Here is a 57223-nt window from a genome sequence, read left to right on the forward strand (position 1 = left end):
GCGCTGCTGCCCCCGCCGCGCCACCGCGATCGTGCAGGCCATCCTCGTCCTGCACCACGTCGAAGCGAACCGCTACGCAGGATGAAAATGGCTCAGTGTTGTGCATCGCCGAGGCAGTGCTGTTGGCTGTTTCCTCGTCTCTGAGGTCATCGCCTCCACGTACCCCTTGCCGGGCGGGATCATCACCGCGATGTTGTCGGACATCGTGGATCCGTGGCCGGCTGGTTGATTGCCTGTGGGCGTGGGGTCGGGTGTGTGGGTTGCCGGAGAGCAGGTGGGCGGCGCTGGGAGAAGATTGGCGGGCCGCGCCCCGGTGTGGCGGTATCGGCTCGGCGACCACGTCGGAAACGACAGACGGTCCCTGCCTTGCTGGGCCGGGACCGTGTGACGGTTCGCGTCGCCTCGGGGGTTACCACCGGTGCGGGGTGGTCAGTGGGTCGGGTCGGATTGGTTGTGTCGGAGGGCTTCTTCGAGTTGGTCTTCGAGGATGATGATGCGGCAGGCGGCCGCCATGTCGGTGCCCTGCTCGCACATCCGATGGGCGCGGGCGGCCAGGCGTAGCTGGTGGCGGGAGTAGCGGCGGTGGCCGCCGGCGGAGCGGTGCGGGTCGATCAGTTTCGCCTCGCCGAGCCGGCGCAGGAAGTCCTGCGAGCAACCGACGATTTCCGCGGCGCGGCCCATCGTGTAGGCGGGGTAGTTCTCGTCGTCCAGCATGTCATCGGGTTGGCCCATGCCACCTCCACATCGAGGGCCCCGGCGCGGGAAGCGCCGGGGCCCCAGGGTTAACGGGTCAGAAACACCATCACCGACAAGACTGTCGGTTTGTCATGTCCGCACGGGGCCAGACGGCCTCGGGTGCGGGGATCGCATAAGCGTGACCGGAGAACCACCTCTCGTTCGATGGAAACTGCGGTGTCCGCGCCCGGCCCGTCACATGCGGCCGGCGGCGGGCGATCCAACGGTGTACGGCCCTCCCTTTCCTCTGTCTTCCTCTAGCTCAACTGTGCGTGCTGCCCGCCGGCGCCCGGCCCACGATCTCCTGGCTGCGGCGCCGGCGGACCGATACTGCCTGCGGCGGAGCCCTGAAACCTGAGGCTGGCCCCACCGCGTCGTCGCGCCCGAGCGCAAGCCTCACGCCCGGGGTACCGCCGTACTGCTTCAACTTCCACTTCTTACAGGTCGTGCCGAGCGGGAGCCGTGTGAAGCTGGCCCTGCTCCATCGCCCGTCGTGGGCGGTTTTCGTCAGCGTCTTTGTTGCACTCTCGCACTCAACGGTAGAAAGACTAACCAGCAACGGCGAGCATGTCTAGCGATTGCCACATAGATTTTCTGGGTTCGGACACGCAGTGTCTCCTGTCAGGGCGATCAGCTGTCGCGCACGGGGAGATCATGGCGACGCGGGCCCATGGGGCCTAGGTAGCTGGCAGACGAGCAGGTCGATGCCGGTGAGGGCGAGTTCCAACCATGCCTGGTTGATGGCGAACAGGCGGGAGGGGAACCGGGCGAAGCCGGTGTCCTTCCCTGTGCGGACGCGGTTCTCTACTCGGGCGTAAGCGCGGTGGCGGGCTTCCAGGTGCTGGACCGATCCTGTGCCGGTCGGGGTGTCGGTGGCCATGGCCTGGTGGCGCTTGCCTTCGATGGTGTCGAACAGGGTCAGTTGCGCGCCGGGGTGCGGGCGTTCGCGGCGGACGATGACCCGGGTGCCGGGCGGGTAGGCGGCCAGGTAGTCGGCGGGCAGCAGGCCGGTGATCTCGCGGATCTCGGCCCCCTCGCGCAGGTCACCGTCGCTGTCGAGGGCGCTGATCCAGCCGGTGGCGGCGCGGATCGTGTCGCGGACGGGTTCGGTGATCGCCACGCCGACGGAGAATCGGATGTCATGCCGTGTTCGCGCAGGCTGCGGATGTGGGCGACCGGCCGAGCCCGAGAGCACGAGGATCGGCGTGCCGTGCCGGTGGTTGTCGGGGATCTGCTCCAGGGCGCGGTCGAACACGAGGATGTGGTCGGCGGTGTTCGACCCGGCCCGACCCTCGCGCAGCAGCCCTAGCCGAACGTCTTCTTCCACGTCCGCGACGCGTTCTCCTTCTCAGAGTGGCAGATCACGATCGAGGCGTCCACATCCAGCACGATCGCCGGTACCGGCATCCCCGCCGCCGTCGAGGCAGGAAGACCTCACGGGTCTCGACCATCTGCGCCCACGCCAACTCTCGCGCCCCCGCCCGAGCCGCCCGCAGCCGCGCCAACGCTGAAGCGTCCACGCCGGGCAGCACCCGCCATGCGGTCGGCTCCGAGGCCACCGGGCCGAACACGCCCGGCTGATCAGGCGAGACAGCAAGGTCGGCGATGGCATCACCGCCATCGGCCAGCATCATCGCCAGATCCACCGCGACCCGGGCGGGGAACATGACCTGCCTGCCGCTGCCGCAGCGGTGTCAGAGCGTCACTGAACCCATTGGTCAAGCCGCCGGGACGATCTACAACACTGAGGGATTTGCCCGCAGTTTGGCGGCGACGCGACCGAAGCCCGGTGATACCGGCGCCGAGCCGAGTGGACCGCGCGCGTACGGCAAGCAGCTCAACATCGACGGCGCCGAACGACGCGCCTGTCCGGTCGGAGCTGCCGCACGGCTGCGGCAACGCCGACGGCGGTGATGGCGGTCATGGCGAGGGCAGCGGGACGGCGACGGGCTGCCGACCGAAGTGCTACGGCCGCGCCGCGGATCGAACGGGCGGCCGGGCCCGCCCTATCTGCGGCAGCGTGAGACCTGCTGCGAACTACGGCCATCGCCCGTGTCGCGCGTTCGCGCAGCGCGTTGCCGCGCCGTGCCTGCCATGCGGCTGCGACCTGCGCTATCCGCCCGTTGCCGAGCTTTCTGTACCGCTCCTGCGGTCTTTCCTCGCATCGCCTGGGCCGCACCCGTCAGTCGTTGGCCGACGCGATTTTTGATCTGGAGGGCGCTGTCGCGGCCCCGCGCCTTCACGTCGGTCTTGGCTGCCAGGGCCTGCACCGTGGCGCCCAGTTCCGCTCGTGTCTTCTCGACGTCCTCGCTGGTGCGGTCCGGGTCGCTGTTCGCGTCCGCCATCATCGCTCCCTCCCCTTCTTGGCGGCCTGTTGCACTGACCTTGACGTCGGTGCGCACGCTGTCGAGCGTCGACTGGGGCTTGAGAGGCATCATCTTGCTGGTCTGCTTCTTTCCGGACAGCGCGAGCAGACCGGCTACCGCGAACAGGATCACCGCCACGACCAGGGCGGCCAGCCACGCCCACATGACCTTCGCCAGTAGCAGGATGATCGCGGCGACGAGGGCACCCCCGCCGTAGAACGTCATCCCGCCCGCTCCGCCGAACATCACTGCGACGGCACCGGCGCGCTTGCCTTTGCCGGTCAACTCCGCGCGGGCCGCGGCCATCTCGTCGCGCACCAGCCGGCTGATCTGGTCGGTGGCGCGCTCGACGAGTTGCGCAACGCTGGCCTCTGCCGGTTGTGCCTGCTGGGCCTTCGGGTCGCCACCCGGTGGACCATCCATGTGCGGTCAACCTCCCAAGGATGTTCGGTCGTGAATCACGGGGCCAAACGCGCCCACCCCGGGTGTCGAGTGGCTGTCCTACCGGGTCAGGCCTGGCTGCGGCACCGCGTCGTCACCTCACCTGGGCCGGGTGGCCGCGGCCGAGGTGCCGGTGGCGCTACTCGGACCGACCGTGGCGCCGGCCAGCGATGGGGTGCCTGCGCCTGCCGCGGTGGATGCGCCATCAGCTGGAGCAGGAAGATCACTGACGGCGATGTCACCTGCCGTGCGGCGCCGGCTGGTTCGCACAATGGCCACCACCGCTGCCACCGCTAGTGCCGCCGCTGCTGCCGTCGCGGGCTGGACCATTGCCGTCGCCTGCAACAGCGACCGCTTCCTGCTACGCCTACGCCTCATGTCGATCGCCCGCCTTCTGCCGTGCTTTGCGCTTTCTCCCATCGTGAGGACAAGAAGGCCATAAGGAGGCTGATTCGGTGCTTTTGATCCGGTCGTGGCCACAACGGCCGCTAACCCGAAGGCCGGGCTTGCCCGATCATCACTGAGACCGTCTCCGGCGACTGGCGCATCCGAGGCTTTTGCGTCCGCTGCGACGGGGTCCGGTTGGCGTGTTGGGCGGGCGGTTGTGTTGACCCCGCACCCGGCCACGACGGGCCGTTCGGCGCGCAGCGGTCGAGATTCCCGCGAGTCGGCGCGGCGTGCCGCGGACCGACCGGGTATGCGGACGGTCGCAGTTCACGCGACAGGAGGGACATCGTGCAGAAAACCCTCGCGGCCGGACAGGTCAACATCAGTGGTGCCCTGACCGATATGTGGCGGTCCGTGTTGCTCTTCGTGCCGAAAGCGGTCGCCTTCATCGTGATCCTCGTGATCGGCTGGCTCGTCGCCCGAGCCGTCCTGAAGATCGTGGACAAGGTACTGGAACGGGTGGGCTTCGACCGCGCGGTCGAACGAGGCGGCGTCAAACGCGCACTCGAACGCAGCAAATACGACGCCAGCGACCGTTCGGGTAGGCACCCGTCGTACGAACGGGTCGTGGGGCGGAGGTCGATGAGCCGTAGTGCGAGGCAGCGTTGGCGAGAACGGGTAGGCCGCGACCAGACGCCCGCCGCCGTCGACGGCGACAAGATCTTCCCGGGCAAGTTCCCGCAGCGCCTTCGCGGTGTCCAGGTCCGCCGCGCCGGCGCCAGCGCGGATGTCGGGGTCAGTGGGGGCAGCCCCGATGGCGGCGAAGTGACCCAGGATCGCTCGACGCACCTGCCGGAGACTGTCGTTGAGCTGCTCGGCGCGGCGGGGCCGATCTGTCCGGATCGCATTGCCCGGGCTACGCGCGGCAATCCACCCGGCTCTGCTCAGTCACACCGGTGGCAAGTCCGGCGCCTACCGCCTGGCGCAGGGCAGCGCGGATGCGCTCGCCAGTGGGAGATCCAAGCGACAGGCGGCCGAACCGTCGATGCCGCCCATCACGTCCACACCGTTGACCAGGATCGACGGAGACGGGCAGTCCCCCACGACCTCGGTGACCACCGCGAGGGGCAGACCGACGTCGGCCAGCGCCGCGCGCAGCTCATGCCGAGCCGGCGCGAGGTTCGGACAGTCCGGCACCGAACGAAGCTCAACAGCCACCCAGCCTTTCCTGTGCGATCTGCTGCCGCGGTCATCACAGCCCTCCTAACAAACGGCCCCCGGTGGCATCACGCCGGAAGGGCGCGGTACCCCAAGAGCAGGTGTCCGGAAGGTGTGGACTGCGCGTCAAGCAGCGTCAGCCGGCGCAGCGTGTCGTCGTGGTCGAACAGCCTTCGCCCGTCGTGGGCTAGCGTCGGAGTGATGACCAGTCGCAGCTCGTCGGCCAATCCCGCTTTGAGGAGCGACTGGGCCAAGCTGATGCTGCCGTGTACTCCGATGTCACCGCCCTCCTGACGCTTGAGAGACGCAACATAATCGGCGACCGGGACATCCACCAAGACCGTCCCAGCCCACTCCGTGGCGGGCTTACTGGACGTGATGACGTGCTTGGCTGTGCGGTTGATAAAGGTGGCGAACGGTTCGACGTCCGAGCTGGGCCAATAATCCACCCAGTAGTCGTACGTGCCGCGTCCCAGCAGCACGGTATCCTGCGTGCTGATGACGCTGGAAAGGTTCTCGAAAACCTGCTGATCGACGTCGAACATCCAGTTTCCCGGCTCTTCGGCAACTCCGTCTAAAGACAGCAGCTCATAGACCACGACCTTACGCATACTCTGGTTTCCTTCGTTCCGGCGGCGGTCGCCGCGATGACGATGCGATGGCCTAGCGTAAGACACCGCCGTTTGGTCCGCGACTACGAACACCATTCCGAGACGTCCGAGCGCACGCTCCGCTGACGGGAGCCATCAACAGGAATCTGCGGATTAGAAGGTGGCTGTACAGCCATCGGTACAGCCAAGCCCGCCGGCGGACACCGCCCGGGACAGACCACCGGCGACATGGCGTGCAGGCACGAATGGTCACGCGCTTCCTGCCATGACCTGGCCCACCAGGTCCCTGCCGGCCGTGATCTTCGTCCTTTCAAACTGAAGCTCCGCCAGGGCGTCACCAGGGCGTCAGGGCGTCCCCAGGGCGTCAAACGCCGGGCAAAGTTGACCAACGACGACCATCGACACCCGAACATAGAACCAGGCCAGAGGGGCTCAGGAGGAACTCGGGAAGGCGCTCTGGGTTTACGACACGTTCTCGTCTGCGTGGAGTACCGGGGACGGGGAGCCTCGCAAGGTGGATCGCCTCGCCAAGCATGGCCGTGACCACGTTCAGAAGTTCCTTGAGGCGTTCGTCTATGGCGACGAGTTGCCTGCCTTCTGGGGCGACTACGAGGCGATGGACAAGCGGCGGCAGGGTGAGCCGTGGGAGGACGCGTGGCAGCGTCGCCAGCGCGAGGCCGAGGCTGCTGCGAAGGAGGCGAATGCCGCTAAGCAACGCGGTTTCTACGTCGATCGGGACAAGGCGGGCATCATCTCGTCGCCCACAAGCTTGGGAGCGGGCACCGTCGCTGACGACCTGAAGGTGGCTGGGCAAGTCGTGGAGATGCTGCTTATTCGCGACCATAGCCGCATGAAGATCGACGCAGTCATCGAGTACGACAGCACCCACGATCAGCAGTTCCGACTTCTGCCCATCTCCCACCCTGAGGACTGGGCACAGTCGTCCGAGGACTTCCGCTGCGGGGGGATCGGCGCTGCCGAGCACGAGACCGAGGGCTGAAGTCTGCCGCATGTCGATACCCCGCACCAGGCGCGTCCCATCCAGCTGCGATGCCGGGCGAACTTGTGGGCGGTGTTACCCGCAGCTCGGATCGATCACATACACGCTCATCGGCAGATCCGGATACCGGAGCGGTTCGCTCCGATCGCCGATCACCGCACAGCCGCCGGGCGGCCGGCGCGTCGACAAGGGATAGGACAAGCGACAAGGGGCACCCATCGTCAGCTACGGCCTCATGCACTCGTAGCACTTGTCGTCGGGGTTCGGCCTCCAGTGGCTGTTGCCCATCAACCTTTGGTCTGGCTACTGCCCGAAGGTGTAGCGCAGGTTCGCGTTGATCAGTTCGTTGAGCCGCTTGCGGAGATGTCCGAGCAGTGACGGGTCGGGTAGGGGTTCGGCGACCAGCAGCGTCCAGCGCAGCTGGGTGCCTTCTCTGCCGTCGGACTGCAGGTCGAAGCGCACCTGGGCATCCGGCCTCTTGGGCCACAGGGATGACCAGATGACCAGGTGTGGGTGCTCGGCGCGCAGGACCTGCGGCGATTGTTCGTCGTCCAGCAGCTGCAGCCAGGGACGCGCCGGGTCGCGGTTGGGCTCGGTCAGTGCCTCGAAGACGATGGCCGGTGGGGGTGGTTGGGTGCGCGTCCGGCTGCCGGCGTCGAGCATGCCCTCAGACTAAAGCCCACCGGGCTGATCCAACCCGTCGTCTTGCCGCCGGCCAGACCGGGTACTGGCCGGTCCGGCCAATCGAGAGCAAGAGCTGGCATTCTCGGTGTCCATGAAGACGGTCGCTCGCCGCGATATCGACGATGCCTTGACGCCGCAGCAGGAGTCGGAGTTCGTGCGGGCGATGCTGGCTCATCAGGTGGGGATCGATCCGGATCGGGTGGGGCCGGTTCTGGATCTCGCTGCGGTCGGTGTTGTCAACAACGCGTGGCGCAACAGCCCGGTGGAGGACTGGCACGCCGGGGACGGGCCGCTCAGCGACGGCGACATGCTCCGCATCAATTCGCACACATGTTGGCGAGTACGGCAAATCATCCGCCGTTGGCGCCGTGAGGTGGGCCCGGCGGCAGATGCCGACGCTGGGCGGCTTGACGGCGTCGGCGTGGACGATTGGGACTGGCTGGCCGTACGGATCTGGCGCTGGCTGGTCAACCCGCAGCGCCTACTGCCGGGTGGCTCGCGGCTCGTCGAGATCGCCGGCGATGACCTCGCGGACTTCAGCGACCACGTCGCGGACGTGTTGGGCGGGTGGGCAGCCGCAGCCGAGGAACGGGGTGGCCGACACGCCGCCTGGCGCACCGCGGCACACGGTGGGCTGGCGTGCCGCCATTGGTGGGGCACGCCGACCTGGCCCAGCCTGGTCGACGACTTCGTCACCGCCCTTGACGAGCCGTCGCATCCGCACTGGGGGCCCAACGGCCAGCGGCGTCAACGACTGCGGCCAGAACCCGCGCAGGTGGCGGACCGTCGCGTTTTGCGCAGAACCCTTCTGCGCGAGCCGTGGGCCCTCCAACCGGCGGCAGCCCAGTGGGTTGTCGCAGCGGGTATCGGCTACCTGCAGCCGGGTATCCCGCCGTTGCCCACCAGCGCCGACACCAGCACGTCTGCGAGCGGCGTCTCCTGAGGACTGGATCAACGGCGAGTGCTAGCTATGCGGCCCAGCCGCCGTCATCCCTGGCGTGGTGCGGGCAAGGACTGCCCGTCTTGTCCTCTGGCTAGCGGGTGGGGCTGGCCCGTCATGGCGGCCAGGGCCTCGGCGACGGCGTGAAGGTCAGCCTTGATGTAGGTGGTGGTGGCGGGTCCGCGGCTGTCGGTATGGCCGGCGTAGGCGCGCGCGATGCCGTAGCCGAAGTGGCGTTCCACCCAGGTGAGGGTGGTGTGGCGCAGCCAGTGGGTGGAGATGCCCTGCGCGGCGACCCATGGCAGACGGTCTCCGATGCGTCTCCAGAGGTGGTCGTAGCGGCGACTGCTGATCGGCTGGCCGTTGCGGTAGCGCAACAGCCGGTCTGCGGACAGGACCGCGCCCCGAACCTGGGCGTGCTCCTGCAGGCGGACGGCGAGGATCGGGGTGATGGGTTGCCAGCGCAGGGTGCCGCCTTTCTCGGTGAGGCGGATCAGGCAGTGCCGGGTGTCGAGGTCGACCAGGCGGAGGGCGAGGGCGCCGCCGCGTCGGCAGGCGGTTTCGGTGTGCAGGCGCAGCAGCAGTGCGTCGAGGATGACGTCGTTGCCGCTGCTACGCGCCACCAGGTTGATGTCCTGAAGCTCACCGGGCGTGAGGGCGCGGCGGGGGTTGGGCAGCCGGCGCGGCTTGGCGACCCGGTGGGCTGGGCTGGCCCCCAGGGCGATGTAGCCGTCGGCGATGGCACGGCGGTAGACGGCGCGGGCGGCCGCGATGACGTGCTCCCCGGCGTGACGGCCCTGCCGGCCGGTGCGTCGGGACCGGGCGGTGGCGGTGACCTGGCGCATGAGGGCTTCGATGTCGCTGGCGGTCACCTCGTCCAGCCGCAGGTGACCGAAAACGGCGACCATGCGGTTCCAGTAGGTGCCGTAGGTGCGGCGAGTGCCCGGACTGGCCGCGGCCTCGACGCGCGGTATGTACTCGGCGAGCGTCGGCATCTGCGCCGCCGGATCGGAGTGCGCGCCGAGGTCGGCCGGGGTAAGGCCGAGATGGGCGAGGATCTGCCGGGCGGTGACGATGCGTGACGGATCAGCCGGCATGAGAAGGGCCTCCGAGGACGGCGGTGTGCAGGTCCGCGAGGAGCCGCGTGATGGTGTTCGAGGGGTGCACGATGAGCAGATCGCGCGCCGGGATCGCCGCCAGCAGCACCACCTGGTGCGGGGTGATGCCGCACATCTGCCGGGCTGCGGCGGGCAGCGGGAGTGCGCCGCGGGCGCCAACGGCGTGCGTCCCGTCGGGTACGGCGGCGATGAGCAGGAGGCCGTCGGTGACGTCGACATGGAGACGGTGACCGGACGGCCAGCTCAGCGCCCGCAGCAACGCCCGGGCGGCCACCCGGCCGTCGGCGTCCGGGCGGGCCACGTCGAAGACGATGTCGTCGACCGGTTCCCGCGCAGATGGAAGGGCTGCGGGCAGCGCTGGCATCGGAGCCGGTGGCGGTGCCGGGCGAGGAAGCGGGGTGGGGATCACCGCGCCGATGAGTTGCTCGTCGAGGCGTCGGCGCGGCGGTTGCCGGGCGGCCGTCATGGTGACCGCCGCAGCCGTTCGCGCGGCCTCAACGCGTCGTGCCGAGAGCCCTCATCTTCGATGTGTGCACGGATGCTACGGAGTGCCCTCATCGGGAGCCACCACGGCGGTGAGCTCCCGTGATCCCGCACGAAGACTGGTGTCCGAGGGGGGACTTGAACCCCCACGCCCTATACGGGCACTAGCACCTCAAGCTAGCGCGTCTGCCATTCCGCCACCCGGACCTGCTCGTCCAGCCTACCCTGTCGACCGCAGTGACTTACTCACCGGTTCGGTCGCCCTCGTGGGCCGCACGGGGCATTACTGTACACGGCCCAGATGGATCATGCACATCGCCGTTCCGGCTGCCCGTTTCCGCAGGTCAGGGCGACGAGACGGGATCGGCCCGCAAGACCCCATTCCAGATCGGCCGGGTCGGGTAGCGTCCGACGCCCGATTCCGGGCAGCATTGCTCACGTGTCACACCCCTCCCCTCTGACCGCCGCGCAACACCACGCCCTCGCCCTGCGTTCCGCCGGTGACCTGGCCACCGCCCGCCGCCTGCTCGACGACGCGATCGCCGCGGCCCGGCCGGCCTACGGGGAGGACCACCCCGACGTGTTGGCCAGCGGCCACCTGCTCGCCCGCCTGCACCGGGAGGCCGGCGACCCGGCCGCCGCCCGGCGGGTGTTGGAGCAGGCGTACGCGGCCGGTGAGCGTCGCCGCGGCGAGGCCGACCCGCTGATGCTCGCGCTCAGCTTCGACCTGGCGGGGGTGGCGGAAGAACTCGGAAACCGGCACGAGGCCCGTCGCAACTACACCCGGGTGGCCACCGCCGGGCCCGCGGTGCTCGGTCCGGACCACCCCGCGGTACGCACCGCGCGCCAGTACCTCGGCGGCTCCGCCGCCGCTGCCACCCCGCAGCCGGACCCGGCCGCGCTGTCCGGGCCGACGATGTCGCTGCCGGCCATGCCGGCCCCGCACCAGCCCCCGGCCGTGCCGCCCGCACCCGGGGTGCCGGCGGCTCCCCGCCCGGTGCCACCCGGTCCCGGAGCACCGGAGATGGCCTCGCCCGCGCCGGGTACGAACAGGGCGCCGCAGACCGGGACGGCGCCGCCGTCGCCCTGGGCCCCTCCCGCCCCTGGTCCGGAGGCGCCCCTGCCCCCGGCGCCGGTCGTCCCCGCACCAACACCGGTCCATGCGGGTCCCACCGCGACCCCGCTGCCGCCGCCTCCGATCATCCCGGTGCCCACCTCGGCCGTGCCGGTCCCCGCGCCGTCCGCCGCCGTCGGGCCGGCTTCCGCGCCACCGGCACTCCCGCCGGCGCCGGGTCCGATTCCGCCGGTCGCGCGGCCGCCCGTACCGGGGCTGGTGCCACCGGTCGCGCCGTCGGCCGTCTCCGCTCCGCCAGTTGTCTCCACGCCGCCGGCCACCCTGCCGCCGGCACCGGTCATCCCGGCCCCGCCCGGCCCGGCCTCGGCGGCGTCCGGCCCAGTCGGTCCGGGATCCCCGCCCATGCCGCCGACCGCCCGGCCGATCCCCCCGGCACCACAGGTCCCGGCGCCGATCTCCGCCCCGCCGCCATCCGGCACGCTGCCCCCGCCCCCACCCGTTCCGGCACCGGCGCTGCCGCCCGGTGCAGGCGCCACGCCAGGCTCCAGACCGCCATTCAACGCGCCCACCTCGGCTTCTCCGGTCGTCCCGGCGCCGCACCCGCCCATGCCTACGTCGGCTCCCCCGGTGGGACCGGCCGTCGCGGCGCCGCACCCGCCCACGCCCACCTCGGCTCCCCCCGTGAGCCCGGCCGTCCCCGCGCCGCACCTGCCGCCCACGCCCACCTCGACTCCGCCGGTGAGCCCGACCCCACACGGGTCCGACCGGCCGGCGGCGGGCCAGGGCAACCCCGTCGGGTCCGCCGAGTCACACTCGTCCGGCACGCCCGCGCCCGGCTGGGCGACGCCGACCATCCAGGTACAGCAGATCGGGCCGCTGCTCCGTGAGGAGGCGGAGCGGTCGGCCGCTGCGTCCCCGGCCGCCACCCCTGTCGGCGGGGCACCGGTCACCGCCCCGCCCGTCGGCGCCGCTCCGGTGAGCGGCCCACCGCCCACCGGATCCCCGGGCCACCCGCCGGTCAGCTCCGCACCGGTCAGCGGCCCCCCGGTAAGCGCAACTCCGGCCGCCAGTCCGGCCCACGCAAGCGGCGCGCCGATCAGCGCCGCTCCGGTGAGTGGTCTGCCGGTGAGCGCACCGCCCGTCAGCGGGCCACCGATCAGCGCACCGCCGCCCGTGGGCGGTCCGATGAGCGCGCCACCACCCATGAGCGCCCCGCCTATCAGCGCGCCACGGGTCCATGGTCCGCCGGTCGGCGCGCCGCCCGTAACCGGTCCGCCCCCCGCCGCGCCGCAGCCGCCGGTGGGCCCGCCCGCACCGGTGCCCCCGGTGAGCGGTCCGCCGGCGTACCCGATGAGTGGGCCCCCGGCGTACCCGGTGAGCGGGCCGCCTGTGCACCCGGGAGATGGGCCGCCGGTGAGTGGTCCGCCGGCTGTCGCGCCGGTCAGCGGGTCGCCGGTGCCACCGTGGGGGCTGACCGCCCCACCGTGGAGCAGCGCCGCCCCGCCGCAGCCGCTCGACCGGCCGGGCGACACCGCGCCGCAGCCGCTGGACCAGCCCGAAGACGCCCCGCCGCAGCCGGCGACGGACGAGGTGGCGCAGGCAGACCCGGGGCCCGGGGACCAGGCCGGGCCGGAGACCGGCGACGGCGCGCGGCGGTCGCTGCCGGTCTACGACGAGTTGCTCGAGTTTCCCGAGCCGAAGTATCCGCAAGCGGCGCCGAATCCGCAGGCGTACCCGGAGCAGGGTGCCTGGCCGGTGCCGGCGCCGTTCCACCAGCCGCCGGCGTACCCGGTGGTGGAGGAACCGGAGCCGCGGGGCCGGAACCGGACGGCGGTGGCCGTGGTGGTCGGCGCGGCGGTGGTCGCGGTGGTGGCCGTGCTCGGCGTGGGCGTGGTGCTGCTCAACCGCGACGCGGCGACACCGCCACCCGTGTCCGGTCCGTCGCCGGGGAAGCCGAAGGTGAGCGGCCCGCCCCCGGGTGACCTGCGGTTGCAGGACGAGGCCACGACGATCACGGTCACCTGGACCGACCCGACGGACGGCGGGGTGCCGTTCGTGGTGGCCGGCGGTCGGGCCGGGCAGAAGCTGGGGGTGATGGCCACGGTCGACCCCGGGGAGACCCGCTACACGGTGAACGGGCTGAGCGCCAAGCTGGACTACTGCTTCACCGTCCTCGCGGTCTACTCGACGGACACGTACGCCACCTCGGGGCAGGTCTGCACCGACCGGCAGGGCGGCACGGGGACCCGCTGACCAGTTTGGTCCACGCACGACACGCTGGGTGTCCACAGGCGGACGGTCCGGGTACCACGGCCGTCGGGCGGCCCCTATGATGGCTCCCGGCTCTGGGGAGGGTCCACCCGTGCGTGGACGCCTCCCGCACCGAGACGGGGAGGCATCCGGGAGTGGCCACCATCGAGGACGTCACGAGCACCGGGGCGCAGGCGTCCCGACCCCGTACCCGGATGCGGGGCGGGCTGGTCACCATCGGCGTCGTGGTCGCGCTGCTTGCCGCGATGGGGTTGACCGTGCTCGGGCTGGGCGCGGCCGACACCGCGGTGGCCAACCACGACGCGTCTTCCTGGTTGTGGAGCACCACCCGCAGCGAGATGGCCCGGGTCAACGGGCTGACCGCGCGGGTGGACACCCGGACGGAGGTGCCGGGGGCCCGCCGCCACCAGATGCAGGTGGCCCAGACGGACCGGCTGCTGATCCTGCGTGACCTGAACACCGGCCAGGTCAGCTCGCTGGACCTGGCCACCCTGCAGATCACCGCGACCACCCCGACCACTCCCGGCCTCGGGGTGAATGTGGCGCTGCACGAGGATTCCGCGTTCGTGGTCGACGCGGTGCAGGGCATCGTGCGGCAGCTCGACCCGCGGGCGCTGACCCCGGTGGGCGAGCCGGTCCGCTACCCGCCGGGCATCACCGGCGGGGCGTTCGACGGCGCGGGCCGGTTGTGGATCGCCGTCCCGGGCGAGGGCACGGTCTCGGCGGTCACCGCCGCCGAGCTGCCGGCCACGCCGGGCGCGGCGCCGCCGGCGGGTCTGAGCCCGAAGCGGGTCGAGACGTACGACGTCGCCGAGCCGAGCCACGAGCTGGTGGTGTCCACCCTGGACGACGGCGTTGCGGTGCTGGACCGCACCTCCGCGTCGCTGGTGACCGTGCAGGGCGGCCGGACGCAGCGGGCCAAGCTGACGATGACCGCCCCGGGCAGCCTGCCGCCGCGCACCAGCGGCCCGCAGGTGCCGGTCACGGTGGTCGGCACGCGGAAGGTGCACGTGGTCCGCGACGGTGGTGAGGTGCGGCAGTTCACCGTCCCGGGCGCGGGTGACCGGCTCACCCCGGCGGTGGCGTGGGCGGGGCGGTTCTACGTCGCCGACGAGAACACCGGCGCGGTCTACTCGTTCGACGCGAACGGGCAGCTGGTGGACACCGTCAAGGGCTCCGGGCGGCCCGGCCCGATGGAGCTGGAGGTCCGCGAGAACCACCTGTTCATCAACCCGCCGAACTCGTCGACCGCACAGGTGGTGGACGACAAGAACCAGGTCCGCGACGTCAACAAGTACGCCAACGACGTGCTCGGCGGTGACCCGCCGCCGGCTCCCCCGCCGCCGCCCCCGCCGAAGAAGCCGAAGGTGGGCAAGCCGGGTGCGCCGCGGGCCGTCACGGCGGCCGCCGGTGACGCGTCGGCGCGGGTCAGCTGGCAGGCGGCGGCGGCGAACGGCGCCGAGATCACCAAGTACGTGGTGGAGGGCGCCGGCCAGCGCCACGAGGTGGGCGCGAACCAGCGCGCCCTGGAGGTCACCGGGCTGACCAACGGCGAGACGTACAGGTTCGAGGTGCACGCGGTCAACGCCAAGGGCGACGGACCGGCCCGCAAGAGCAACCCGGTCACCCCCACGGCGGAGGTGCCGGACCCGCCGGCCAGCGTCACCGCGGAGGCCCGGCCGGACGGCACGGTGCTGGTGAAGTGGCCCGCCGCCAACGGCCAGGGCAACACCGTCGCCAGGTACGCGGTCACCGCCACCTCCGCCGGCGCCACCGCCCCGGCGGGCGAGTCGCGCAAGACCGAGCTGGTGATCCCGGCCGGCCAGCTGGAGTACGGCACCCAGTACGCGTTCACGGTGGTCTCGGTGACCGACAAGGGGGCCGGTTCGAAGGCCTCGCCGGTGAGCAACACGGTGGTGCCGTTCGCGGCACCGGCCGCGCCGACCGAGCTGCGCGCGGCCACGGTCGCCGATCAGCCGGGCACCATCTCGGTGCAGTGGGCGCCTTCGGTCGATAACGGCCGCCCGGTCACGAAGTACCTGGTGGACGTGGGCGGGAAGACCAGCGAGGTGACCGACACCCAGACCACGGTCGGTGGTCTCGGCAACGGGCAGAACGTCACGGTGAAGGTGAAGGCGGTCAACGAGGCCGGTCCCGGCGCGGAGGCCAGCACCACCGCCCGGACGGTCGCCGTGCCGCGGGTCACCGTGACCGGCTCGTCGGCCGACGCCACCTCGGTGACGGTGTCGTTCACCGTGGACGCGGGCGGCGGCAGGGCCACCTGCTCGGCCGCCACCGGCGGGAAGACCGCCAGCGGGAGCTGCTCCAGCCTGCGGTTGACCGGCCTGACGCCGGGCACCGCGTACACGGTGACGGTGACCGCGACCAACGCGGCCGGCGACGGCAAGGCAACCCGGGCCCAGTCGACCGATCCGCTCTACGGCATCGCCACCTGCAACAACGGTCCGGACGGCGATCAGCGCACCTACTGCGACGCCGACGTGGCCGGCCGCAACGGCAACGAGATCTTCTCGGTGCCGCAGCAGCTCAACGGCAAGCAGGTGGGTTGGGCGAAGCCCGGCACCCGGCTGCGGACGTACTGCAAGGTGCGGGGCGACAGCGTCGACGCCTGGATCTACAACAACAACAAGCAGAGCACCTGGTGGGTGCAGGTCGAGTACTCGGGACGCAACTACATCCCGTGGGCCTGGCTGAACCTGGAGGGCGGCGACAACATCAACCTCCTGCCCACCTGCTGACCGCGTCACCGTCTCGAGGAGCACCCGCGCACGTGAACACCCAGGAACCGCTCACCCAGCCGGAGGTGCAGGGCTTCGCCGCCCTCGCCGCCCGGCTGGCGGAGAACGTCAACGCGGTCGTGCTGGGCAAACCGCAGGTGGTCCGGCTGGCGCTGACCGCGCTGTTCGCCCAGGGACACGTCCTGCTCGAGGATGTGCCCGGGGTCGGCAAGACCACCCTGGCCCGGGCGATCGCCGCGACGGTCAAGGGTCAGTGGCGGCGCATCCAGTTCACCCCGGACCTGCTCCCCTCGGACGTGTCCGGGGTGACCATCTTCAACCAGGCCACCCGGGGCTTCGAGTTCCACCCGGGCCCGGTCTTCGCCAACATCGTCATCGCCGACGAGATCAACCGGGCGTCGCCGAAGACCCAGTCGGCGCTGCTGGAGGTGATGGAGGAGCGGACGGTCACCGTGGACGGCGTACGGCACCCGGTGCCGCAGCCGTTCCTCGTGGTGGCCACCCAGAACCCGGTGGAGATGGACGGCACCTACCGGCTACCCGAGGCACAGCTCGACCGGTTCCTTGTGAAGCTCTCCGTCGGCTACCCCGACGAGGCGGTGGAGGTGGAGGTGCTGCGCGGCGCCACGGTCCGCTCCCCCGACTCGCTCAGCGCGATCACCGACACCGCCACCATCGGCGAGATGGTCCGGATGGCGCGGCGGGTGCACATCGCCGAGCCGCTCTACGCGTACGCGGTGCGGCTGGCCGCGGCCACCCGCAACCACCCGCAGGTCCGGGTCGGGGTGAGCCCCCGGGGCGTCATCGCACTCACCCGGGCGGCGTGCGCGTACGCGCTGATCGACGGGCGCGGCTGGATCATGCCGGAGGATCTGAAGATCCTGACCGAGCCGGTCTTCGCGCACCGGCTGCTGCTCACCCCGGACGCTCAGGTGCGCGGGGTGACCGCCGCCGAGGTGCTGCGCCAGGCGGTCGCTTCGGTGCCGGTGCCGCTGCCGTCGGGCCAGCCCGCCCCGGTGCACGGCTGAGCCGTGGGGATCACCGCCCGCGGCGTCGGGCTGCTCGTCGCCGCTGTCGTGCTGCTCGGCGTCGGCTTCCGGTACGCGTACCCGGAGCTGACCGTGCTCGGCGCGGCGGCCGGCGTCGCCGTCGGGTACGCCGCGGTCACCGCCGCCTGGCGGCCGCGGCTGGCGGTCGACCGGGTCGCCGACCCGGACCGGGTGGCCCGGGGCGAGCCGGCCGCCATGACGCTGACGGTCCGCAACACCGGCCGGCTGCGGGCGGCGAACCTGGTCGCCGAGGACCGCTGCGGCGGCCGCCTCGTCCCGGTGCCGCTGCTGCGGCTGCGTCCCGGCCGGGACACCGAGGTCCGCTACGACGTGCTGACCCACCGCCGGGGCGTGGTGCCGGTGGGGCCGCTGCGGGTCACCCGCCGCGACCCGCTGGGCCTGGTCGCGTTGGCCCGCTCGTACGGGAGCACGGTGCCGGTCTGGGTGCACCCGCGGATCCACCCGCTGACGGCGGTGCCGACCGGGGCCGGCCGCAGCCTGGACGGGCGGACCGACAGCGTCCCGCACGGCTCGATCACCTTCGACTCGCTGCGGGAGTACGTGGTCGGCGACGAGCTGCGCCGGGTGCACTGGCGGACCAGCGCCCGGGTGGGCGAGCTGATGGTGCGGGAGAACGTGGACACCAGCCTGCCCCGGATCGTGGTGGTGCTGGACAACCGGGCGGCCGCCCATCCGGAGCGGGTGGACGGGGTCGCCGAGTCGTTCGAGTCGGGGTGCGAGGCGGCGGCGTCGGTGGTGGCCGCCGCGGTCCGGGAGGATCTCCCGGTGAGCCTGCTGCTGGTCGCGCCTGACGACGACTCGACCGGCGGCGGGGCGCTGGAGCGGCTCGCCGCGGTGGAGCTGGCCGACCGGGGGGCCGACGCGCTGCGTACCGCGCTGAGCCGGCTGCGGCAGGAACGGCTCGGGGATACCCTCGTCTTCCTCACCGGGCCGGGTGCCCGCAGCGAGCTGGGGTACGTGGGCGCGCTGCGCGGGGCGTACCTGTCGGTGGTGGTGGGGATGTTCGGCGCGACCGGGCCGACGCCGCCCGGCGCGGCGGGCCTGGTGGTGGTCGACGCGGCCGACGGCGCGGAGTTCGCCGCCGAGTGGGACGGGATCCGCCGGTGGTGACGGTGCCCCCGGCCCAGGCCCGCGCGGACGGACCGGGCGTGCCGGCCGGAGATGACGCCGGGCCAGGCGGACGGTGGGCCCGGCTGCTGCGGGTGGTGCCGGTGCCGCTGGCGCTGATCACGATGATCGCCCTGGCCGGCGTGGTGCTGGGCCGGGTGTACGCGGGTCCGCTGCTGACCCGGCTGGTGGTCGGCGCGGCGGTCGGCTCGGTGCTGGTGAGCGTGGCCGCCCGGCGGCTGCCGTCGTGGCTGGTGGCGCCCGTGTCGGTGGCCGCCCTGGCCGGGTGGACGGCGCTGTCGTTGCGGCTGGCGGCCAGCCACGCCGGGCTGCCGGGCAGCCTCGGCGAGGTGACCGCGGACGCCGCGCGCAACGCGATCCCCCGGCTGCTCACCGCGATGATCCCGGTGGAGCCGGCGCCGGACACCGTGCTGGTGCCGCTGGTCGCCGCCTGGCTGGCCGGGCTGACCGCCGCCGAGGTGGCGCTGCGGACCGGTCGGGTGCTGCTCGGCTACCTGCCTCCGGTGCTGCTCTACGCGGGCGCGGTCTACGTGGTCGGGCCGAACGCGGACCCGGCAGTCTGGCCGACGGTGCTGTTCGCCGCGGTCGCCGCGGCCGGTCTGGCGATGCCGTCCGGGCAGCGCGCGCCGGCCTCGGCCGACGCGGCGGCCGGCCTGGCCCCGGCGGTACGCGCGGCGGTGCGGCTGCGGCTGCTCGCCGCGAGCGCGGCCGGGGTGGCGGTGGTGGTCGCCCTGGCTGCCCTGCTCGCCCCGGTGGTGGCCGGCCAGGTGGACGACCGCCCGGTCGACCCGCGCCGGTACGTGGAACCGCCGCAGGTGGAGTCGCTGGACGAGAACCCGCTGATCCGGATCTCCGGTTGGGCACTGAACCCGGACCAGCAACTGCTGGACGTGCGCACCGAGCAGGCCGCTCCGGAGCAGGGTGCCCGGATCCGGCTCGCGGTGCTCAGCGACTACGACGGGGTGACCTGGCGGGTCGGCGCCACCTACCGCAACGCGGGGCGGATCCTGCCCGCCACGCCCACCGCCCCGGACACCACCACCGACACGGTGCGCCAGGAGATCACCGTGGCCGACCTGACCGGGCGGCTGCTGCCCGCCGTACCCACCCCGCGTGAGGTGACCGGCGCCCGGGTGGCGTACGACCCGGCGACCGGGACGCTGATCCGGCCGGAAGGCCTGGTCCCGGGGCTGCGCTACACCGTCACCTCGGTACGCGAGCGCCCCGACGCCAACCTGCTCGCCACGGCGAACGTACCGGCCGGCGACGCGGTGGCCCGGGTGCTGCGGGTGCCCGACGGGGCACCGGAGCAGCTGCGCCGGCTGGCCACCCAGCTCGCCGAGGAGAACGGCGCCCCGTACGCCCGGGCCGCGGCGATCGCGGACTTCCTGGCCGAGCACTACCGGGTGACCGCGGACGCGCCGAGCGGGCACGCGTACCCGAACCTGGGGTTCTTCCTGTTCGGGCCGCGCAACGGCGGCGGGCAGCGCGGCACCTCGGAGCAGTTCGCGGCGGCATTCGCGGTGCTCGGCCGGCTGGCCGGCCTGCCCACCCGGGTGGTGGTGGGCTTCACGCCCAAGGGCGATGGGCCGGTCCGCGCGGCGGACGCGCTCGCCTGGCCGGAGGTGCTCTTCGAGGGCGTCGGCTGGGTGCCGTTCGACCCGATGCCGCGGCCGGACGAGGAGCCGCGCCCGGTGGAGGAGGACTTCCGTCCGCCCCCGGACGACCCGCCCCCGTCGCAGGTGCCCGAGCCGACGGTGGAGCCCACCGCGGCGCCTCCGGCCGAGGCCGCATCAGGTCCGGCCGCCGGCCGGCGTGGGCCGGGCCCGGCGGTGCTGGCCGGCGGCGGCACGGGAGTTCTGGTGCTGCTGATCGGGCTGGCGCTGCTGGCGCTGGCCACGCTGCGCCGGAACCTGACCCGGGCCCGGCTGGAACGGGGTGACCCCGGCGGGCGCATCGCCGGCGCCTGGCGGGAGCTGACCGACGCGCTGCGGCTGGCCGGTCACCCGGCCGGCGACGACCTGGCGGCGGCCGAGGTGGCCGCGCAGGCCCGCCGCGCCCTGGCCGAGGCTCGGGCCGCGCAGAGCGGGGCGAGCGAACCGGCCGAGCAGAGGCCGTCGGATGCCGCATTCCCCGCCACAGGGCCGATGGCGTCGGGCCCGGCGGACAGCCCCCGGAGTTCCAGCCCCGGCATCGTGCCGGCCGGGACGCGGACCCCGCAGCCGGGCAGCGACCCGCCCGGTGGCGAGGTCGACGAGCTGGCCGGACTGCTCAACCAGGTGGCGTTCGCCCCGGGCACGGCGACGCCCGCCCAGGCGGACCGGGCGGCGACGCTGGCCGCCGGCTACGTCTCGGCGCTGCGCGCGGCCCGCCCGTGGTGGCGGCGGCTGCTGTGGACGGTGCATCCGGGCCCGCTGCGCTGGCGCCGCTGACGCCTTGCCCGCCGGTCCTACCGTCAGGGCATGCCCGCATCTGTCTGGGCGATCCTCGCCACCCTCGCCACAGCTCTCCTGGTCACCGCCGGCTGGCGGTGGCGCGTGCGTACCCGTGACGGTCGCGAGTTGACCCGGGAGGAGAAGCTCGCCGCGGCCCGTAAGGCGGCGGATGGGCTTCGGCGCAGCGCGCGTCGCGCCGGGCCCGGCCTCTCTGACACCGAGAGCGCCCGGCCGGGATTCAACTGGGCCAGTTACTCCGGCGGCCCGCCGAGCGACACCGGCGGGTCGGCATCGGTCTGACCCGCGCACACGCCGGCGGCCCGGTGGATCCTGGGCGGACGCGGCCCCGTCGGGGCACGTCTTTGTCGAACATCTCTGACGGGCGCGCCCGCCGGCCCGGGCAGCGGACGCCGAGGGTGATCAGACCCGCAGCTTGCGGACCAGTTTGCGCAGGCCGGCCTGCCAGCCGTCCGGGTCCTCGGCGCGGCGGCGGGCGTACGTGGCGACCTCCGGGTGCGGGAGGATCAGGAACCGCTCCTCGGCCAGCCCGGCGATGGTGGCCTCGGCGACCTCGTCGGGGCTGAGCACCGCCCCGGAGGCGGCGATCACCCCGGCACCCAGGTGCCCGGCGGCCAGACCGTCGGCGAGCATCGGCGTGTCCACGCCCTGCGGGCAGAGCGCGCTGACCCGGATGCCGGCGTCCCGGTAGGTGACGGACAGCCACTCGGCGAAACCGACCGCGGCGTGCTTCGTCGCGGTGTACGGGGCGTCGCCGACCGCGGTCAGCACCCCCGCCGCCGAGCAGGTGAACAGCAGGTAACCCTGACCGCGGCGGAGCATCGCGGGCAGCACCGCCCGGGCGGTGTGCACGTGGGCCATGACGTTGACCTGCCAGGCCCGCTCCCAGTCCGAGTCGGGCGCGTCCACTCCCCCGCCGGTGGCCACGCCGGCGTTGGCGCAGAACAGGTCGATCCGCCCGTACCGCTGCTCGGTCTCGTCGACCAGCGCGTGGACCTGCGCCTCGTCGGTGACGTCCAGCCCGACGGCGTGCGCGACGGGTCCGATCCCCTCGGCGACTGTGCGGGCCGCGTCGGCGTCCAGGTCGGCGAGGACGACGACGGCGGCGCCCTCGGCGGCGAACCGGCGGCCGAGCGCCGCGCCGATGCCACCCGCGCCACCGGTGATCACGGCCACCCGATCGGTCAGGTTCATCTCAGGTCACCTCCGTGCCGAGCCGGGGGATCAGCGCAGCCAGCGCCGCCGCGCCACCGGCGGCCAGCTCCGGGGTGGGCAGCAGCGCCAGCACCGGCACGTCCACCCCCTGCTCGGCGTACCGGCGGACCTGCGCGACGCAGTCCTCGGGTGAGCCGTGCAGCACCAACGCGTCGACCACCTCGTCCGGCACGGCCGCGGCGGCGCCCCGCCGGTCGCCGACCGCCCACGCCGCCCACATCGGCCCGAGCAGCGGATCCCGGCCCAGCCAGCGGTGGAAGGCCGCGTACGCGGGGACGGTGAGGTAGCCGGCGATCAGCCGGCGGCCCAGCGCCCGGGCGTGCGCGGCGTCCTCGGTCGGGCAGACGAAGATCCGGGCGACGACCTCGAAGCCGGGCCGGCGCTCACCCAACTCGGCGAGGGCGGTCGGCACGTCGGCGGCGGCCAGCCAGTTGAGGATCACTCCGTCGGCCTCGGCGGCGGCGAGCCGCAGCATGCCAGGACGCAGCGCGGCCACCAGCACCGGCGGCGGCACAGCCGGAGGGCGTTCCAGGGTGAACCGGCGGATGGTGAACGTGTCGTACGCCCCGTCGACCGTCTCCCCCCGCAGCGCGGAGCGCAGGAAGCGCAGCACGTCCCGGGTCCGCTGGTACGGCTCCTCAAACCGGCCGGCGTTCCAGTCACGGACGAGCACCGGCGAGGACGCGCCGATACCGAAGGCGAACCGGCCGGGGGCGGCCTCGGCGAGCGCGGCGGCGCTCATCGCGAGCAGCCCGGGCCCCCGGGTGAAGACCGGGGCGATCGCCGTGCCGAGGCGCAGCCGGGGTTGCCACGCGGCGGCGAGCGCCAGCGGCGTGAACGCGTCGGTCCCGGCCACCTCCGACGACCAGACATCGGTGAAGCCGGCCCGGTCGAGGGCCGCGTAGACCGGGGCGTGGTCGGCGAGCGGGATGCCGCCCAGCGGAACCGCCATGCCCCATCTGATCGTCACTGGTCGATCGTGCCCGCTCGCCGTCCCCCTGAGCAAGATCCGGACCCGTGCCGACCCGATCGAAAAGCACGATAGACGCCAACAGAACCGGAAAGAGTGTTACGACTGCCAGATGGGCTGGACCGACGGGGGGAGGCGACCGTGACGGCCGCCGAACTGCCGGGTCTGCTGCAAAGCGAGGACGCCGCGAAACGGGCGACATTCCTTGAACTCTTCTTCGACCTGGTGTTCGTCTTCGCGCTCGCCCGGATCGGGACCCGCGCCTTCGAGGACCTGGCGGTGGCACCGGGACACGGAATCGTCTGGCGGGCGGTCACCGACGGCGGCAAGACCCTGCTGCTGGGGCTCGCGCTCTGGGCGGTCTGGCAGGGCACCGCATGGACGACCAGCCAGTACGACGTGTACCACACCTCGATCCAGGCGAACGTGATCATCGCCCTGGTGGGCAGCATGGTGATGGGGGTGGCGATCCCCCGGGCGTTCGCCCAGGCCGGGCTCGCCTTCGCCGTCGCGTACGTGGTGACGCAGGTGAGCCGGCCGGTGATCCTGCTGGCGGCGTTGGGCGGGCACCCGTACCGCCGGGTGAAGCAACGCATGCTGATCACGTTCGGGGTGACCGGCGTGCTCTGGTTGGCCGGCGCGTTCCTGCCCACCGTGCCGCGGGCGGCGCTCTGGGCGACCGCCCTCGCCCTGGAGGGCCTGGCGATGCGGACCGGCTGGCCGGTGCCCATGATGGGCCGCTCCACCATCTCCCGCTGGGACATCGCCGGGGAGCACCTGGCCGAGCGGTACCAGCAGTTGTTCCTCGTCGCGCTCGCCGAGTCGATCCTCGTCGCCGGCCTGGAATTCAGCGAGCTGCCGCCCGACCTGCACCGGACTGCCGCCTTCGCCACGGCGCTCGTCACGTCGGTGCTGCTGTGGCGGATCTACGTGCAGCGGGCCGGGCAGATCCTGGCCGAGGCGGTCACGAAGGCCGCCCATCCCGCCACCATCGGCCGGTCGGCCGCCGACACCCACCTGGTGATGGTGATCGGCGTGGTCGCCACCGCGATCGGCTTCGAGCTGGTCACCGACCATCCGGCCGGGCACAGCCACAGCGTGTGGGTCACCATGACCCTCGGCGGTCCGGCGCTCTTCCTGGCCGGTCGGGCCCGCTTCGAGTACGAGGTCTTCGGCCGTGTGTCGCCGTCGCGCTGGGTGGCCATCCTGGTTCTCCTGGCGTCGGCTCCGCTGCTGCTGCACGTGGTGACGCTGGCGTCCGGGGTGGCTGCCGCCGTGGTGCTGTTCGGGGTGGCGGTGGCCGACGCCCGGCGGGCCCGGAATCGCCCACCCGAGGAGGCCACCCCGCCGTTCTGAGGGATGTCACCCCGACCGGCGGGGCGCCCGGCCACGCCGGACGAGCGGACCCGGGGTGGCCGCCGAGCAGCAACCGCCCCGGTGGCGGCAATCCAGGCGATACCGGCCGGAGCACCGGAAGCGCGTGTTACGACTGCCAGGTGGCCTGGAGCTACGGCGGGAACTGCCGACCATGACGACCGGTGACGAGACCGGTGGGCCAGTCGATCGCGAGAAGCGCTCGAGCGGCGCGGCGGTGTCGACCCGCGCCACGTTCCTGGAGCTCTTCTTCGACCTGGTGTTCGTCTTCGCGCTCACCCGCATCACCGCTCGGTCCTTCCAGGACCTGGCCCTGGAGCCCGGCGGGACCACGGGGTTCTCGCCGATCACCGGCGGCGGCAAGACCCTGCTGCTGCTGTTGGCGCTGTACACGGTGTGGCAGGGCACCGCCTGGACCACCAGCCGGTACGACCCGTACCGATCCGGGCTGCAACTCGTCGTGGTCATCGCCCTGGTGGGCAGCATGGTCATGGGCGTGGCCATCCCCCGCGCCTTCACGGTGTCCGGCCTGGCGTTCGCGGTCGCGTACGTGGTCACGCAGGTCTCCCGACCGCTGATCCTGCTCACCACCCTCGGTCACCATCAGAACCGGCCACTCAAGGTGCGGATGCTGATCACATACTCCACGACCGGCGTGCTCTGGCTGGTCGGGGCGTTCGTGCCGACCAACCCTCGGATCGTGCTGTGGGCGGTGGCGTTGGCCACCGAGTATCTGGCCGGGCGCACGGGCTGGCCGGTGCCCGGACTGGGGCGGTCCGCCGTCTCCCGGTGGGACATCGCCGGGGAGCACCTGGCCGAGCGCTACCGGCAGTTCTTCCTGGTCGCGCTCGGTGAGACGATCCTCGTCGCCGGTTTCTCCTACAGCGCGCGTCCGTTCAGCGCCAACCCCACCGTAGCCTTCGCCCTCGCGCTGCTCACCTCGATCCTGCTCTGGCGGATCTACTTCCAGCGGGCCGGACAGATCCTCGGCGAGGCGGTCCTCAAGGCGAAGCATCCCGCGACGATCGGCCGGTCCGCCGCCGACACCCACGGCGTCATGCTGATCGGCATCGCCGCCATCGCCATCGGCTACCAGCTGACCATCGAACACCCCCTCCACCGGATCGAGGCGGCCTGGGTAGCGCTGATCATCCTCGGCCCGGCAGTCTTTCTGGCCGGTCGAGCCCGGTTCGAGTACGAGGTCTTCGGCCGCGTGTCGCCGTCCCGGTGGATCGCGATGCTGGTCCTGCTCGCCTCGGTGCCGCTGCTCCTGCGCTACCCGCCGCTGATCGCCTCGGCCGTGGCTGCCGTCGTGCTGATCGCGGTCGCGGTGGCCGACGCCCTCCGGGCGCGGGGCAAACCGCCGGAGGCGGCCAAGCCGCCCTTCTGAACCGCCGCCCCCGCAGTCCCCTGCGGGACCGTCCGAACCGGCTGCTGGCGCTACCATCCGCGCGTGACCTTCTCGATCGTCGCGCGCTCCGCCGACGGGCGCCTGCACGGCGTCGCCGTGGCCAGCAAGTTCCTCGCCGCCGGTGCGCTGGTCCCGGCCGCCGAGGCCGAGGTGGGCGCCGTGGCCACCCAGGCGCACGTCAACCTGGCCTACCGGTCGCAGGGGCTGGCGCTGCTGCGGACCGGCGTGGCCCCGGCGGACGTGGTGGCCGGCCTGGTCGCCGCCGACCCTGGCCGGGACGATCGGCAGCTCGGCGTCGTCGGGACGACCGGCGACGGGGCCACCTGGACCGGGCCGCGCTGCCACCCGTGGGCCGGCGGCCAGGCCGGTGACGGCTGGGCGGCACAGGGCAACATCCTGGCCGGGCCGCAGGTCATCGACGCGATCCGGGACGCCTGGCTGGGCAGGGCCGAGCTGCCCTTCCCCCGGCGGCTGCTGGCCGCGCTGCAGGCCGGTGACCGGGCGGGCGGTGACCGGCGCGGCCGGCAGAGCGCCGGCCTGCTGGTGGTGCAGCACCGTGGCGGCTACGCCGGCACCGGCGACGAGCTGGTCGACCTGCGGGTGGACGACCACCCCGACCCGGTCACCGAGCTGGGCCGCCTGCTCGACACGCACACGATGCTCTTCGGCAAGCCCGATCCGGCCACCCTGCGGGACCTCGCCGGCCCGCTCGCCGACGAGGTGGCCGCGCGCCTGGCCGCCGCCGGCCACCCGGTCGGCCCGGCCGGCCTGGACGACGCGCTCGCCTCGTGGGCCGGGGTGGAGAACCTTGAGGAGCGCCTCGTTCCCGGCCGGATCGACCCGATCGTCCTGGACCACCTGCGCCGCACCACCCCGGCCGCCCGCTGACCCGCCGGCCAGCGACGCCGGCCGCCAGGCGAGCGCTGCCGCCTGTCGGAGCCCGGCGCGGCGGCCCCGCCGGGCGGTCAGCCGCCGAAGGAGAGCCAGCGGAACCCGGACCGGTCGATCAGGGTCCGCTCCCGGTCGGTGAGCGGCGCCCGGCCGGTGGCCTTGCGGACCAGGGTCAGCGGGTCCCAACCGAGCCCGTCCGGCACCGGCCGGCCGTACGACAACTCCGGCTCGGCGCGTCTGGCGCCGCGCCGCGACCCGGAGCCGTCGCCGGTCAGCAGGTCCGCCACCACCTGCGCCGCCGTCGGGGTCAGCCAGGGCCGCCGGTCCAGCGCGTCGGCCAGGTCCAGGCCGTGTACCCCGACCTCCACCACCCGGGTACGCAGGAACTCGGTGAGCGTCATCGCGTCGCCGTGCCGGGTGCGGACCAGCCGCCCCGGCGGCTGCGCGGCGACCGCCGCGTCGGCCGCCCGCCAGGCCCGCGCGAAGCCGTCCGCCACCTCGGGTACGCCGGCCAGCTGGCGCGCCTCCCGTCGGGCACTGTCGATCCGGGCGCTGTCCACCTCCGGGGTGAACTTGGCGGCCCCGAAGTAGCCGGCGGCGTCCACCTCCGCCCGCTCGGGTGCCGGGGCGGCGAGCATGTCAACGAGGCGTCCCGCGCCGGTCGACACGTGTGCCAGCAGGTCGCGGACCGCCCAGGGTGGGCAGGGCGTGGGCCGCTCCAGGTCCGCCTCGGTCAGGCTCCCTAGCACCTCCTCCAGCCGCCCGCACTCGTCCCGGAACGCCACTCGTACGGTCTCCATGCGCCCTCCCCGTCGGCTGCCTGGCCTGCCGGCTCAGCCTGCCACCGCCGTTTCGTCGCCCACCCGCCGGGTACGCGCGGCGGGACGACGAGGAGGAGGCGCGGAAAGATGGCCGGCATCATGCTGCGGAGCACCGCCTTCAACGACCACGACCTGCTACCGGGACGTTTCTCCCGCGAGGGCGGAAACGTCTCGCCGCCCCTGGAGTGGTCCCAGGTCCCCGACGCGGCCTGCGAACTCGTGCTGTACGTCGAGGACCCGGACGCCGGAAAGACTCCTTTCCTGCACTGGCTGGTGACCGGGATCTCGCCCAGGTCCGACGGGGTCGCCGAGGGCGGCGTGCCGCTGGGCGGCCGGGAGTGGCCCAACGACTTCGGCAACACCGGGTGGGGCGGCCCGCACCCGCCGGCGCACGAGGACCCGCACCGGTACTTCTTCCGGCTCTACGCCCTCGAGCGGCCGCTGGAGCTGCCGGAGACGCCCCAGGTCACCGACGTGCAGCGGGCGCTGACCGACAAGGAGATCGCCAGCGGCACCATGGTCGGCACCTACTACCGCTGATCAACCCTTGTGGCGGGGCACCAGGCGGTGCACCAGCGCGAGGACCACCGCGGCCACCACCGCGATCGTCCCGGCGATGCCGGCCGCGCTGCCCGCGTACCCGATGAAGAGGGGCCGGCGGGTGAGTTCGTCGGCGGGGGTGTCGGAGAGTCGGGCCAGCCAGAGCAGGGCCAGCGCGGACGCGACGAGCGCGAGCGCGCCGCCCAGGCCGAGCACGGCGGCGGCCTTCGGGTGTGCGTCGGCCGGGGAGATCTTCGCCCGTTCCCGCTGGAAGACGAGGAGCACCAGGCCGGCGACGGCCGCCCAGATCCCGACCAGGAGGTACGCGGCGACGGCGTCGCTGGGCCGGTGCCAGCCGGCGGAGAGGGTGGCCACTCCGGCGGCGGCGGCGTAGCCGGCGCCGAGGAACGCGCCCACCGCCCGCACCTTCGGCGGCAGCACCAGGATCAGCGCGACAGCCACCGAGGCGGCCACCGCGGTGTGGCCGCTGGGCAGGCTGTTGCCGACGGCTGCCCGCGCCGGGTCGATGCCGAAGTCGGGGCGGGTCAGGCTGTGCTTGAGCAGTTGGGTGCTGACGTTGGCGCCGGCGATCAGCAGGGTGGCGGTGACGGCGAGGGCCTTGCGGCCGCGGATCAGCGCGATGAAGCCGATCACCGCGGTCGCGGCCAGCAGGGACACCACCGACATGGCGTTGAGGATCCGGTCCACCGGGCCGTCGATGCGGCTCTGGCCGATTTGGTTGCCGGTCAACGCGACCGTGTCGATCCACTGGCCGGACAAGGTGTGCACGGCGACGCGCCACACCACCAGGAACGCGGCGGCCTGTGCCAGGGCCAGTACGACCAACCAGACCGCCGTCCCGCCCCTCGCCGTCGTGCGCACCCGCACAACTTAACGGCCGGCCGCATCCGGCGCTCGTTGGGCGGCCGTCGCGCCGCTGGTTATCTTGAGGATCGATCGGAGGAGGTGGCGAGTGACCAGCACGCCGGAGCGGGAGCGGCCGACCCGGGAGCGGCCGGAGTCCCTGGCGGACCTGCTCGGTGGCCGGCGGGGAGCGCTCGACGCGACCCTGCCGCCGGTGGCGTTCGCGGTGGGCTGGCTGGCCTCTGGCCTGTGGGGCGGCGTGCTGGCGGCGCTGGTGGGCGGGGCGGCGGTGGCCGGCTGGCGGCTGCGGCGCGGGGACCGTCCACGGTCGGTGTTGATCGGGCTGCTCGCCGTCTGCGTGGCCGCGCTGATCGCCCTGCGCACCGGGCGGGCCAGCGACTTCTTCCTGGTGCAGTTGGTGTCCAACGCGGCCAGCGCGCTGGCCTGGATGGTCAGCGTCGTGGTGCGCTGGCCGCTGCTCGGGGTGGTGGTGGGCGCGGCGCTGGGGCAGCGCGCCCGTTGGCGTCGCGATCCGGCGCTGCTGCGGGCGTACGGCCGGGCCAGCTGGGTGTGGGTGGCCACCTATCTGCTGCGGCTGGTGGTCTTCGTGCCGTTGTGGCTCGGCGGCCAGGTGGTCGCGCTGGTGGTGGCCCGGGTGGCGTTGACCTGGCCGCTGGTCGCGGCGGCGTTGGCGGTGAGCTGGCTGGTGATCCGGCGTTCGCTGCCGCCCGGTCATCCGGGGCTGCGGCACCCGGTCATGCCGTCCGATGGGGACGGCGGGCGGGAGCAATAAGAGAGAGGCCGCCACGGGGGGAGCGGCCTCTCCGGTGATGTACGTTACTCCGTCCGGGGCCGTCGTGTGATCCCGTGGCGGCTGGATTTTCTCGGGCGTTTTCGCGGCAAGTTCGTCTTTGGGCGTGGTGGTGGACCGGTCGGCCGCCGCCACGGATGGGCTGGCCACCCGTGGCGGCGCCGTCACCTCATCCCGCCGGGAAGTAGGTGCCGTAGTCGGCGTACGCCATGGCGACGTCCGCCTGGGCCCAGAACCGGTGGTAGTTGAACGTGGGCGCGGGTCCGCCCTTGAGGTACGCGTCGACCTTCGGCCAGTCCGGGTCGTTCTTGTAGAACGAGCGGATGTCCAGGAAGCTCTTGCCCGCGGCGATGGCGTCGCCGTTGGGCATCTTGCCGGTCCAGCCCGGCGGGATGTAGAGGCCCTGGCCGTTGCTGGCGTTGTAGACGTCGTCGAAGCGGTTGTAGTCCTCTCGCGTCTCGGGGCGGGAGACGCCCTTGGCGTCGGTGGCGGCGGACAGGGCGTCGAGCAGCCCCTTGGCGGTGTTCTTGGCGGCGGTGTTGCCGGACTTGGCCGCGTACGCGATCAGGGTCCGGGCGTAGGCGGCGGCGACACCGACGTCCTGGCCGCCCTTGGTCACCGTGACGTGCAGGTTGGTGTTCGGCAGCGGGTTGGTCGGGTTCCAGGTGTTGGGCTGACCGGTCCACTGCAGGTCGGACGGGATCGACCAGTTGGTGCCCAGGGTGGTGTTGGCGATCGCCCACGGGACCCACTTGTCCAGCAGCGCCTTGGCCTTGGTGTTGCCGGTCTGCAGGTACAGCTCGGCGATGCGCTGCATGGACCAGGCCTGCATGCCGAACCACTGGTTGGACGGCGGGTCCCGGTAGACCGGGGCGACGTCGTAGAACATGCCGTAGAAGGTGGGCGTGCCGGCCGGCGGCTGGGAGTAGCTGCCGTCCCAGCTGTTGGTGGCGCCGCCGGCGATGCCGCCCTCGGCCGACTGGAGCCAGGTGTAGAACTCCAACTGCCGGTCGAAGCTCTTCTGCCAGTCGGCGACCGCGCTCGGCGACTGGGGCTTGAGCTCCGGCACGTTGGTCAGGGCCCAGGCCGCGAGCGGGTTCTGGTAGCCGAAGTGGTTGTGGCTGGAGCCGATGCGCCAGGACCAGTTCTGGCTGGGGTCGTACGCGCCGCCCCAGGCGTAGTACCAGGAGAGCAGGTAGTGCGCCGAGTCGCGGCCGGTGCCGGCCGGGCAGCTGGTCGGGCCGACGCAGTTGCCGATCTTCTTGAAGTACTTGTCGAACAGGGAGTACCGCAGGTAGTCGCCCATCTTGGCGGCCTTGGCCACGGTCGCTGCGACGTCGGCCTGCTTGCCCTGCGCCTTGGCCCAGGTCAGCGCCCAGTAGGCGGCCTGGACGGCGCGGGCGTCGGCGTCCGGGGCGTTGGTGTACTTCCACTGCTTGGCCGGGGCGTTGGCTTCCTTGATGAACAGGTCGAGGTAGCCGTTCGGGCCGCCGTGCTTGAACGTGTCGCAGGTCGGCTGTGGCACGGTCTCCCACACCGACTCCTGCGGGCCGCGCTGGAAGGTGTTGATGTAGGCCGGGCGGGTGGTGCCGTCGCCGCAGCGGCCGTAGCCGTAGGTGTTGTCGACGTCGAGCAGCCAGTGCATGCCGTAGATGTCGCCGGTGCCGTAGGTGGACTGCAGCTCGGAGCGGAGCGGGTCCTGGCCGACCGGCACGTTCGGCTGCAGCTGCGACGGGTACTGGCTGGGCTGGTTGTACTCGGCCGCGTACTGCGGGGTGCCCGGGGCGCCGGCCGTCGGCTGGTCGGCGTGCGACGGGATGATGTACTTCTCCATCACGGTCCAGGCGCTGTTGAACGGCGCCCAGTTCTGGGTGACCCGGCCGTACTGCGCCTCGAGCCAGAGCCAGAAGCTGAACGCCTCCGAGGTGGTCTCGTGGCCGTGGTCGGGTGCCTCGACGATCAACGTCTCGATCGAGTGGTACGGCACGCCCTCCGGGCTGAAGTAGCCCGAGTTCTTGATCTTTCCGTACTGGTCGAGGAACTTCTTGATGTAGGCGTTGTCCCCGCCCGGCACGTCGTTGTCGACCTCGGTGACGGTGATCGTCACGGGCGTGTGGCCGGTGGCCGAGGCGGTGATGGTCGCGGTGCCGCTGACGGTGTCGGCGTCCTCCGCCGCCGCGACCGTGACGGTGACGCCGGTGTTCCAGTTGGCCGGCGTCAGCGTCACCGAGGTCGGCGAGACGGTGATGTCGGGGTCACCGCTGCGGGTCAGCGTCACCGGCACGTTGCCGCTCGGTGCGGCGCTCAGCCTCAGGTTGACCGTGGCGGTGCCGCCCTCGTTCACGCTCAGCGTGGCCGGGGTGGCCACCAGGGCCGGCCCCGTGGCGGGGTTGACCGTGAAGGACTTCTCCGCCACCGCGCTGGCGCCGAGGTTGTCATAGGCCTTGGCCTGCACCGTGTAGCTGCCGGCCGGCAGGCTGTCCAGCGTGTACGCGTACGGAGCGGTGGTGTCGGTGTTGACCAGCAGGCCGTTGCGGTAGAACTCGACCTTGCTGATCGTCCCGTCCGGGTCGCTGGCGGTGGCGGTCAGCGGCACGGTCGCCGGCGCCGTGAAGAGCCCGGCCGGCACGTCGAGCGAGACGATGGGTGGCTGGTTGGCGGGGGTGCCGTTGCAGGCCACGCCGTTGAGGGTGAATCCGGTGGGCTTCGGGTTGGCGCCGGAGTAGGAGCCGTTGAAGCCGATGTTGGCGGTGGCGCCGGTGCCGAGGCTGCCGTTCCACGTCTCGTTGGTCGCGGTGACCTCGCTGCCGGTCTGGCTCCACCTGGCCGACCAGCCCTGGGTCACCCGCTGGGTGCTGTTCGGGAAGGTGAACTTGAGCGTCCAGCCGTTGATCGGGTCGCCCAGGTTCTTGACGTCGAGGTTGGCGGTGAAGCCACCGCCCCAGTCGTTCACGGTGTAGACGACGTCGCAAGCGGGGGCGGCCTGGGCGGCGCCGGCCGGTAGGGCCACCCCGCCGATGGCGAGGGCGGTGGCGGCGAACATCGCCGTGCGGCGACGTCTGGCCATGAGTCTCATGTGCGCGGTGTCTCCTCGGACCAGGCCGGAACCGTCGGCTCCGGCGAGGCGCCTCCACGCGACGGACGTGCGCGGGGGACGGAGGCGCCCGGGAAGGTGGTCGACCCGGCTGTGCCGGGGATCGGGGCGCCGCGCCGGGCGTACCCCGGCTGCCCTCGGCGGCCCACGCTCGCGCGAGCTGGCTCCACCTCGCGACTGAGAGTCTGCCATGGAAGCGCTCCCACCACAATGTCGGCCGACCGCTCGGTCCGAGGCCTGATCCCCGGCGCTGCCCACAGAGCTGCGGGCCGCCGTGACCGACGGGCCGCTGGGGCCACGCGGTGACTACACGAGGGCCGCGAGGCCCTGGTACTCCCCCACGGGAGCGGCGCCGGCGCGCTCGTACTCGAGCAGGAGCAGGCCGTTCGCCGTCACCTCGTGGTGGACGAGTCGCAGGCCGACGGGTGCCCTCGGGTGGTCGAGCAGCCGCCGCCCGGAGCCGGTCACGGTGGGGGCGAGGACGAGGCGGAGTGTGTCGACGAGGCCAGCCGACAACACGGCTTTGCCGAGTCTCGCACTGCCATGGATCTGAAGTTCCCGGCCTGGCTGCGCCTTGAGCTTCCCGACTGTCTGGATCGGATCGCCGTGCAGCACGGTCGTCGGGTGCCAACTGCCCTCCGTCAGGGTGTTGGTCACCACGTACTTCGGTAGCGAGTTCATCCGTTCGGTGAACGGGTCGTTCGGGTCGGTGATCTGCGGCCAGTCGCGAGCGAACGCCTCGTAGGTCCGCCGCCCCAGCAGCAGACCGTCGGCCAGACCCAACCAGTCAGAGGTGCGCTGGACGAAGAGCCGGTCCAGGTAGGGCACGAGCCAGCCGCCCCGGGTGAAGTCGTCGCTCGTATCCTCCGACGGCGAGCCGGGCCCCTGGCTGACCCCGTCAAGGGTTACGAACTGGGTAAGGGCGATCTTCATCGCGCGTCCTGGCTTTCGGCGACCCCGGCGAGCTGCCCGGTGACCGAGCCCCAGCCGTCCGCGAAGCCGAGGGCCTGGTGACGGGCGCGAGCAGCGGGATCACCATGGCGGACGAGGATCCGGTAGTCCGTGCCGTCCGGATGATCAGTCAGGGTGATCTCCGCGGTCATCGCGACCGGGCTCGGGTTCGTGGGCCGCCAGGCGCTGTCGATCGCGTTCGTGAACACGATCCGCTCGAGCTCCTCGACGACGAGGAAGGCCGCATCGAGGTGCGGGAGGAACTCGGCCCCGTCGGTGCTGAGCCGGGTGACGAGTGCGCCGCCGGGCCGGACGTCCAAGCGGTCGACGCGGCACAGGGCCGGCGCCGGCACCCACCACCTCTCGAAGCGGGCCGGGTCGGTCCATGCGCGCCACACGGCGGCGCGGGGGGCGCGGATGACCCGCTCCAGGGCCAGGTCCAGATCGGGATTCACGGTCGGTTCTCCTCAGGGTCGGTGACGAGGCGTTCGAGGCGATCGGTGCGTTCATCCCAGATCCGGCGCTGCTCCGCGAGCCAGTGGTCGATGACGGCGAGGCGCTCGCGGTTGAGCACGCAGGTACGTACCCGGCCGGACTTTGCCGTGCGGATCAGCCCGCTGGACTCGAGCGTCCGCAAGTGCTTCATGAACGAGGGAAGGGTCATCGGAAACTCGCGGGCGAGATCGCCGACGCTCGCCGGACCGCGGCCGAGGCGTCGGATGACCCCGCGCCGGGTCGGGTCGGCGAGTGCGACGAACACGCCGTCGAGCTGCGCCGAATACTGTGCCATGCGGTTAAGTATTGTCTCGTAGGACACTTAGCGCAAGGGCAAAGTATTTGACGCACCCCGGAGGCGAGATCGTCCAGCGGGCCCTGTCGGCACTCATCGCGCATCCAGCGACGAAGGTCCGCGCTCGATGTTTCGCTCTCGTTCAGGGGCTTTCACAAATCCGTGACGGGGGTTACAGTCGCAAGCATCATCGATGGGAGCGCTTCCATCGACGGAGATGCAAGTGCCAGATCGCCGGGACCGCTCCTGCCCGGCGCCCCGACCCAGGAGGCTGACGACGGGCCAGCCCGGACGCCGCCGTCAGCCGTCACCCGCCGACACATCGGAGGGAGGTGGAACCAGAGCCACTCGCGTGGCCCGGCTCCCGCGCGACACGCACGACCGGACGCCAATTCCACTCGTGCGTGTGTGCATCACAGGTGGGGACGGGGGTTGCCCTCCCCCGTCCCCACACTAAACCTCCGTTGTCGACGGGAAAAGAGGCCGACGGGACAGGCGCGAGGCGCTGCCCGGCCGGCCTCCTTCACTATCCGCTCATCCTCGCCGCTCACCGCCCCCGAGCGACACCCCGCCCACCGAACTCCCGGCCGCCCGACCGGGGGCGCGCACCCGCGCGGTCCGCCCTCGGTACGCGGCCGGTCGTGTCTGGCCTATGCTGGGAGCGCTCCCGGCCGGTAGGGCGGCCAGTCATCCCGAGGAGAACGCCCATGTCGCAACTCACCCGACGGCGCCTGCTCCGGCGCGCCGCCCGCTCCGCGACCGCCACCGGCGCGGTCCGCACCGGGCTGGCCGGCGCCGCCGCGGCCGGGACCGTCGCATCCGCCGGCGTCGCCGGCTGCGACGACACACCCGACCCCGCCCCCGAGGGGGACGACTCGTCCGGGGCAGTGCGCTTCCCGCCCGGCTTCGGCTGGGGCGCGGCCACCTCGGCCTACCAGATCGAGGGGGCGGCCAAGGAGGACGGCCGGGGTGAGTCGGTCTGGGACACCTTCAGCCGCACCCCGGGGCGGACCCGCAACGGCGACACCGGTGACGTCGCCGCCGACCACTACCACCGCTACCCCGAGGACCTGGACCTCATGCGCGACCTCGGGCTGCGCAGCTACCGGTTCTCCATCTCCTGGTCACGCATCCAGGCCGACGGTTCCGGCCGACCCAACCAGCGCGGCCTCGACTTCTACCGGCGGCTGGTGGACGGGCTGCACGAGCGCGGCATCGCCCCGATGGCCACCCTGTTCCACTGGGACCTGCCGCAGGCCCTACAGGACGCCGGCGGCTGGGAGAACCGGGACACCGCCGAACGCTTCGGCGCGTACGCGGACATCGTCTTCCGCGCCCTCGGCGACCGGGTACCGGCCTGGCTGACCATCAACGAGCCGAAGACCGTGGTGCAGAACGGCTACCTGTCGGGGCACCACGCGCCCGGCCGGCAGGACCCGGCGGCCGCCTATCTGGTCGCCCACCACCTCCAGCTCGCCCACGGCCTCGCCGTACGCGCGCTGCGCGCCGCCGGCGTCGAGGGGCGGATCGGCCCGGCGCTCAACCTGCACCCCTGCTACCCGGCCGACGACACCGCCGAGGCGGCGGCCGCGACCCGGCTCTACGACGGCTACGAGAACCGGCTCTACCTGGACTCGGTGTTCACGGGCGCCTACCCGCAGGACGTGCTGGCCGACCTCGGCGCGGACAGCCGGATGGTGCGCGGGATCCGCGACGGTGACCTCGCGGTGATCGCCAGCCCGGTGGACCTGCTCGCCGTGCAGTACTACACGCCCATCTACGTCACCGGCCAGGGCACGACGGTGCGGAAGTGGCCAACCTCCGAGGCGGAGTGGCAGCAGATCTACCCGGAGGGGATGTACGACATCCTCACCCGGGTCACCCGCGACTACGGCCCGATCCCGCTCACCATCACCGAGAACGGGCTGCCCTGCCCGGACACGCTCGCCCCGGACGGCACGGTCGACGACACCGCCCGGATCGACTTCCTCCGCGACCACTTCGCCGCCGCCCACCGGGCCATCCGCGACGGCGTGCCGCTGGAGAGCTACCACGTCTGGTCGCTGCTGGACAACTTCGAGTGGGCCGAGGGATACGACCAGCGCTGGGGACTGGTCTACGTGGACTACCCGACGCAGCGCCGCGTGCTCAAGCGCAGCGCCCACTGGTACCGCACGGTGATCCGCAAGAACGGCCTCTAACCGGTTCGCGGCCCGGCCGGACGCTCCGCCGGCCGGGCCCGCCCCGCTCAGCGGGGCAGTGCCTGCTGCAGCTCCGCCCGCAGCGCCGGGGTGAGCATCTCACCGGCCTGCTTGGCCAGCCGCGCCATCTCGTAGCCGACCACACCGATGTCGGCGTCCGCGCCGGCCAGGGTGGCCAGGATGGAGCCGTCCCGGATCTGCATGACCAGGAAGTAGCCCCGTCCCATCTCGACCACGGTCTGCTTGACGATGTCCCCGTCGAACATCTGCGCCGCACCGGCGGTGATGCTCATCAGCCCCGAGGTGACCGCGGCGAGCTTGTCCGCGTGGTCGCGCGGCAGGTGGGCGGAGATCGCCACCAGCAGCCCGTCGGAGGAGACCACCACGGCGTGCGCCACCCCCGGGACCCGCTCGGCGAACGCGTTCACCAACCAGCTCAGGTCACGTGCCTCCTGGCTCAACGTCGTCACGGTCGTTGTCCCCCTTCGCTGCGTACGCCGGCGGGCGGCATGAACATCTGGATGGTTTCCTCGGCCTCCGCGCGCCGCACCCCGCCGTAGAAGCGGGACAGCATGCCGCCGACCGCGTCCGGGTCCGGCTCGTGGCGGGGCACCGGTTGCTGCGGGCGGGCGGGCTGGCTGACCGCGCCGAGCTGGGCCATCGGCACGCGTACCGGGAGGCCCCGCGCGTTGATCCCGGCCGTGACCGGGGTCGCGGCCGGCGGCGAGGTCACGCCGAGCACCGAGGACGCCGGACCCTGGCGGGTGAACCAGCCGCCGCCGGGCGAGCCGGCCGCCGGGGTCAGCACGTCCTCGGCCCGGACCGGCACCGGGCGGGCCTGCCGCGGCACCGCCGGCGCGGCCGGGGCCGGCGGATCGGGGCGGATCCCCGCCGACGGCATCGCCGGGCGGCCGGCCACCGGCAGCTCGGCCGCGAAGCCGGGGAACCGGCCCGCCACCGGAAGCTCGGGCGCGGGCATCTCGGGCCGGCGTCCCGCCAGCGGCAGGTCGGCCGGCGTGGCGGCGGCGTACAGCCGGGACCGGGCGGCGAGCTGGTGGGTCAGCATCCGCGGCGCGGCGGGCTGGTCCAGCTCGGGCTCGGGCGCCGGGGCCAGCAGGTCGGCGGGGATCCGGACCCGGGCCACCAGTCCCTCGTGGTCGCTGCGCAACTTCACCTCGACGCCGTGCCGGGCGCTGAGGTGGCTGACCACGAACAGGCCCATCCGCTCGGAGGCCGCCACGTCTGCGGCCGGTGGTTCGGCCAGCAGCGCGTTCGCCTCGGCCATCGCGGTCGGGCTCATCCCGAGCCCCTGGTCGACGATCTGCACCACCGCGCCCGTCCCGTCGCTCCAGGCGACGACGTGGACGAAGGTGTCCGGCCGGGAGAAGGCGGTGGCGTTCTCCAGCAGCTCGGCGAAGAGGTGCACCAGGTCCCCGACCGCGTGGCCGACGAGGTGCAGGGCGGCGCTGGACCGGTGGCGGACCCGCTGGTACTGCTCGATCTCGGCGCTCGCCGCGAGCAGCACCGCGCCCAGGCCGACCGGCCGGTTCCACCGCCGGCTGGACTCCATGCCGGCGAGCACCAGCAGGCTCTCGTCGTTACGCCGCATGCGGGCGGCGAGGTGGTCGAGCTTGAACAGGTTCTCCAGCTGCTCCGGGTCGCTCTCCTCGCGTTCCAGCTCGTCGAGGAGTTCCAGCTGCCGCTCCACCAGCACCTGGCTGCGCCGGGCCAGGTTGACGAACATGGCGTTGACGTTGCGCCGCATCATCGCCTGCTCGAGCGCGACGTCGACGGCGCTGCGGTGCACCGCCACGAAGGCCTCCGCCAGCTCGCCGATCTCGTCCCGGGAGTGGACCGCCGTGGGTGGCACCTCGATCGTCGCCACCGGACGGTCGACCGCGCGCAGCCGGTGCAGGGTGTGTGGCAGCTCCACCTGCGCGATCCGCAGCGCCTCGCCGCGCAGCAGGCGCATCGACCGGGCGATGGACCGTCCGATGAGCAGGGAGATCAGCACGGCGACCAGCAGCACCGCGACGATGCCGCCCGCCACCAGCAGGGTGTCCCGCAGCTGCTGCGCGCGGGCGCCGTCGGCGTGGCGTATCGCGTCGTCGAGGACCTCACCCTCGAGCTGGCGGAGCAGTTCCAGCCGCCGTTCGCTGGCCGCCCACCACTCGGGTGCGGAGAGCACCGCCGGCTCGGCGGTGCCGGTGGGCAGGGTCTGCTCCTCCAGCCGGGCGGCCGCCACGAACGCCGGGTTCACCGACACCAGGTCGTAGCGGCGAACCTGCTCGGTGCTCGCCGCCAGGCGGAACGCGCCCAGGGCGGTGAGCTGCTGGGCCCGCAGGTCGGTCAGGGTGACCTGGTCGTCGACCTCGTACCGGCCGGCCCGGGCGGCCGCGTAGAGCTCGGCCCGGATCCGGGAGGTGAACTCCTTGACCCGGGACAGCTGCACGTACCGCAGCACCGCGTCGGTGAGCGCCTGCTGGCCCTCCCCGGGCGACGGTTCGGCCAGCAGGTTGAGCAGGGCCCCGATGGCCCGGTGGTAGTTGCTCAGGATGGTGTCGCTGCTGAGCACCGCCGGCGGGATCGCGGCCCGGATGTAGACCACCTGGTCGTAGGCCTCCAGGGCCTCCGAGAACGCGACCCGCCAGGCGGCGTCGGCGCCGGCGAGCGGCTCGGCCGCCCGGCGCAGCTCGGACAGCGCCTGGTTGGCGGCCTCCTGCAACGGCTTCAGGGCGGCGATGGCCGCGTTCCGGTCAGCGCCGGCACCGGCGCGGCGCAGCGCGGCCAGTTCCCCGGCCGCGCGGTCCCGTTCCTGCTGGAGCCGGTCCACCACGGCGGTGATCTGCCGGCCGATGCCGACCTGCTCGGCGAAGGTGGTCAGCGCGCTGGTCTGCCCTGCCAGCCCCCGGGTCTGCACGCCGGCCAGCACCAGGAACGCCAACGAGGGGATGACCAGCACCGTCGCGAGCTTGGTGCCGATCCGCCAGTCCCGCAACCGGAACGCCGAGCGCCGCCGGTGGGGCACCACGCGGTCGCGCCGGCTCCGGCCCGGGCGGGCGGCCGTTCCGCGAGCCGGGTCGGGACCTGCGCCCACGCTTGCCTCCTCGGTCCCTCGACTCCCGTCGTACGGGGAGCGGAGTCCATCCAACCAGGCCGGCGGGCCCTGTCAACGGGATGACCGGCCGCACGACCAGGATGGTCAGTGCGGCCGGGCACCACCTACGGTGTTCGGCGCGGCCCCCTCGTCCGTCCGGCCGATACCGCCGACGCGCGCCGCCTCCGCAACCCGGCCGAGCGCCACCAACGCGGCGCCGGTCGCCCCGACCTCCGGATTGTGTTGGAAGCGCACCGTACGCGGGGCCAGGGCATCGGCGAACGCCCCGCGCCACCAGGCGGACGCGGCCATCGCACCACCACCCAGCACCACCTCGACCGGATGATCCACATCGGACTCGAGCACGGCGAGGTCGTCGGCGACCAGCCGGCACAGGCCGGTCATCAGCCCGGCGAGGACCTCGACGGCGGTGGTGCCGAAGCTGAGCCCGTGCAGCTCGCCGGAGCCGGCGGCGGCGAGGCCGGGCGGGCGGTCCCCACCGAAGCGGGGATTGGCCCGCACCCGCAGGTCCCGGGTGGACCGGGCCAGCGCCGCCTCCAGTTCGGCGCCCTCGGGCAGCCGCAGCTCCCGGTTGGCCCACGCGTACAGGTTCCCGCCACTGGAGTAGGCGGCGCCGGTCACCACGTGCTCGTGGTCCACCCGGTAGCGCCAGAGCTGGTCGGGCAGCGGCGGCAGCGCCGCGTCGGCGGGGACGGCCCGGACGACGCGTACCGCCGCGGAGGTGCCGACGGTCACCGCCGCCCGGGACTCGTCGACGCAGCCGGAGCCGACGTTGGACGCCGCACCGTCGCCGACCGGGGCGGTCCACCGGGCCTCGGCCAGATCCGGCCAGCGGCGGGCGCAGTCGGGGCGGAGCCGCCCGCGCCACCGCTGCGGGGCCAGCGCCGGCAGCTCCGCGGGGCGTACGCCGGCCAGCGCGCACGCCTCGGCGTCCCACGCCATCCGGCCCAGGTCGAGCATCCCGGTGCCGGAAGCCATCGACACCGACATCGGAGCCTCGGTCAGCAACGCGTCGAGGACGTACTCGACCAGCCCGACGAACCGCGTCACCCGGCTGCCGGCCCGCTCCCGCAGCCACGGCAGCCGCACCGTCCAGTAGCAGCGGTGCCACCATCCGCCGGTGCGCTGGTGGAAGGCCGCGGGGTCGGTCGGGCCGGCGCTACTGGCGACCGGCTCCGGCCGGGTGTCCAGCCAGGTCAGCACCGGGCCGAGCGGCTCCCCGTCGGCGCCCAGCGGCAGCACCGAGTGCCACTGCGCCGAGACGGCGACCAGCTCGACGTCCCGCAGGTGGCCGCCCTCGGCCAGTTCGTCCAGGCACTCGACCAGGCGGGCGAGGTAGCCGACACCGTCCAGCGTGCCGGTGCCGTCCTCGCCGGTGGTCAGCCGCACCCGCCGCCGGGCCAGCGCGCCGGGGCGCGGGACGGCGTCGGCGTCCAGCACCAGCCCGCGTACGGAGGAGGTGCCCAGGTCGAGAGCGAGAATGGTCATCGCGGGACAACCTACCCGCCGGGGACGGCCGCGAAGCCAAGATCCGCGCGGCAGGTCCCCTGCCCGCAGCGACGATCGGCTTCCAGGCGGCCGCCCGGACGCGTAGAGTGATCGCCATGCCCGCGCTCCTGTCCTGCTGGTGGCCCGCCGACCCGGCGGCCCACCCCCGCGCGTAGCTTTCCCACGCGGCCGCCCGACGAGGCGGCCGCCGGTCTCTCCCCGGCATCCCGGGTCGCCCCCACCGGCGGCCACCGGCCACGAGGAGACCCGATGACCCGCCCGCACGACCCGCTCGCCGCCGTCGCCGCCGGCCTCGACCCCGGCCCGTTCGCGCTCGTCCGCCGCGCGGACGCCGATCATCTCGACCTGTTCACCGGCACGGTACGCACCGCCGAGCGGCTCGCCGACGTCCCGCTGCCCGACGGCGGTCCCGGGCCACGCACGCTGGCCCTGGTCCCCTACCGGCAGATCACCGAGCGGGGGTTCGCCTGCGTCGACGACGGGATGCCGCTGGAGTGCCTGGTCATCGGGGAGCACCGGCAGATCTCCCTGGCCGACGCGCTGGCCGCGCTGCCGGACGCCCCGGTGGTCACCACCGACGCCGGCTTCGACAGCTCCGACGCCGAGTACGCGGCCACGGTCGGCCGGGTGCTCGCCGAGGAGATCGGCCGCGGCGAGGGCGCGAACTTCGTCATCCACCGCACCCTGCGGGCCACCGTGCAGGGCGACCCCCTTGCGGCGGCCCTGGCCGCGCTACGCCGGCTGCTGCTGCGCGAACGCGGCGCGTACTGGACGTTCGTCGTGCACACCGGCACCCGGACCCTGGTCGGGGCGAGCCCGGAACGGCACGTCAGCGTGGACGACGGTCTGGTCATGATGAACCCGATCAGCGGCACGTTCCGGCACACCGGCGCGGCGGCCGACCGGGACGCCCTGCTGCGTTTCCTCCACGACCCGAAGGAGGTCGAGGAGCTGTACATGGTGCTCGACGAGGAGCTGAAGATGATGGCCACCGTCGCCGAGCACGGCGGGCAGGTGGTCGGGCCGTACCTCAAGGAGATGGCACACCTGGCACACACCGAGTACCTGCTGGCCGGACGGGGTTCCCGCGACGTCCGGGAGGTGCTGCGGGAGACCATGTTCGCGCCCACGGTCACCGGCAGCCCGATGGAGAACGCGTGCCGGGTGATCGCCCGGCACGAGCGGACCGGCCGCCGCTACTACGCCGGGGTGCTCGCCCTGCTCGGCCGGGACGCCGCGGGCCGGCAGACCCTCGACGCGCCCATCCTGATCCGCACCGCGGAGCTCTCCCCCACCGGCGAGTTGCGGGTGCCGGTCGGGGCGACGCTGGTCCGGCACTCCACCGCCGCCGGTGAGGTGGCGGAGACCCACGCCAAGGCAGCCGGGGTGCTCGCCGCGCTCGGCCTCGGCCCCGACGCGCCGGCGGCCCGCCCGGCTCAGTCCGGCCCGGACGCACCGGGCCGCGCGCTCGCCGACGACCCCGAGGTACGCGCCGCCCTCGCCGCCCGCAACGCGCCGCTGGCCCGGTTCTGGCTGGAGCAGCGGACCCCCGGGGCAACGGTCCTGCCTGGCCTGGCCGGCCGGCGGGCGCTGATCGTGGACGGCGAGGACACCTTCACCGGCATGCTCGCCCACCAGCTCGGCGCCCTCGGCCTGGTCGTGGCGCGCCGCGGCTGGCAGCAACCCGGCCCGGTCGGGGAGTACGACCTGGTGGTGATGGGCCCCGGCCCGGGCGACCCGACCGACCTCGCCGAGCCGAAGATGGCGACGATGCGGGCGCTGCTGGCACAGCTCCTGGCCGCCGGCCGACCGACCCTCGCCGTCTGCCTCGGGCACCAGCTGCTGGCCGGGCTGCTCGGGCTGCCGCTGCAGCGGCGGGACGCGCCGTACCAGGGGGTGCCGCGGGACGTGCCGGTGTTCGGCACCACCCGCCGGGTCGGCTTCTACTCCAGCTTCACGGCCCGGGCCGGCGCGGACCGGGTCGCCACCCCGTACGGCCCGGTGGAGCTGTCCCGGGACCCGGCCGACGGAGCGGTACACGCGCTGCGCGGGCCCGGCTTCGCCGGCGTGCAGTTCCACCCGGAGTCGGTACTCAGCCGCGACGGCATGGTCATCCTCGCCGAACTGCTCGCGCACCTGCTCGACCATCGCGCGCTCGCCGGGCATGCGCCGGCCGACCGGGGGTAGGACTGCGGCGACCGGTGGCCGGACGGGTCCGAACCCCTGCCCGGCCACCGGTCGCCCGTGCTCAGCCGGCCATCCCCCGCTTCAGCGCGGCGCTGATCTGGATCGCCCGCTTGGCGGTCAGCGCGGTGGCCGCCAGCGCGAGGTGGTCCGGCGCGATCTCGCCGTTGTTGCTGGTGTGCGAGGCGCCGTACGGGTTGCCCGCGACGAACTGGCTGGGGTCGGTGTAGCCGGGGGTCACCACCACCCCACCCCAGTGGTAGAACACGTTGAAGAGCGCCAGCAGCGTGGACTCCTGACCGCCGTGCGAGGTGGCCGTGGAGCAGAACGCCGAGTAGACCTTGTTGGCCAGGATGCCCTGGGCCCAGAGCGGGCCGGTGGTGTCGATGAACTGCTTGAGCTGGGCGGCCACCATCCCGTAGCGGGTGGGCGAGCCGAAGATCACCACGTCGGCCCAGGAGAGGTCGTCGAGCTGCGCCTCCATCACGTCCTGCGTCTCCAGGTGGTGCGCCTGCCACCCCGAGTTGGAGCGGATCGCCTCGTCGGGCGCCAGCTCACGCACCTTGCGCAGGCGGACCTCGGCACCGGCCTCGCCCGCGGCCTCGCCCGCGGCCTCGACCGCTGACTGCGCCATCTGGTAGGTGATGCCGGTCGCGCTGTAATAGATCACCGCGACGTTGACCTGGCCGTCCATCAGACGTTTCCCTCCTCGGTTCCGGGCGAACTCGGACGACTACCCGTTGGTTGCGGCGTCAAACGACTGCCGTGGCACACACTCCGCGGCTTGATTCACCCCTGTCGATCGGCCAGCAAACCTCAATATTTGCGCAAGTTCGGACCGGAACGGCTGCCCGGAATCCGGACTCCGGGGATCCTGTTCGCACCGGTGCCGATCCGCGTCCCACCGCCCGGAGGCACCTGAACGGGGGGATCGCGCTCCGCCGGCACGCCGGCTGGCGCAGCGCGATCAGGTGTTCTCCTCCTGCTCCTCCTATTCGTCCCGATTCCCCGGCATGCCGTCCCCGCCGACGGGGATCCTCTCGGTGACCCACGAGAGGGAGGACGAACCATGCGGCTCACCGAACCGCAGATCCGCTCGCTGTACGGGCAGGACGTCCAGGACCGCTCGGGCGCGACGATCGGCACCGTGGGCCAGGTCTGGGCAAACCCCGCAGGCGAGCCCACCTGGGTCAGCGTGCGCACCGCCGACACGGGTCACCGCGAGTCGATGGCTCCGCTGCACGCGGCCCAGTGGCAGGCAGGCCGGCTGCGGGTGCCGTACGACCGGACGACCGTGCGTACCGCGCCCGCCGTGGAGCCCGGCACCGACCAGCCGCTCGGCGCGGACCAGCTGACCCTGCTCCACCGGCACTACCAGCTGCCGCCCGAGAGCGCGGCCCGACGGCCGGAGCGGCCCGGGCCACCGGAGCTGACCCGGTTCGAGGAACAAGCCCGGTTCGACACCGAGACCGTGCCGGCCGGCACGGCCCGGCTCCGCAAGCGCGTGGTGACCGAGAACGTGCACACCACCGTGCCGGTCGCCCACGAGGAGGCGACCCTCGTCCGGGAACCGATCGCGGAGGCGGACCGGGGTACCGTGCCCGCGGGCACCGACACGGAGCAGCGCGAGATGGTGCTGCACGCCGAACGCCCGGTGGTGGTCAAGGAACGGGTCCCGGTCGAACGGGTCCGGCTGGCCACCCACCAGGTCGTCGAGCAGCGGCCCGCCCACGCCCAGGTCCGCCGGGAAGTGGTCGAGGCGGACACGCCCGAAGAGGCCCGGCCGCAGGAGTGAGGCGAGAGCAACCCGGGCGGGTGGGCCTCTCCCACCCGTCCGGTCGCGTCCGGCGGAAACGTCGGACCCGCCGCCTATGCTGACCGTCCACCACTGACGGGAGGCCTGCGTGCCCGTACGGCTCACCGGCGCCGAGGCGCTGGCGCTGCGGATGACCAGCCTGCTGCTGCGCCCGCACCCGGTGGCGCGCCCCGACGGGGTCGCCGGCGTGGTCGAGTGGTTCGGCGCGATGCAGGCCCAGGACAACGCGAGCGGCCTGTGGTCGCTCGGCGTACGCCTGCCGGGGCGCACCCTGGCCGACGTGCGGGCGGCGCTGGAGCGGCGCGAGGCGCTGCGGACCTGGCCGATGCGCGGCACGGTCCACCTGGTGCCGTCCCGCGACGCCCACTGGATGCTGGCGGTGACCGGCGTCCGCACGCTGGCCGGCGCCGCCGCCCGCCGGGCACAGCTCGGGCTCACCGAGGCCGAGGCGGACCGGGCCGTGGACGTGCTGGGCGCGGCCCTGGCCGGCGGCCGCCGCCTCACCCGTGCGGAGTGCCTGGCCACCCTCGGCGCCGCCGGCATCGACACCACGGGGCAGCGGGGCTACCACCTGCTCTGGTACGCCGCCCAGCGCGGCGTCACCTGCATCGCCCCGCACGTCGGCACCGAGCAGACGTTCGCCCTGCTCGACGAGTGGGTGCCCGACCCGCACCGGCCGGAGCGCGACGAGGCCCTCGGCATCCTCGCCCTGCGCTACGTGCGCAGCCACGGCCCGGTCACCCCACACGAGCTGGCCCGGTGGACCGGCCTGACGGTCACCGACGCACGGCGGGGCCTCGCGGTGGCCGGCGACGCCCTGGCCCGGGTAGCGGTGGACGGTGTCGAGGCGATGGCCGACGCCGCCCTCCTCGACGCGCCCCGCGAGCCGGTCGACGACGTGCACACGCTGCTCGGCTTCGACGAATACCTGCTCGGCTTCAAGGACCGCACGCTGATGCTCGACCCGGCGCACGCCGCCGCCGTGGTCCCCGGCAACAACGGGGTGTTCCTGCCGACGGTGGTCCGCGACGGCCGGGTGGTCGGCACGTGGAAGCGGACGGTCGGGAAGGCCTCGGTCTCGGTGACCGTGCAGCCGCTGGCACCGTTCGACGCCGCGCTACGCTCCCGCGTCGAGTCCGCCCTGGCCGACTACGCCCGCTACCTCGGCCTGCCCCTGCGCACCTGAGGAGACGAGCGTGGATCGGCAGAGGTTTGCGGAGTTGCTGGAGACATCGCACGGCGGTCAGGGAAGGGACGGGACGGCCGCGGATGCATTCGGGCCAGGTCAGCCGGGGTGTCCACGTCGGCCGGTGACCCGTCGCACGGCACCACGGTCACCAGGTCGGCCCGGGCCCGCAGGAAGTCGCGGGCGCCCCGGTCCCCCGTCGCGTACGGCACGACCAGCGGCCAGGTGGCGCGGCTGAGCAGGACCGGATGGCCGGGCCGGCCGGCGTAGCCGGCGACGGCGACGACGGCGCCGGCCGCGTACGCCGCGCGTACCCGGCGGACCGCGGCCGGGGTCAGCCAGGGCTGGTCGACGAGCACCACCACGACCGCGTCGGCGACGTCCGGCAGCGAGTCCAGGCCGCGCAGCAGCGAGCCGCCCAGGCCGTCGCGCCACCGTGGGTTGACCACCGGGACCGCACCGGGCAGCGCGGGAAGCCGGCCGGCGCCCGCGCCGACCACCGCGTGCACCGGGTCGCAACCGCCGAGGTGCAACAGCCGGACCGCGCGCCGGAGCAGCGGCTCACCGTCCCAGTCGAGGAGTGCCTTCGGCCGGCCGAGCCGGCGTCCGGCCCCGGCGGCGAGCACCAGCCCGGCCACGGTCACCGCGCCGCCGCCCGGGTCAGGCCGGCCGGGTGGGCGGCGTGGATCGGGCCGGTCAGGCCGGACAGCGGCCGGCCACTGCCGCCGTGGCGCCAGGCCACCACCTCCGCGGCGATCGCCAGCGCCGTCTCGGCCGGGCTGCGCCCGCCGAGGTCCAGCCCGGCCGGTGCGCGCAGCCGGGCCAGTTGGGCCTCGGGTACCCCGTCGGCGCGCAGGCGGGTGAGGCGGGCCTCGTGCGCCGCACGGCTGCCGAGCACGGCGAGGTAGCCGGCCGAGGTGGACAGCGCCGCGTGCAGCAGCGGGAGCTCGTAGCGAGGGTCGTGACCGAGCAGGCAGAGCACCGTGTCCGGGGTGACCGGGGTGGCGGCCAGCAGGCGGTGCGGCCAGGCCCGGTGCACCTCGTGTGCGTCGGGCAGCCGGGCGACGGTGGCGAACGCGGGTCGCGGGTCGCAGGCGACGACCCGGTAGCCGAGGTCCGCGCCGATCCGGGCGAGCGCCGCGGCGACGGCGGTGGCGCCGAACAGCAGCATCCGCGGTGCCGCCGGCATCGCCTGGAACAGCACCCGCACGCCGGGGCGCTCGCCGTAGCCCAGCACGACGGCGCCGTCCGGGAGCCCGGCGGCGCAGTCGACGGCCCAGTCGTCCAGGTCCGCGGTGCCGAGCGTGCCCTCGGTCCGGTCCCGCCTGATCACCAGCTCGGCGGCGAAGGGTGCCCGGCCGCCCACCACGGTTGCCACGGCGACCGGGTCGGGCCCGGCGAGCGCGGCGAGGGAGCGTGCCGTGGGGCAGTCCGCGGTCACCCGGCGCAGCAGCACCTCTACCGTCCCGGCGCAGCCGGGCCGGGCCGGCCATGGGCCGTCCCCGCCCACCGGGTAGCGGGCGAGCCGGGTCCGGCCGGTGCGCAGGGTCTCCGCCGTCGCGTCGAGCACCGCCGACTCGACGCAGCCGGCCGGGATGCCGCCGCGCACGTCGCCGGTGGGGTCGACGGCGAGCAGGTCGCCCGGGCCGGTGACGGTGCCCGCGCTGCTGGCCACCACGGTCGCCAGGCCGAAGGGGATCCGTCGCCGCCGCCAGTCGTGGGCCGCGGCCAGGACCTCGCGCATGCCGCTCCACCGATCGCCAGTTTCGGGCTTCTGCCCGTATTTGTCATTGGATGTCGTAGTCAACGGTAGTCTGGCGCGGTGCGCAGCGGGCGGGAGAGCGGGAAACCGGCGGACGACGACCGGTCGTCCCGCATCACGCTCACCGTCAACGGCGTCGACCACGACCTGACGCTGGACAACCGGACCACCCTGCTGGACGCCCTGCGCGAGCGGCTCGCCCTGATCGGCAGCAAGAAGGGCTGCGACCACGGGCAGTGCGGCTCGTGCACGGTCCTGCTCGACGGCCGGCGGGTGAAGAGCTGCCTGATCCTGGCGGTCACCCTGGACGGCCGGACGGTGGTCACCGTGGAGGGACTCGCCGGCCCGGCGGACCTGTCCCCGCTCCAGGCCGCGTTCGTCGCGCACGACGCCTTCCAGTGTGGCTACTGCACACCCGGGCAGCTCTGTTCCGCCCGCGGGATGCTCGACGAGGTGGCCCGGGACTGGCCCAGCGCGGTGACCGAGGACCTGACCGCACCGGTGGAGCTGACCGACGCGGAGGTACGGGAACGGATGAGCGGCAACCTGTGCCGCTGCGCCGCGTACCCGCACATCGTGGCCGCCATCCGGGACGTGGCGGCGGCGCGGTGAGGCCCTTCCGCTACCACCGGCCGGCCGACGTCACGGAGGCGGTCGCGCTGCTCGACGCCGAGCCGGAGGCGGCATACCTCGGCGGCGGCACCAACCTGGTGGACCTGATGAAACTCGGGGTGCAGCGCCCCGACCTGCTGGTCGACGTCACCGGCCTGCCCCTGGACACGGTGGAGGCCCTACCGGACGGCGGGCTGCGGATCGGGGCGACCGTGCGCAACAGCGACCTCGCCGCGGACCCGATGGTCCGGCGGGACCACCCGTTGCTCTCCCGGGCGCTGCTCGCCGGCGCCTCCGGGCAGCTGCGCAACATGGCCACCACCGCCGGGAACCTGCTGCAACGCACCCGCTGTGTCTACTTCCAGGACACCGGGAAGGCGTGCAACAAGCGGGAGCCCGGCACTGGCTGCGCGGCGCGCCACGGGCAGAACCGGGACCTGGCCATCCTCGGCTGGTCCGAACTGTGCGTGGCCACCCACCCGTCGGACCTGGCGGTCGCCCTGGTCGCCCTCGACGCCGTGGTGGAGGTGTACGACCCGGGCGGCGCGCGGGAGATCCCCCTGGTCGACCTGCACCGCACGCCGGGGGAGCATCCCGAGCGGGAGACCAGCCTCCCCCGCGGCGCGCTGATCACCGGGGTACGGATCCCGCCGCTGCCCTTCGCCCGGCACTGCACCTACCTCAAGGCGCGCGACCGGGCCAGCTTCGCGTTCGCGGTCGGCTCGGTGGCCGCGGCGCTGGACCTGGCCGGAGACACGGTCCGCGACGTCCGGCTGGCGTACGGGGCGGTCGCGCACCGGCCGTGGCGGGCCTACCGGGCGGAGGAGGCGCTGCGCGGCCGCCCGTTCACCGCCGAGCTGGCCGCCCAAGCCGCGGACGCCGAGCTCGCCGCCGCCCGTCCCCTGCCGCACAACGGGTTCAAGGTGCCGCTGATCCGCAACCTCACCGTCCGGGCGTTGACCGCGCTGGCCGGGGCGGCACCCCGATGAGCGCGCCACCTGTCGGTGCGGTGGGCCGGGAACACCCCCGCCTCGAAGGCCGGGACAAGGTCACCGGGGCGGCCCGGTACGCGGTGGAGTACCCGGTGGACGACGTCACGTACGGCTGGGCGGTGCCGGCGGCGGCCACCCGCGGGCGGGTCAGCCGGATCGACACGGCCCCCGCGCTGGCCGTGCCGGGCGTGCTGGACGTGCTGCACCACGGCAACGCGCCCCGGTTGGCGCCCGGCGTGGACGACACGCTGTTCCTGCTGCAGGAGCCGACCGTGCACTACCGGGGGGAGTTCGTCGCCGTGGTGGTGGCGGAGACCCTCGAGGCGGCGCGGGAGGGCGCCCGGCTGGTCCGGATCGACTACGACACCGAAGCGCACAGCACCGTCCTCTCCGCACACCACCCGGGCCTGTACCGCCCGGACAAGGTCAACCCGGGCTACCCGGCGGACACCGCGGAGGGGGACTTCGACGCCGCCTTCGCGGCCGCGGAGGTCCAGCTCGACGCCACCTACCGCACCCCGGCCTACCACAACAACCCGATGGAGCCGCACGCCACCACCGCCCACTGGCGGGACGGGCGGCTGCTGGTGCACGACTCCACCCAGGGCGCGACCCCGGTGCAGGCCACCCTGGCACCGCTGTTCGGGCTGCCCCCGGAGGCGGTCCGGGTGATCGCCGAGCACGTCGGCGGCGGCTTCGGCAGCAAGGGGGCCCCGAAGGCGCCGGTGGTGCTCGCCGCGCTCGCCGCCCGGCAGGTGGGCCGGCCCGTGCGGCTGGCGCTGACCCGGCAGCAGCTCTTCGGCCCGATCGGATACCGCACCCCCACCATCCAACGGGTCCGGCTCGGCGCGGACGCCGACGGGCGGATCGCCGCGGTCTGCCACGACGCGATCAGCCAGACCTCGAAGGTGCACGAGTTCGCCGAGCAGACCGCCGTCTACACCCGCAGCATGTACGCCGGCCGCCACCGGCGCACCACGCACCGGCTGGTCCGGCTGGACGTGCCGACGCCGTTCTGGATGCGCGCCCCCGGCGAGTGCCCGGGCGCGTACGCGCTGGAGTCGGCGCTGGACGAGCTGGCCACCGCGTGCGGCGTCGACCCGGTCGAGCTGCGGGTCCGCAACGACGCGACCGTCGACCCGGACAGCGGGCAACCGTTCAGCAGCCGCAACCTGGTCGCCTGCCTCCGCGAGGGGGCCCGCCGGTTCGACTGGGCCGACCGCGACCCGACGCCGGGGGTTCGGCGACTCGGGCGGTGGCTGATCGGCACCGGGGTGGCCGGCTCCAGCTACCCGGCCCGGTCCCGGGCCGCCGCCGCGGCGGCCACCGCCGCACCCGACGGCACCTTCGAGGTACGGGTCAACGCGACCGACATCGGCACCGGCGCCCGGACGGCGCTGTGGCAGCTGGCCGCCGACGCCCTGGCGGTGCCCGCCGACCGGGTCGCCATCGGGGTGGGCGACAGCGACCTGCCGCCGGCCCCGGTGGCCGGCGGTTCGATGGGCACCGCCTCGTGGGGCTGGGCGGTGATCCGGACCTGCGAGCAGCTGCGGCAGCGGCTCCGCGACACCGCGGTGCCCGCCGAGGGGCTGACGGTCGAGGTGAGCACCGCCGACGAGGTCCGCGCCCAACGTCCGCTGGCCCGGTACGCGTACGGCGCCCACTTCGTGCAGGTGCGGGTGGACGCGGACACGGGCGAGGTCCGGGTGGACCGGATGCTCGGCATGTTCGCCGTCGGCCGGGTGGTGAACCCGACCACCGCCCGCAGCCAGCTCATCGGCGGCATGACCATGGGCCTGTCGATGGCGCTGCACGAGGAGGGCCTGCTCGACGAGCGGTACGGCGACTGGGTCAACCACGACCTCGCCACCTACCACATCAGCGGCTGCGCGGACGTCGAGCGGATCGAGGCGTACTGGCTGCCGGAGGAGGACCCTGACCTGAACCCGGCCGGGGTGAAGGGGATCGGCGAGATCGGCATCGTGGGCAGCGCTGCCGCCGTCGCCAACGCGGTGCACCACGCCACCGGCGTACGGGTCCGGGACCTGCCCGTCCGGCTGGACAAGCTGCTGGACCGGCTGCCGGCAGACTGAAGGGCCGGCGGCGTGGCACCGGCCCTTCAGTCTGCGTCCCTCAGTCGGCGAGCGCGCCGGCCGCCCGGCCCTCGTGCAGGGTCAGGTTCCGCCCGGTGGACGGGTCGAACAGGTGGATCTTCTCCAGGTTGAACCAGACCCGCCGGTGCTCCCCCTCCCGGGCCGGCGACTCGGCGGACAGCCGGGTGACCAGGCTGGAACCGGTGCCGGTGAAGTCGCCGGTGCCCGCGTCGGCGGCCAACTCCTCCAGCTCGGCGGAGTTGGCCCGCTCCCCCTCGACGGCGAGGTACACGTACTTGTCGGAGCCCATCGACTCGACGATCTCCACCGGCGCCTCGAACTCCAGACCCCGGCGGCGGGTCTCCTCGTCGAGCAACTCTGCGTCCTCGAAATGCTCGGGCCGGATGCCGAGGATCAGCTCGCGCGGCGCGTCACCGCCCGCCAACTGATGGCGGACCCGGTTGCCGATCGGCACATCACCCAACGCCGTCCGCAGGTGGCCGTCCTCGACGGCGGCGGGCAGGAAGTTCATCGACGGCGAGCCGATGAACCCGGCGACGAAGAGGTTGCGCGGGTGGTCGTAGAGCTCCTGGGGCGGGCCGACCTGCTGCACCGCACCACCCCGCATGATCACCACGCGGTCGCCGAGGGTCATCGCCTCGGTCTGGTCGTGGGTCACGTAGACGGTGGTGGTGCCGAGCTGCTTCTGCAGCCGGGACACCACCGTGCGCATCTGCACCCGCAGCTTGGCGTCCAGGTTGGACAACGGCTCGTCCATCAGGAACGCCTTGGGCTGCCGGACGATCGCCCGGCCCATCGCCACCCGCTGCCGCTGGCCGCCGGAGAGGTTGGCCGGCTTGCGGTCCAGCAGCGGGGTCAGCTCCAGGACCTTCGCCGCCTCCTCGACCTTGGTGTTGATGCTCTCCCGGTCCAACTTCGCCAGCCGCAGCGGGAAGGCCATGTTCTCCCGGACCGTCATGTTCGGGTACAGCGCGTACGACTGGAACACCATGGCGATGTCCCGGTCCCGCGGAGCCCGGTCGTTGACCCGCTCCCCCGCGATGCGCAGCTCTCCGGAGCTGATGTCCTCCAACCCGGCGATCATGTTGAGCGTGGTCGACTTCCCGCAGCCGGAGGGGCCGACCAGGATCACGAACTCGCCGTCGGCGATCTCCAAGTCGACGTCCCGCACCGCCACGGTCCCGTCCGGGAACCGCTTGCTCACCTTGTCCAGCACGATGTCAGCCATGACAACACCACCTATCCCTTGACTGCGCCGGAGGTCAGGCCGGAGACGATGCGGCGCTGGAAGAAGAGCACGAACAGGATGATCGGAATGGTGATCACCACGGCGGCGGCGCAGATCGCCCCGGTGGGATCCTCGAACTGCGACGCGCCGGTGAAGAACGACAGCGCGGCCGGCACCGTGCGGGACCGCTCGGTGGAGGTCAGCGAGATGGCGAACAGGAAGTCGTTCCAGCAGAAGATGAACACCAGGATGGCCGTGGTGAACAGCCCCGGCGCGGCCAGCGGCGCGATCACCCGCCGGAACGCCTGGCCCTGGGTGGCGCCGTCCATCTTCGCCGCCTTCTCCAGATCCCAGGGGATCTGCTTGAAGAACGCCGACAGCGTGTAGATCGCCAGCGGCAGCGCGAAGGTGATGTACGGCAGGATCAGCCCCGGCCAGGTGTCGAAGAGGCCGAGCTGCCGCTCGATCTCGAACAGCGGTGAGACCAGCGACACCTGCGGGAACATCGCGATCAGCAGGGACACCCCGATCAGCAGCCGCTTGCCGGGGAAGTCCAGCCGGGAGACCGCGTACGCGGCCATCGCGCCCAGCACCACCGCGATCAGGGTGGCGATCAGCGCGATGCCGATCGAGTTGACCAGAGCCCGAACGAACTGGTCGGTGGCGAAGATCGTCCGGTAGTTGTCCAGCGTCCACTCCCGCGGGATGAACTTCCCGTCGGTGAGCGTCGCCGGGGTCTTGAACGACAGCGAGGCGATCCAGAGCACCGGGATCAACGCGAAGACGACAACGAGGACGTCCAGCAGACCCCAGCGCAGCCTCGCCCGCATGGTGGTTTCGGTGGCCATGTCAGCGCCTCTCCCCGTCGTCGCTGCCCGGGGCAGCGGTGCCGAACAACTTCACGAAGACGAACGCGATGATCGCCACGGTGATGAAGATCAGCACCGACATCGTCGAGCCGATGCCCAGGTTCAACCCCCGGATCAGGTTGTTGTAGGCGAGCATCGACACCGACGACGTCTCGTTGCCGCCCGCGGTCAGGATGAAGATGTTGTCGAAGACCCGGAACGCGTCCAGGGTGCGGAACAGCAGGGCGACCAGGATCGCCGGCTTCATCACCGGCAGCATCACCTTGGTGAACCGCTGCCAGGCCGTCGCACCGTCGGTGGACGCGGCCTTGAGCAGGTCCTCCGGCACCAGCGCCAGGCCGGCCATCAGCAGCAGCGCCATGAACGGCGTGGTCTTCCAGATCTCCGCCAGCATGATGATCGCCAGCGAGCTGGCCCGCTCGGTCAGCGGCGCGCTGCCGTCGAACAGGTTCGCCAGGTAGCCGGTGCCCGGCGTCCAGGCGTACCGCCAGGAGAACGCCGCGACCACCGTGACGATCCCGTACGGGATCAGCGCCGCGGTGCGGACGATGCCCCGGCCGACCAGCGTCCGGTGCATGATCAACGCGAGGCCCATGCCGAGCACCAGTTCCACCGCGACGGTCACCACGGTGATCACGGCGGTCACCCCGAACGCGGTCCACCAGAACTGGTTGCCCAGCACGGTCACGTAGTTGTCCAGCCCGACGAACTCGCGCTGGTCCGGAAAGCGCAGGTCGAAGCGCTGCAGGGACAACCAGACCGAGTAGAGGATCGGGTAGGCGGTGACCAGCAGCATGACCAGCGCGGCCGGCGCGCAGAGCAGCCAGCCGAGGCGCCGCTCGGCCCGCTTGTTCTCGCTCAGCGGGGCCTTCGTCCCGCGCCGGGGCCGCTGCGCCGGCACCGCGGCGTGCCGCCCGGGGCCACGTTCGGCCTCGGCGGCGACGTCCGGCCGGTGGGAGTGGCGTTCACACTCATGCCGTCACCTCCGGACGGTCGGCCCGCTGCGGGTGGATCTCGCTCACGGCAGTACCCCCTTCGACTCGAGGGCGTCGGCGATGGCCTTGCGCAACTCGTCGGCGGTCTGCTCGGGCCGGATCCCCGACGGCGGCGACAGCATCGCCGACATCACCGTGGAGATGCTCTGGTACGCCGGGGTCAGCGGCCGGACCGCTGGCTCCTTCAGCTCCTGAAGGATGGTCTCCTTCATCGGGTACGCCTTGTCCATCTCCGGGTCGTCGTAGACCTTCTCGATGGTCGGCGGCACGCCGTCGTTGACCGCGGAGAACTTCTGGTGCTCCGGATCGCGGATGCACCTGGCGGCCTCGAAGGACTCCTTCGGGTGCTTCGAGTAGGTGCTGACCGCCATGTTGACGCCGCCGATGGTGACCTTGCTCGGGGTGTTCGCGTCGATGCCCGGCACTCGCGCCCACTTCACCTTCTTCGCCATCTCCGGCGCCGCCTCCTGCATCGCCGGATAGACGAAGGGCCAGTTGACCTCGAAGGCGCCGCCGCCGGACTGGAACTCCAGCCGTACCGGGTCCTCGGTGGCGTTGGTGAACGACGGCGACGTCACCCCCGACGTGGCCAGCTTCCGCAGCTGGTCGAGGGCCTTGACGGCGCCCTCGTCCATCACCGCCCGCTTGCCGTCGTCGCTGAGAATCTTCCCGCCGGCGCTCTCCGCGAGGGTGTTGTAGAGGACGACCAGGCCCTCGTACTGGGCGCCCATGGTGAGCACCTGGTACGGCTTGCCCTGCTCCTTCAGCCGCTGCGCGGCGGAGATCATCTCGTCCCACGTCTTCGGCGGCTCCGGCACCAGATCGGTGCGATACCACAGCAGCTGCACGTTGGTGTTCTTCGGCGCCGCGTAGAGCTTGCCCTCGTAGCGGGCGGTGTCCAGCGGGCCGGCCAGGGTGCCCTGCTCCGCCTCCGCCTTGTCCTGGCCGGTCCACTCCCGGATCCAGTGCGCGCTGGCGAACTCCTGGGTCCAGGTGACGTCGAGGCCGAGCACGTCCATCCCGCTGTCCTGCGCGGCCAGCCGGCGCACCATCTGCACCCGCTGGTCGTCAGCCTGCCGCGGCAGCACGCGGTAGACGATCCGGTAACGCCCCTGCGCCTGGGCGTTGCAGTCGTCGACCACCTGCTGCAGGTTCTGCTCCGGCGGGTAGTACAGGTTGATCGTCGGCGTACCGCCGTCACCACCGGAACCGCAGGCGGCCAACGGCGCCACCAACGCCAGCGCGGCGGCTGCCGCCGCCGCACGCCTGCGTGGCCGCCGCCGGTCCGCGGCGTCGCCGGGGTGTGTCGTCATCGCCCTCCCCCTTTCGTCGGCGAAGGCCGGGGAAGTCGCCCGTGCCCCGGCGCACGGCGAGACGGTCGGGGGCGCGGTCGGCGGCGGATCCGCCCCGGCCCCAGGCGTTTCGTGCGCCTGACAGTGCCCGACCTGCCACGGCGCGAAACCTGACCGTCACGCGACGCCCACCACAGGGCCGGGCTGTGGGCCAGGTCACGCCACCGGGCCCCGGTCCGATCCGATGGACGCAAGGCCGGCGATCCGACGCGCGCACTTCCCGGCAATCTGGGCGGACCCCGGAGCACGCGCGGGGCAGCCGGGTGTCGGAGCCGGGCATAGTGGGGGCATGATCGCGCGCTTCAAGGACCTCTGCATGGACGCCGCGGACGCCCACCGGCTCGGTGCCTTCTGGGCCGGCGTCCTCAACGCGGACCTGATCGACACCGGCGACGGCGACACCCGGATCGATCCCCGGGCAGCCGCCTCGAAGGCCGAGTCGATCTGGGTCAACACCGTGCCCGAGCCGCGTACCGGCAAGACCCGGGTCCACCTGGACCTGCGCCTCGCCGAGCCGGAGCCGACCGCGCTGCTGGCCGCCGGCGCGCGGCTGGTCCGTGAGCCGGACGCCGAGATCAGCTGGTGGGTGCTGGCCGACCCGGAAGGCAACCAGTTCTGCGCCTTCCGGCCCCGCGAGGGCGCCCGGCCCGGCGTCTTCGAGCTGGTGGTCGACAGCGCCGACCCGGCGGCCCAGGCCGGCTGGTGGGCCGGCGTGGTCGGCGGCCGGGTGGCCACCACCGAGGAGGGCGCCACCTCGGTGGTGGACGCGGCCGGCTTCCCCTGGGACCACTGGGTCTTCGACCCGGTGCCCGAG

Annotated in this window: 45 protein-coding genes, 1 tRNA gene and 7 pseudogenes (1 of these 53 cut by a window edge); 24 read left to right on the forward strand and 29 right to left on the reverse strand. The window is 73.1% G+C overall.

Features of this window, described 5'->3' with window-relative positions:
• A pseudogene (locus ACFYML_RS25145) lies at window positions 1-85 on the forward strand (IS5/IS1182 family transposase); the annotation flags it as partial.
• A gap of 344 nt (window positions 86-429) precedes the next feature.
• Here the strand turns inward: ACFYML_RS25145 and ACFYML_RS25150 are convergent.
• The 4 genes and pseudogenes from ACFYML_RS25150 to ACFYML_RS25165 all read right to left on the reverse strand — a co-directional run.
• Complete coding sequence (locus ACFYML_RS25150; protein WP_387422971.1) at window positions 430-732, reverse strand: MerR family transcriptional regulator; 303 nt, start codon at window positions 730-732, stop codon at window positions 430-432.
• A 697-nt stretch (window positions 733-1429) separates the two neighbouring features.
• A pseudogene (locus tag ACFYML_RS25155) lies at window positions 1430-2571 on the reverse strand (transposase); the annotation flags it as partial.
• A gap of 170 nt (window positions 2572-2741) precedes the next feature.
• Window positions 2742-3083 (reverse strand): DUF3618 domain-containing protein, encoded by a 342-nt coding sequence (locus ACFYML_RS25160; RefSeq protein WP_387423082.1) that lies wholly within the window; start codon window positions 3081-3083, stop codon window positions 2742-2744.
• A pseudogene (locus tag ACFYML_RS25165) lies at window positions 3084-3524 on the reverse strand (phage holin family protein); the annotation flags it as partial.
• Between the two features lie 753 nt (window positions 3525-4277).
• Between ACFYML_RS25165 and ACFYML_RS25170 the strand changes: the two are divergent.
• Window positions 4278-4547, forward strand: a pseudogene (locus ACFYML_RS25170) (hypothetical protein); the annotation flags it as partial.
• 354 nt (window positions 4548-4901) lie between these two features.
• Here the strand turns inward: ACFYML_RS25170 and ACFYML_RS25175 are convergent.
• Entirely contained in the window at window positions 4902-5147 is a 246-nt protein-coding gene (locus tag ACFYML_RS25175; protein ID WP_387423091.1) for a hypothetical protein, read from the reverse strand.
• A 68-nt stretch (window positions 5148-5215) separates the two neighbouring features.
• Complete coding sequence (locus ACFYML_RS25180) at window positions 5216-5758, reverse strand: dihydrofolate reductase family protein (protein ID WP_387422972.1); 543 nt, start codon at window positions 5756-5758, stop codon at window positions 5216-5218.
• A 442-nt stretch (window positions 5759-6200) separates the two neighbouring features.
• Here ACFYML_RS25180 and ACFYML_RS25185 point away from each other — a divergent pair.
• Window positions 6201-6758: pseudogene (locus tag ACFYML_RS25185) on the forward strand (AbiV family abortive infection protein); the annotation flags it as partial.
• Between the two features lie 303 nt (window positions 6759-7061).
• Here the strand turns inward: ACFYML_RS25185 and ACFYML_RS25190 are convergent.
• Window positions 7062-7421 carry a hypothetical protein gene (locus ACFYML_RS25190; protein ID WP_387422974.1) on the reverse strand — a complete coding sequence of 120 codons (360 nt, stop codon included), beginning with the start codon at window positions 7419-7421 and terminating at the stop codon, window positions 7062-7064.
• A 112-nt stretch (window positions 7422-7533) separates the two neighbouring features.
• Between ACFYML_RS25190 and ACFYML_RS25195 the strand changes: the two genes are divergently transcribed.
• The gene (locus ACFYML_RS25195) at window positions 7534-8385 is read left to right on the forward strand and encodes a hypothetical protein (RefSeq protein WP_387422975.1); all 852 of its coding nucleotides are present in this window, start codon (window positions 7534-7536) and stop codon (window positions 8383-8385) included.
• A 44-nt stretch (window positions 8386-8429) separates the two neighbouring features.
• Here ACFYML_RS25195 and ACFYML_RS25200 read toward each other — a convergent pair whose 3' ends face one another.
• The 3 genes from ACFYML_RS25200 to ACFYML_RS25210 all read right to left on the reverse strand — a co-directional run bounded on the left by ACFYML_RS25200 (window position 8430) and on the right by ACFYML_RS25210 (window position 10190).
• Entirely contained in the window at window positions 8430-9479 is a 1050-nt protein-coding gene (locus ACFYML_RS25200; RefSeq protein ID WP_387422977.1) for a tyrosine-type recombinase/integrase, read from the reverse strand.
• Window positions 9469-9966, reverse strand: coding sequence for a hypothetical protein (locus ACFYML_RS25205; protein WP_387422978.1), 498 nt, complete (start codon window positions 9964-9966; stop codon window positions 9469-9471). Before ACFYML_RS25205 ends, ACFYML_RS25200 begins: the two co-directional genes overlap by 11 nt.
• Window positions 9967-10103: 137 nt before the next feature.
• Window positions 10104-10190: transfer RNA gene (locus ACFYML_RS25210), tRNA-Leu, on the reverse strand.
• Window positions 10191-10284: 94 nt separating this feature from the next.
• Between ACFYML_RS25210 and ACFYML_RS25215 the strand changes: the two are divergent.
• Window positions 10285-10596: pseudogene (locus tag ACFYML_RS25215) on the forward strand (hypothetical protein); the annotation flags it as partial.
• Window positions 10597-10760: 164 nt separating this feature from the next.
• On the opposite strand, the gene ACFYML_RS25220 reads toward ACFYML_RS25215, so the two are convergent.
• Window positions 10761-11594, reverse strand: a complete 834-nt coding sequence (locus ACFYML_RS25220) for a hypothetical protein (protein WP_387423092.1) — start codon at window positions 11592-11594, stop codon at window positions 10761-10763.
• Between the two features lie 877 nt (window positions 11595-12471).
• On the opposite strand from ACFYML_RS25220, the gene ACFYML_RS25225 reads away from it, so the two are divergent.
• The 6 genes from ACFYML_RS25225 (at window position 12472) to ACFYML_RS25250 (ending at window position 21021) form a co-directional block, all read left to right on the forward strand.
• The gene (locus ACFYML_RS25225; protein ID WP_387423083.1) at window positions 12472-13311 is read left to right on the forward strand and encodes a hypothetical protein; all 840 of its coding nucleotides are present in this window, start codon (window positions 12472-12474) and stop codon (window positions 13309-13311) included.
• A 152-nt stretch (window positions 13312-13463) separates the two neighbouring features.
• Window positions 13464-16088 carry a fibronectin type III domain-containing protein gene (locus ACFYML_RS25230; protein WP_387422979.1) on the forward strand — a complete coding sequence of 875 codons (2625 nt, stop codon included), beginning with the start codon at window positions 13464-13466 and terminating at the stop codon, window positions 16086-16088.
• 32 nt (window positions 16089-16120) lie between these two features.
• Window positions 16121-17116 (forward strand): AAA family ATPase, encoded by a 996-nt coding sequence (locus ACFYML_RS25235; protein ID WP_387422980.1) that lies wholly within the window; start codon window positions 16121-16123, stop codon window positions 17114-17116.
• Window positions 17117-17119: 3 nt separating this feature from the next.
• Window positions 17120-18268: a DUF58 domain-containing protein gene (locus tag ACFYML_RS25240; RefSeq protein ID WP_387422982.1), complete on the forward strand. Its 1149-nt coding sequence runs from the start codon at window positions 17120-17122 to the stop codon at window positions 18266-18268.
• Window positions 18244-20718, forward strand: a complete 2475-nt coding sequence (locus ACFYML_RS25245) for a transglutaminaseTgpA domain-containing protein (RefSeq protein ID WP_387422983.1) — start codon at window positions 18244-18246, stop codon at window positions 20716-20718. Before ACFYML_RS25240 ends, ACFYML_RS25245 begins: the two co-directional genes overlap by 25 nt.
• A gap of 30 nt (window positions 20719-20748) precedes the next feature.
• Window positions 20749-21021 carry a hypothetical protein gene (locus ACFYML_RS25250; RefSeq protein WP_387422985.1) on the forward strand — a complete coding sequence of 91 codons (273 nt, stop codon included), beginning with the start codon at window positions 20749-20751 and terminating at the stop codon, window positions 21019-21021.
• Window positions 21022-21141: 120 nt separating this feature from the next.
• On the opposite strand, the gene ACFYML_RS25255 is transcribed toward ACFYML_RS25250, so the two are convergent.
• Complete coding sequence (locus ACFYML_RS25255) at window positions 21142-21933, reverse strand: SDR family oxidoreductase (RefSeq protein WP_387422986.1); 792 nt, start codon at window positions 21931-21933, stop codon at window positions 21142-21144.
• A gap of 1 nt (window position 21934) precedes the next feature.
• Window positions 21935-22906, reverse strand: a complete 972-nt coding sequence (locus tag ACFYML_RS25260) for an LLM class F420-dependent oxidoreductase (protein ID WP_387423084.1) — start codon at window positions 22904-22906, stop codon at window positions 21935-21937.
• Window positions 22907-23065: 159 nt separating this feature from the next.
• On the opposite strand from ACFYML_RS25260, the gene ACFYML_RS25265 reads away from it, so the two are divergent.
• The 3 genes from ACFYML_RS25265 to ACFYML_RS25275 all read left to right on the forward strand — a co-directional run bounded on the left by ACFYML_RS25265 (window position 23066) and on the right by ACFYML_RS25275 (window position 26597).
• Entirely contained in the window at window positions 23066-24280 is a 1215-nt protein-coding gene (locus ACFYML_RS25265; protein WP_387422987.1) for a low temperature requirement protein A, read from the forward strand.
• Window positions 24281-24452: 172 nt separating this feature from the next.
• Window positions 24453-25688, forward strand: coding sequence for a low temperature requirement protein A (locus tag ACFYML_RS25270; RefSeq protein ID WP_387422988.1), 1236 nt, complete (start codon window positions 24453-24455; stop codon window positions 25686-25688).
• 63 nt (window positions 25689-25751) lie between these two features.
• Window positions 25752-26597, forward strand: coding sequence for a DUF1028 domain-containing protein (locus ACFYML_RS25275; RefSeq protein ID WP_387422989.1), 846 nt, complete (start codon window positions 25752-25754; stop codon window positions 26595-26597).
• 77 nt (window positions 26598-26674) lie between these two features.
• On the opposite strand, the gene ACFYML_RS25280 is transcribed toward ACFYML_RS25275, so the two are convergent.
• The gene (locus ACFYML_RS25280) at window positions 26675-27400 is read right to left on the reverse strand and encodes a maleylpyruvate isomerase family mycothiol-dependent enzyme (protein WP_387422990.1); all 726 of its coding nucleotides are present in this window, start codon (window positions 27398-27400) and stop codon (window positions 26675-26677) included.
• 108 nt (window positions 27401-27508) lie between these two features.
• Between ACFYML_RS25280 and ACFYML_RS25285 the strand changes: the two genes are divergently transcribed.
• Complete coding sequence (locus ACFYML_RS25285) at window positions 27509-27961, forward strand: YbhB/YbcL family Raf kinase inhibitor-like protein (RefSeq protein ID WP_387422991.1); 453 nt, start codon at window positions 27509-27511, stop codon at window positions 27959-27961.
• Here ACFYML_RS25285 and ACFYML_RS25290 read toward each other — a convergent pair whose 3' ends face one another.
• Complete coding sequence (locus ACFYML_RS25290; RefSeq protein ID WP_387422992.1) at window positions 27962-28849, reverse strand: phosphatase PAP2 family protein; 888 nt, start codon at window positions 28847-28849, stop codon at window positions 27962-27964. It abuts the gene before it with no gap.
• An 85-nt stretch (window positions 28850-28934) separates the two neighbouring features.
• Here ACFYML_RS25290 and ACFYML_RS25295 point away from each other — a divergent pair, with 85 nt between their 5' ends.
• Window positions 28935-29618 carry a DUF3159 domain-containing protein gene (locus ACFYML_RS25295; RefSeq protein ID WP_387422993.1) on the forward strand — a complete coding sequence of 228 codons (684 nt, stop codon included), beginning with the start codon at window positions 28935-28937 and terminating at the stop codon, window positions 29616-29618.
• A gap of 187 nt (window positions 29619-29805) precedes the next feature.
• Here the strand turns inward: ACFYML_RS25295 and ACFYML_RS25300 are convergent, their stop codons facing one another.
• The 4 genes from ACFYML_RS25300 to ACFYML_RS25315 all read right to left on the reverse strand — a co-directional run bounded on the left by ACFYML_RS25300 (window position 29806) and on the right by ACFYML_RS25315 (window position 34498).
• On the reverse strand, window positions 29806-32703 hold the full coding sequence (locus ACFYML_RS25300) for a glycoside hydrolase family 48 protein (protein ID WP_387423085.1): 2898 nt from the start codon (window positions 32701-32703) through the stop codon (window positions 29806-29808).
• A 333-nt stretch (window positions 32704-33036) separates the two neighbouring features.
• Window positions 33037-33663 carry a dihydrofolate reductase family protein gene (locus ACFYML_RS25305; protein ID WP_387422994.1) on the reverse strand — a complete coding sequence of 209 codons (627 nt, stop codon included), beginning with the start codon at window positions 33661-33663 and terminating at the stop codon, window positions 33037-33039.
• Window positions 33660-34136: an SRPBCC domain-containing protein gene (locus ACFYML_RS25310; RefSeq protein WP_387422995.1), complete on the reverse strand. Its 477-nt coding sequence runs from the start codon at window positions 34134-34136 to the stop codon at window positions 33660-33662. The genes ACFYML_RS25305 and ACFYML_RS25310 overlap by 4 nt, the downstream gene beginning before the upstream one ends.
• Window positions 34133-34498: an ArsR/SmtB family transcription factor gene (locus tag ACFYML_RS25315; RefSeq protein ID WP_387422996.1), complete on the reverse strand. Its 366-nt coding sequence runs from the start codon at window positions 34496-34498 to the stop codon at window positions 34133-34135. The genes ACFYML_RS25310 and ACFYML_RS25315 overlap by 4 nt, the downstream gene beginning before the upstream one ends.
• A 680-nt stretch (window positions 34499-35178) precedes the next feature.
• On the opposite strand from ACFYML_RS25315, the gene ACFYML_RS25320 reads away from it, so the two are divergent.
• Window positions 35179-36672: a GH1 family beta-glucosidase gene (locus ACFYML_RS25320; RefSeq protein WP_387422997.1), complete on the forward strand. Its 1494-nt coding sequence runs from the start codon at window positions 35179-35181 to the stop codon at window positions 36670-36672.
• Between the two features lie 47 nt (window positions 36673-36719).
• Here ACFYML_RS25320 and ACFYML_RS25325 read toward each other — a convergent pair whose 3' ends face one another.
• From ACFYML_RS25325 to ACFYML_RS25335, 3 genes are all read right to left on the reverse strand, one after another.
• Complete coding sequence (locus tag ACFYML_RS25325) at window positions 36720-37133, reverse strand: roadblock/LC7 domain-containing protein (protein WP_218012428.1); 414 nt, start codon at window positions 37131-37133, stop codon at window positions 36720-36722.
• Window positions 37134-37138: 5 nt separating this feature from the next.
• Complete coding sequence (locus tag ACFYML_RS25330; RefSeq protein ID WP_387422998.1) at window positions 37139-39769, reverse strand: nitrate- and nitrite sensing domain-containing protein; 2631 nt, start codon at window positions 39767-39769, stop codon at window positions 37139-37141.
• Between the two features lie 105 nt (window positions 39770-39874).
• A complete protein-coding gene (locus ACFYML_RS25335) occupies window positions 39875-41278 on the reverse strand; it encodes an FGGY family carbohydrate kinase (RefSeq protein ID WP_387422999.1) in 1404 nt (467 codons plus the stop codon).
• 270 nt (window positions 41279-41548) lie between these two features.
• Here ACFYML_RS25335 and ACFYML_RS25340 point away from each other — a divergent pair, with 270 nt between their 5' ends.
• Window positions 41549-43486: a chorismate-binding protein gene (locus ACFYML_RS25340; protein ID WP_387423000.1), complete on the forward strand. Its 1938-nt coding sequence runs from the start codon at window positions 41549-41551 to the stop codon at window positions 43484-43486.
• Between the two features lie 61 nt (window positions 43487-43547).
• Here the strand turns inward: ACFYML_RS25340 and wrbA are convergent, their stop codons facing one another.
• The gene (gene wrbA, locus ACFYML_RS25345; protein ID WP_387423001.1) at window positions 43548-44177 is read right to left on the reverse strand and encodes an NAD(P)H:quinone oxidoreductase; all 630 of its coding nucleotides are present in this window, start codon (window positions 44175-44177) and stop codon (window positions 43548-43550) included.
• A gap of 375 nt (window positions 44178-44552) precedes the next feature.
• Here wrbA and ACFYML_RS25350 point away from each other — a divergent pair, with 375 nt between their 5' ends.
• Window positions 44553-45278, forward strand: coding sequence for a YsnF/AvaK domain-containing protein (locus ACFYML_RS25350; RefSeq protein WP_387423002.1), 726 nt, complete (start codon window positions 44553-44555; stop codon window positions 45276-45278).
• A gap of 109 nt (window positions 45279-45387) precedes the next feature.
• Complete coding sequence (locus tag ACFYML_RS25355; protein ID WP_387423003.1) at window positions 45388-46485, forward strand: winged helix DNA-binding domain-containing protein; 1098 nt, start codon at window positions 45388-45390, stop codon at window positions 46483-46485.
• Here the strand turns inward: ACFYML_RS25355 and ACFYML_RS25360 are convergent.
• Both ACFYML_RS25360 and ACFYML_RS25365 read right to left on the reverse strand, forming a co-directional pair.
• Window positions 46458-47129 carry an NTP transferase domain-containing protein gene (locus ACFYML_RS25360; protein ID WP_387423004.1) on the reverse strand — a complete coding sequence of 224 codons (672 nt, stop codon included), beginning with the start codon at window positions 47127-47129 and terminating at the stop codon, window positions 46458-46460. The two genes, ACFYML_RS25355 and ACFYML_RS25360, sit on opposite strands and share 28 nt — an antisense overlap.
• Window positions 47126-48229 (reverse strand): XdhC family protein, encoded by a 1104-nt coding sequence (locus ACFYML_RS25365; RefSeq protein ID WP_387423005.1) that lies wholly within the window; start codon window positions 48227-48229, stop codon window positions 47126-47128. The genes ACFYML_RS25360 and ACFYML_RS25365 overlap by 4 nt, the downstream gene beginning before the upstream one ends.
• 78 nt (window positions 48230-48307) lie before the next feature.
• On the opposite strand from ACFYML_RS25365, the gene ACFYML_RS25370 reads away from it, so the two are divergent.
• The 3 genes from ACFYML_RS25370 to ACFYML_RS25380 are packed head-to-tail and all read left to right on the forward strand — an operon-like array spanning window position 48308 to window position 51944.
• A complete protein-coding gene (locus tag ACFYML_RS25370; RefSeq protein WP_387423006.1) occupies window positions 48308-48859 on the forward strand; it encodes a 2Fe-2S iron-sulfur cluster-binding protein in 552 nt (183 codons plus the stop codon).
• Window positions 48856-49848, forward strand: coding sequence for an FAD binding domain-containing protein (locus ACFYML_RS25375; RefSeq protein ID WP_387423008.1), 993 nt, complete (start codon window positions 48856-48858; stop codon window positions 49846-49848). The genes ACFYML_RS25370 and ACFYML_RS25375 overlap by 4 nt, the downstream gene beginning before the upstream one ends.
• Window positions 49845-51944, forward strand: a complete 2100-nt coding sequence (locus tag ACFYML_RS25380) for a xanthine dehydrogenase family protein molybdopterin-binding subunit (protein WP_387423009.1) — start codon at window positions 49845-49847, stop codon at window positions 51942-51944. Before ACFYML_RS25375 ends, ACFYML_RS25380 begins: the two co-directional genes overlap by 4 nt.
• Window positions 51945-51984: 40 nt before the next feature.
• Here the strand turns inward: ACFYML_RS25380 and ACFYML_RS25385 are convergent, their stop codons facing one another.
• The 4 genes and pseudogenes from ACFYML_RS25385 to ACFYML_RS25400 form a co-directional block, all read right to left on the reverse strand.
• Window positions 51985-53193, reverse strand: coding sequence for an ABC transporter ATP-binding protein (locus ACFYML_RS25385; protein ID WP_387423010.1), 1209 nt, complete (start codon window positions 53191-53193; stop codon window positions 51985-51987).
• 11 nt (window positions 53194-53204) lie between these two features.
• Window positions 53205-54041, reverse strand: a complete 837-nt coding sequence (locus ACFYML_RS25390) for a carbohydrate ABC transporter permease (protein ID WP_387423011.1) — start codon at window positions 54039-54041, stop codon at window positions 53205-53207.
• Window position 54042: 1 nt separating this feature from the next.
• A pseudogene (locus ACFYML_RS25395) lies at window positions 54043-55037 on the reverse strand (carbohydrate ABC transporter permease).
• A 43-nt stretch (window positions 55038-55080) separates the two neighbouring features.
• Window positions 55081-56370 (reverse strand): ABC transporter substrate-binding protein, encoded by a 1290-nt coding sequence (locus ACFYML_RS25400; RefSeq protein ID WP_387423012.1) that lies wholly within the window; start codon window positions 56368-56370, stop codon window positions 55081-55083.
• A gap of 328 nt (window positions 56371-56698) precedes the next feature.
• Here ACFYML_RS25400 and ACFYML_RS25405 point away from each other — a divergent pair, with 328 nt between their 5' ends.
• Window positions 56699-57223, forward strand: partial view of a VOC family protein gene (locus tag ACFYML_RS25405; protein WP_387423013.1) — the 5' portion only. 180 nt of this gene lie beyond the right edge of the window; 525 of the gene's 705 nt are visible here — the first part of the coding sequence; its start codon is at window positions 56699-56701; the stop codon falls past the right edge of the window.

Source organism: Micromonospora sp. NPDC007230, assembly GCF_042869115.1.
Classification (GTDB): domain Bacteria; phylum Actinomycetota; class Actinomycetes; order Mycobacteriales; family Micromonosporaceae; genus Micromonospora.

Coding starts and splice junctions, on each gene's coding strand:
- ACFYML_RS25150 (WP_387422971.1), bottom strand. CDS start 732: ATGGGCCAACCCGATGACATGCTGGACGACGAGAACTACCCCGCCTAC.
- ACFYML_RS25160 (WP_387423082.1), bottom strand. CDS start 3,083: ATGATGGCGGACGCGAACAGCGACCCGGACCGCACCAGCGAGGACGTC.
- ACFYML_RS25180 (WP_387422972.1), bottom strand. CDS start 5,758: ATGCGTAAGGTCGTGGTCTATGAGCTGCTGTCTTTAGACGGAGTTGCC.
- ACFYML_RS25190 (WP_387422974.1), bottom strand. CDS start 7,421: ATGCTCGACGCCGGCAGCCGGACGCGCACCCAACCACCCCCACCGGCC.
- ACFYML_RS25195 (WP_387422975.1), top strand. CDS start 7,534: ATGAAGACGGTCGCTCGCCGCGATATCGACGATGCCTTGACGCCGCAG.
- ACFYML_RS25200 (WP_387422977.1), bottom strand. CDS start 9,479: ATGCCGGCTGATCCGTCACGCATCGTCACCGCCCGGCAGATCCTCGCC.
- ACFYML_RS25205 (WP_387422978.1), bottom strand. CDS start 9,966: ATGACGGCCGCCCGGCAACCGCCGCGCCGACGCCTCGACGAGCAACTC.
- ACFYML_RS25250 (WP_387422985.1), top strand. CDS start 20,749: ATGCCCGCATCTGTCTGGGCGATCCTCGCCACCCTCGCCACAGCTCTC.
- ACFYML_RS25255 (WP_387422986.1), bottom strand. CDS start 21,933: ATGAACCTGACCGATCGGGTGGCCGTGATCACCGGTGGCGCGGGTGGC.
- ACFYML_RS25260 (WP_387423084.1), bottom strand. CDS start 22,906: ATGGCGGTTCCGCTGGGCGGCATCCCGCTCGCCGACCACGCCCCGGTC.
- ACFYML_RS25270 (WP_387422988.1), top strand. CDS start 24,453: ATGACGACCGGTGACGAGACCGGTGGGCCAGTCGATCGCGAGAAGCGC.
- ACFYML_RS25280 (WP_387422990.1), bottom strand. CDS start 27,400: ATGGAGACCGTACGAGTGGCGTTCCGGGACGAGTGCGGGCGGCTGGAG.
- ACFYML_RS25285 (WP_387422991.1), top strand. CDS start 27,509: ATGGCCGGCATCATGCTGCGGAGCACCGCCTTCAACGACCACGACCTG.
- ACFYML_RS25300 (WP_387423085.1), bottom strand. CDS start 32,703: ATGGCCAGACGTCGCCGCACGGCGATGTTCGCCGCCACCGCCCTCGCC.
- ACFYML_RS25305 (WP_387422994.1), bottom strand. CDS start 33,663: ATGAAGATCGCCCTTACCCAGTTCGTAACCCTTGACGGGGTCAGCCAG.
- ACFYML_RS25320 (WP_387422997.1), top strand. CDS start 35,179: ATGTCGCAACTCACCCGACGGCGCCTGCTCCGGCGCGCCGCCCGCTCC.
- ACFYML_RS25335 (WP_387422999.1), bottom strand. CDS start 41,278: ATGACCATTCTCGCTCTCGACCTGGGCACCTCCTCCGTACGCGGGCTG.
- ACFYML_RS25340 (WP_387423000.1), top strand. CDS start 41,549: ATGACCCGCCCGCACGACCCGCTCGCCGCCGTCGCCGCCGGCCTCGAC.
- wrbA (WP_387423001.1), bottom strand. CDS start 44,177: ATGGACGGCCAGGTCAACGTCGCGGTGATCTATTACAGCGCGACCGGC.
- ACFYML_RS25350 (WP_387423002.1), top strand. CDS start 44,553: ATGCGGCTCACCGAACCGCAGATCCGCTCGCTGTACGGGCAGGACGTC.
- ACFYML_RS25365 (WP_387423005.1), bottom strand. CDS start 48,229: ATGCGCGAGGTCCTGGCCGCGGCCCACGACTGGCGGCGGCGACGGATC.
- ACFYML_RS25380 (WP_387423009.1), top strand. CDS start 49,845: ATGAGCGCGCCACCTGTCGGTGCGGTGGGCCGGGAACACCCCCGCCTC.
- ACFYML_RS25385 (WP_387423010.1), bottom strand. CDS start 53,193: ATGGCTGACATCGTGCTGGACAAGGTGAGCAAGCGGTTCCCGGACGGG.
- ACFYML_RS25390 (WP_387423011.1), bottom strand. CDS start 54,041: ATGGCCACCGAAACCACCATGCGGGCGAGGCTGCGCTGGGGTCTGCTG.
- ACFYML_RS25400 (WP_387423012.1), bottom strand. CDS start 56,370: ATGACGACACACCCCGGCGACGCCGCGGACCGGCGGCGGCCACGCAGG.